This window comes from Micromonospora sp. NPDC050187, from assembly GCF_044459745.1.
Classification (GTDB): domain Bacteria; phylum Actinomycetota; class Actinomycetes; order Mycobacteriales; family Micromonosporaceae; genus Micromonospora.
This window is the reverse complement of sequence record NZ_JBITJH010000008.1, coordinates 56,898-112,328: the sequence shown is the minus strand read 5'-3', so window position 1 is coordinate 112,328 and position 55,431 is coordinate 56,898. Positions and strand designations below refer to the sequence as shown.

Here is a 55,431-nt window from a genome sequence, read left to right as displayed (position 1 = left end):
CATGCTGTCGATGCACTTCTGCACGTTCGCGTACGAGACGCCCGGGCTGGGCAGTGTCGCGCCGAGCCGGTAGACCGCGATGATGCCGACTGTGAACAGCAGCTTCTTGCGCAGGTCAGGCGTACGGAACGCACTGAGAAAGGCGGACAGCAACTTCTTCCTCCTGCGCGAGGCGGGCCGCCGGTGGAACCCTGGCGGGGACGGGGCGGGATGGCGGTCGGGCGAGCGCCCGATATCCATAGCTGGGAAGGGACTCTAACAGTCCGACCGCTGTCCGGGCAGGCTTGCCCGGGAACATAAACCGGTAACGATGTGATTCGGAACACTGACGCGCAGTAGACCGTGGCGCCCGCCAGTTGTCGTCAACTGAACGAGCGCCACGGTCCTGGTTGCCTTACAGCTCGGTGACCGAACCACCGGCGGCAGTGATCTTCTCCTTGGCCGACGCGCTGAACGCGTGCGCCGACACCTGGAGCGCCACCCCGCCGAGATCCCCGCTGCCGAGAACCTTCACCGGATGGCCCTTGCGGACCGCCCCGGCCTCGATCAGCTCGTCGGGGCCGATCTGGCCGCCGTTGGGGAAGAGCTCGGCGAGCCGGTCCAGGTTGACCACCTGGAAGACCACCTTGAACTTGTTCTTGAAGCCCTTCATCTTCGGCAGGCGCATGTGGATGGGCATCTGCCCACCCTCGAACGCCGGCGAGATGTTCTTACGGGCCTTCGAGCCCTTCGTACCGCGACCGGCGGTCTTGCCCTTGGAGCCCTCACCACGACCCACCCGGGTCTTGGCGGTCTTGGCACCGGGCGCCGGGCGCAGGTGGTGGACCTTGATCGTCATTACTCGACCTCCTCGACCTTCACGAGGTGGTTGACCGCGAAGATCATGCCCCGAATCTCGGGCCGGTCCTCCTTGACCACCACGTCGTTGATCCGCTTGAGACCGAGCGAACGCAGCGACTCACGCTGGTTGTGCTTGGTCCCGATCCCGGACCGGACCTGGGTGACCTTCAGGCGTGCCATCAGGACGCCACCCCCGCCCGCGCGGCCAGCATCGCGGCCGGCGCGACATCCTCGACCGGCAGGCCACGACGGGCGGCGACCTGCTCCGGGGACTCCAGCCCCTTCAGGGCCGCCACCGTGGCGTGCACGATGTTGATCGGGTTCGACGAGCCGAGGCTCTTGGAGAGCACGTCGTGGATACCCGCGCACTCCAGCACGGCACGCACCGGGCCACCGGCGATGACGCCCGTACCGGCGGAGGCCGGCTTGAGCAGCACCACACCGGCGGCGTCCTCGCCCTGCACCGGGTGCGGGATCGAGGCGCCGATCCGCGGCACCTTGAAGAAGTGCTTCTTGGCCTCCTCGACACCCTTGGCGATCGCCGCGGGCACCTCCTTGGCCTTTCCGTAGCCCACGCCGACGGTGCCGTCGCCGTCGCCCACGATCACCAGGGCGGTGAAGCTGAAGCGACGACCACCCTTCACGACCTTGGCGACGCGGTTGATCGCGACGACCCGCTCGAGGTGCGGGGTCTTCTCGACGGGCGCGTTTCCGCGGCCGCCCTCACGGCGGTTGTCGCGGCGACCACCCTCGTTGCCACCGGACCCGCCGCCACGGCGCTGTTGACCTGGCATCAGCAGCCTTCCTTCTCTCTCGTGACGGGGTTGTTAGAACTCAAGTCCGGCTTCGCGAGCGGCGTCGGCGAGGGCGGCGACCCGCCCCGCGTACCGGTTGCCACCACGGTCGAAGACGACCTTCGAGACGCCGGCGGCCTTGGCCCGCTCGGCGAGCAGGGTGCCGACCTTGCCGGCCAGGGCGCTCTTGTCGCCCTCCGTGCCACGCACCGAGGCGTCCAGGGTCGAGGCCGACGCCAGGGTGTGACCCTTGGTGTCGTCGACGATCTGGGCCACGATGTGACGCAGCGACCGGGTGACGACCAGGCGGGGACGCTCGGCGGTGCCGTTGACGTTCTTGCGCACCCGGAAGTGCCGACGCGCACGCCCGACGGCACGCTTGGCGGCGACGCCGCGGCGGCGCTTGAGCAGCGTGGCGCTCACTTCTTACCTGCCTTTCCAGCCTTACGGCGGATGACCTCGCCCTGGTACTTCACACCCTTGCCCTTGTAGGGCTCCGGCGGGCGGATCTTCCGGATGTTGGCGGCGACCTCACCGACGAGCTGCTTGTCGATGCCGGCCACGTGGAACAGCGTCGGCTTCTCGACGGTGAAGGTGATGCCGTCCGGGGCGGGGACCAGGACCGGGTGCGAGAACCCGAGCGCGAACTCGAGGTCCTTGCCCTTGGCGGTCACCCGGTAACCGGTGCCGGCGATCTCCAGGCTCTTGCGGTAGCCCTCGGTGACCCCGACGATCATGTTCGCCACCAGGGTACGGCTCAGGCCGTGCAGCTCCTTGGCCTTCCGCTCGTCGTTCGGGCGGTTGACCTGCAGCTCGCCACTCTCCGCCTTCTCCACCGTGATCGGCTCGGAGACGGTGTGCGACAGCTCGCCCTTCGGGCCCTTGACCTTGACGGTCTGGCCGTCGATCGTGACATCGACGCCGGCTGGCACCGGGATCGACTTACGTCCAATACGCGACATTTCTACCTGTCTCCCGTTACCAGACGAAGGCGAGGACTTCCCCGCCAACGCTCCGCTTGCGGGCCTGCCGGTCGGTGAGCAGCCCCTGGGACGTCGAAATGATCGCCACGCCGAGGCCGCCGAGCACCCGCGGGAGCCCATCCGACTTGGCGTACACCCGGAGACCGGGCTTGGACACACGCTTGATACCGGCCAGGCTCCGCTCCCGGTTCTGGCCGTACTTCAGCTCGACGACCAGTCGCTTGCCGACGGCACCCTCCTCGGGCTCCTCGGCCGACCAGGTGGCGATGTAACCCTCGGCCTTCAAAACCTCGGCGATGTTCGCCTTGATCTTGGAGTAGGGCATCGTCACCCGGTCGTGGTACGCCTGGTTGGCGTTACGCAGACGCGTGAGCATGTCTGCGATCGGGTCGGTCATCGTCATGGATTTCGTCTACCTTTCTCGCCGGGGTTCCCGCGGGTACGCCCAGGGCCTACGGCGAAGAGACAGTGCAGCTGACGCGCGGAGCGCGCCGGGCTATTACCAGGAAGCCTTGGACACGCCGGGCAGCTCACCGCGGTGGGCCATCTCCCGGATGCACACCCGGCAGAGACCGAACTTGCGGTAGACCGCCTTCGGACGCCCGCACCGCTGGCAGCGGGTGTACGCGCGAACCGAGAACTTCGGCTTCGCGGCCGCCTTGAGAATCAGCGCCTTCTTGGCCATCTCAGTTCTCCTTGAACGGGAAGCCCAGGAGCTTGAGCAGCGCCCGGCCCTCGTCGTCGGTCGTGGCGGTCGTGACCACCGTGATGTCCATGCCCCGCTGGCGATCGATCCTGTCCTGGTCGATCTCGTGGAACACCGACTGCTCGGTCAGACCGAACGTGTAGTTGCCGTGCCCGTCGAGCTTGCGCCCGTCCAGACCGCGGAAGTCCCGGATACGCGGCAGCGCGATGGAGAGCAGCCGGTCCAGGAACTCCCACATCCGGTCGCCCCGCAGGGTGACCTTCGCGCCGATCGGCATGCCCTCGCGGAGCTTGAACTGCGCGATCGACTTGGTGGCCCGCCGCACCTGCGGCTTCTGGCCGGTGATGGTGGCCAGGTCGCGGACCGCGCCGTCGATCAGCTTGGCGTCGCGGGCGGCCTCGCCCACACCCATGTTGACGACGATCTTGACCAACCGCGGAACCTGCATGGGGTTCGCGAAGTTGTGCTGCTCCTGCAGCTTGGCCACGATCTCGTTGCGGTACCGCTCCTTGAGGCGCGGCAGGGTCTTGGTTTCGGTAGCCGTGGTCATCACAGGTCCTTACCGGTGCTACGCGCGATGCGGACCTTCTGGCCGTTGTCGTCGAACCGGTACCCGATGCGGGTCGGCTTCCCTTCGGAGTCCAGGACCTGCACGTTGGAAACGTGGATCGGGGCCTCCTGGGTGACGATGCCACCGGTCTTGGCGCCACGCTGGGTGGTGCGGATGCGGGTGTGCTTCTTGACGCGGTTCACGCCCTCGACCAGGACCTTGTCCTGCCGCGGGTAGGCCGCAATGACCTTGCCCTTGGCACCCTTGTCCTTGCCGGCGATGACGACGACCGTGTCGCCCTTCTTGACCTTCACGGTCACAACACCTCCGGCGCGAGAGAGATGATCTTCATGAACCGCTTGTCCCGCAGCTCCCGACCCACCGGGCCGAAGATACGGGTACCGCGCGGGTCCCCACCGTCCTTGATGATGACGGCGGCGTTCTCGTCGAAGCGGATGTACGAGCCGTCCGGCCGCCGCCTCTCCTTGGCGGTGCGAACGACGACCGCCTTGACGACGTCGCCCTTCTTCACACCGGCACCCGGGATCGCGTCCTTGACGGTGGCCACGATGACGTCGCCGATGCTCGCGTAGCGCCGACCGGAGCCACCGAGAACCCGGATGCACAGGATCTCCCGGGCACCCGTGTTGTCGGCGACGCGCAGTCGCGACTCCTGCTGAATCACGTCTATCTCCTATGTCTGCCGGTTCTCCGGCCGCTGCACGCGGCCGGAGCCTGGCGGAACCTGCGCCCGACTGACGCCGGGCGAGCTCGAGCCTTCGCTACTTGGCCTTTTCCAGGATTTCCACGATCCGCCACCGCTTGGTGGCCGACAGCGGCCGGGTCTCCATGATCAGGACGCGGTCGCCGATGCCGGCGGCGTTCTGCTCGTCGTGCACCTTCAGCTTGCGGGTCCGGCGCATGATCTTGCCGTACAGCGCGTGCTTGACCCGGTCCTCGACCTCGACGACGACGGTCTTGTCCATCTTGTCGCTGACCACGAGGCCCTCACGGACCTTGCGGCGAGCCCGCACGGTGGCGGTGGTGTTCTCGGTCTCGCTCATGATGCAGTCACCTCAGTCGGCGCGGCCGAGAGCCCCAGCTCACGCTCGCGCATGATCGTGTAGATCCGGGCGATCTCCCGACGGATGACCTGGAGCCGCCGGTTGTTGTCGAGCTGACCGGTGGCGGCCTGAACGCGGAGGTTGAACAGCTCCGCCTTGGCCTCCCGCAGCTTCGTGACCAGCTCCTCGTCGGAGAGCTCACGCAGCTCGGCGGCCTTAACGCCCGCTGCCATCAGGATTCACCCACTTCGCGCGTCACAATGCGGCACTTCATCGGGAGCTTGTGGATAGCGCGACGCATCGCCTCTCGCGCAATCTGCTCGTTGGGGAAGGACATCTCGAAGAGAACCCGCCCCGGCTTCACGTTGGCCACCCACCACTCGGGCGAGCCCTTACCGGAACCCATCCGGGTTTCCGCCGGCTTCTTGGTCAGCGCCTGGTCCGGGAAGATCGTGATCCAGACCTTGCCGCCACGCTTGATGTGGCGGGTCATCGCGATACGAGCCGACTCGATCTGCCGGTTCGTGACGTACGCCGGCTCGAGAGCCTGGATCCCGAACTCGCCGAACACCACCCGGTTACCACCCTTGGACGCGCCACTGCGGTCCGGGTGGTGCGGCTTGCGGAAGCCCTTCGGGGGCTTGCGCGGCATCAGCATCTGTCAGCCCTCCTGCTGCGTTTCTGCCGCGGCGGCGACGGCGGAAGCATCCACCCGCTCGCCACTCGGCGTCTCGGCCTGCTGCGCGACGGTGGTCGCGGCAGCCCGGCCGGCCTCGGTGCCACCGGAGGTCGTGCCGGCGGAGCCGGAGCGACCACGGCGCGGACGGTCGGGACGGTCGCCACGCTCACGACGCGGGCGGGACGGAGCGGCCTCGGCCGGGGCCTCCCGGCCCGGAACCGCGTCGCCCTTGTAGATCCAGACCTTCACGCCGATCCGGCCGAAGGTGGTACGGGCCTCGAAGAAGCCGTACTCGATGTTGGCCCGCAGCGTGTGCAGCGGAACCCGACCCTCGCGGTAGAACTCGGTCCGGCTCATCTCGGCGCCGCCGAGCCGACCCGAGACCTGGACCCGGATGCCCTTGCAGACCGGGTTCTTCATCGCGGACTGCATGGCCTTGCGCATCGCCCGACGGAAGCTGACCCGGCTGGAGAGCTGCTCGGCCACGCCCTGCGCGACGAGCTGCGCGTCCGACTCGGGGCTCTTCACCTCGATGATGTTCAGCTGCACCTGCTTGCCGGTGAGCTTCTCCAGCTCGCCCCGGATCCGGTCGGCCTCGGCGCCCTTACGGCCGATGACGATGCCCGGACGGGCGGTGTGGATGTCGACCCGGACCCGGTCCCGGGTCCGCTCGATGTCGACCTTGGAGATGCCGGCCCGCTCCAGCCCCTTGGACATCATGCGGCGGATCTTGACGTCCTCGCCGATGTAGTCCTTGTAGAGCTTGTCCGCGAACCAGCGGGACTTCCAGTCGGTCGAGATGCCGAGCCGGAACCCGTGCGGGTGAACCTTCTGACCCATTACTCGGCGCCCTCCGTCTTGCTCTGCGTCTCAGTCGCCTCGGCCTCCGCCGGCTCGGCCTGCTTCGCCGGGACCGACTTCTTGGCCGAAGACTTCTTCGGCGCGGCCGGCGCCACGGCCTCGACCGCAACGGTGATGTGGCACGTGCGCTTGCGGATCCGGTACGCCCGGCCCTGCGCCCGCGGCCGGAACCGCTTCATGGTCGGGCCCTCGTCGACGAACGCCTCGCTGACGAGCAGCGCGTCGGGGTCCAGCCGCTCGTTGTTCTCCGCGTTGGCGATCGCGCTCGCGAGCACCTTGTACACCTGCTCGCTCGCAGCCTGCGGCGCGAACTGCAGCACCGTGAGCGCCTCCTTCGCGGGCAGGCCGCGGACGAGGTTGACCACCCGGCGCGCCTTAGTCGGCGAGATGCGCACGTGCCGCGCAATCGCCCGCGCGCCCGGAAGCACCGGAGCGTCGCCCTTTCCTGGCATCGCTGTAACCCCTTGTTCCTCTATCCGTGGCTCGCCTAGCGGCGGCGGCTCTTGCGGTCGTCCTTCTCGTGACCCTTGAACGTGCGGGTCAGCGCGAACTCGCCGAGCTTGTGCCCGACCATCGCCTCGGTGACGAACACCGGGACGTGCTTGCGTCCGTCGTGCACCGCGATCGTGTGCCCGAGCATCTCCGGGATGATCGTCGAGCGCCGCGACCAGGTCTTGATGACGTTCTTCGAGCCCTTCTCGTTCTGCACTTCCACCTTCTTGAGCAGGTGGTCGTCGATGAACGGGCCCTTCTTCAGGCTGCGAGGCATTTTCTATCTCCCTCAGCCGCGCTTACGCGTGGCGTAGCGGCGGCGGACGATCAGCCGGTCGCTCGGCTGGCCCTTACGGCGGGTGCGGCCCTCGGGCTTACCCTTCGGGTTGACCGGGTGGCGACCACCGGAGGTCTTACCCTCACCACCACCGTGCGGGTGGTCCACCGGGTTCATCGCCACACCACGGACGGTCGGGCGCTTGCCCTTCCACCGCATCCGGCCGGCCTTGCCCCAGTTGATGTTCGACTGGTCGGCGTTGCCGATCTCGCCGACGCTCGCGCGGCAGCGGACGTCGACCCGCCGGATCTCACCGGACGGCATCCGGAGGGTGGCGTACGCGCCCTCCCGGCCGAGCAGCTGGATGCCGACGCCGGCCGAACGGGCCAGCTTGGCGCCGCCGCCCGGACGCAGCTCCACGCTGTGGATGGTGGTACCGACCGGGATGTTCCGCAGCGGCAGGTTGTTGCCCGGCTTGATGTCCGCGCCGGGGCCCGACTCGACGGTGTCGCCCTGCTTCAGGTCCTTCGGCGCGAGGATGTAGCGCTTCTCGCCGTCGGCGTAGTGCAGCAGCGCGATACGCGCGGTGCGGTTCGGGTCGTACTCGATGTGGGCGACCTTCGCCGGCACGCCGTCCTTGTCGACCCGCTTGAAGTCGATCAGACGGTACTGACGCTTGTGGCCACCACCCTGGTGCCGGGCGGTGATCCGGCCGTGGGCGTTCCGACCGCCCTTCTTCGGCAGCGGAGCCAGCAGCGACTTCTCCGGGGTCGACCGGGTGATCTCGGCGAAGTCGGCGACGCTGGAGCCACGCCGGCCCGGCGTCGTCGGCTTGTACTTACGGATAGCCATTGTCTACACCCCTCAGCTGACCGGGCCGCCGAAGGCCTCGATACGGTCACCGTCAGCCAGCTTCACCATCGCGCGCTTGGTGGCCTTGCGCTGGCCGAACCCAGTCTTGGTCCGCTTGCGCTTGCCCTCGCGGTTGAGCGTGTTGACCGTCAGGACGCGGACGTTGAAGATCTGCTGAATAGCGATCTTGATCTCGGTCTTGTTGGCGTCCGGGTGCACCAGGAAGGTGTACCAGTTGCGGTTCAGCTCGCTGTAGCTCTTCTCCGAGACGACCGGCGCCACGATGATGTCGCGCGGGTCGGCGATCGTGCTCACTTGCCACCCTCCTCGGTGGTCTCGGCGGGCACGCCGAGGAACTCGTCCAGGGCGTCCTTGGTGAAGACCACGTCGTCGGCCACCAGCACGTCGTACGTGTTGAGCTGGCCGGCCTCGATCAGGTGCACCCGCGGCTCGTTGCGCAGCGACACCCAGTTCAGCTCGTCGGTGCTGGTCAGCACGACCAGGACCCGACGGGCCCCGGTGAGCTTCTCCAGCGTGGCCAGGGCCGCCTTGGTGGACGGCTTCTCGCCGGAGACGAAGGTCTCGACGACGTGCACCTGGCCGGCGCGGGCCCGGTCGGAGAGGGCCCCGCGCAGCGCGGCGGCCTTCATCTTCTTGGGGGTCCGCTGGCTGTAGTCGCGCGGCACCGGGCCGTGCACCACACCACCGCCGGCGAACTGCGGCGCCCGGGTCGAACCCTGGCGGGCGCGGCCGGTGCCCTTCTGCTTGTACGGCTTCCTACCGCCACCGGAAACCTCGCCGCGGGTCTTCACCTTGTGCGTGCCCTGGCGGGCGGCCGCGAGCTGGGCCACCACGACCTGGTGCATCAGCGCGAGGTTGGCCTGCACGTCGAAGACGTCTGCCGGCAGCTCGACGGAGCCCTTCTTGGTGCCGTCGACGGTGAGCACGTCAACCGTGGTCACTTCGCCGCACCGCCCTTCTTCGCCTTGGTCTTGGCCGCGGTACGGACCAGGACCAGCGCGCCCTTGGGGCCGGGAATGGCACCACGGACGAGCAGGACATTGTTCTCGGTGTCGACCGCCTGGACGGTCAGGTTCTGGACGGTGTAGCGCACGCCACCCATCCGGCCGGCCATCCGGGTGCCCTTGAAGACGCGACCCGGGGTGGCGCAGGCGCCGATCGAGCCGGGCGAGCGGTGCTTGCGCTCGACACCGTGGCTGGCCCGCAGGCCGTGGAAGCCGTGCCGCTTCATCGGGCCGGCGTAGCCCTTGCCCTTGGTCTTGCCGGTCACGTCGATCGAGGCGCCCGGGGCGAACTCGGAGACGGTGACCTCCTGGCCGAGGGAGTACTCGGCGGCGTCGGCGGTGCGCAGCTCGACGATGTGCCGGCGCGGCGCCACCTCGGCCTTCGCGTAGTGTCCGCTGATCGGCTTCTTGACCTTGCGCGGGTCGATCGCGCCGTAGGCCAGCTGGATCGCGGAGTAACCGTCCTTCTCGGCGCTACGAACCTGGCTGACGACGCACGGGCCGGCCTGCACCACGGTCACCGGCACAACCTTGTTGTTGTCCCAGACCTGGGTCATGCCGAGCTTTGCGCCCAGGATCCCCTTTACTTGCCTGTCCATTTGTCCGGTCCCTACAGCTTGATCTCGATGTCGACGCCAGCCGGCAGGTCGAGGCGCATGAGCGAGTCGACCGTCTTGGGGGTCGGGTCGATGATGTCGATCAGCCGCTTGTGCGTGCGCATCTCGAAGTGCTCGCGCGAGTCCTTGTACTTGTGCGGCGAGCGGATAACGCAGAAACGGTTGATCTCCGTGGGCAGCGGCACCGGGCCCGCGACCTGCGCCCCGGTGCGCGTCACCGTCTCGACGATCTTCCGAGCCGAGGAGTCGACGACCTCGTGGTCATAGGCCTTGAGCCGGATGCGGATCTTCTGTCCCGCCATGGTGGCTTCTGTTCCTTCTCTCGATGCCGCTGTGTTGCGGGCGCCTGCACCGGCTGGCACAGGCCCACTTCCGCCGACCCCCGCGGTCGGGCGTGTCGCGCCCTCGGGCCAGGCTCCGCCCCGAGAGGCCGGAGCGATACTGACCGCACGGTGGGTCAAGGCGCCGATCGCACTACCGCGACCTGAACGCCGTGCGAGGGTGGTTGGCAGCACACCGCCAACCACCCTACGCCCGACTGTTCTCTCACCCGGAGGTTCGGCGAAATCCGAACGCAGGCGACGAACTGTCGTTACGCAACCTGACTAGTATGCCGCACGACCGGCGGCGGGTCTAATCGGGGTTACCCAGCTCACTTGATGATCTTGGTGACGCGACCAGCGCCGACCGTACGGCCACCCTCCCGGATCGCGAACTTGAGGTTGTCCTCCATCGCGATGGGCTGGATCAGCTTCACGGTCATCGTGGTGTTGTCGCCCGGCATGACCATCTCGGTGCCCTCGGGCAGCGTGACGACACCGGTGACGTCCGTGGTCCGGAAGTAGAACTGCGGACGGTAGTTCTGGAAGAACGGGGTGTGCCGGCCGCCCTCCTCCTTGGAGAGGATGTAGACGGTCGCCTCGAACTCCGTGTGGGGGGTCGAGGTGCCCGGCTTGACGACCACCATGCCGCGCTCGACGTCCTCGCGCTTGATACCCCGCAGCAGCAGACCGACGTTCTCACCCGCACGGGCCTCGTCGAGCAGCTTGCGGAACATCTCGATACCGGTGCAGACCGTCTTCATCGACTTCTCCTTGATGCCGACGATCTCCACCTCCTCGTTCGGCTTGAGGATGCCGCGCTCGGCGCGACCGGTGACGACGGTGCCACGACCGGTGATCGTGAAGACGTCCTCGATCGGCATCAGGAACGGCTTCTCGGTCTCGCGCTCCGGCTGCGGGATCGCGGTGTCGACAGCGCTCATCAGGTCGAGCAGACGCTGGGTCCACTCGGGGTCACCCTCGAGGGCCTTCAGCGCCGAGACCCGGACCACCGGCAGGTCGTCGCCCGGGTACTCCTGGTTCGAGAGCAGCTCGCGGACCTCGAGCTCGACGAGCTCCAGGAGCTCCTCGTCGTCGACCATGTCGCTCTTGTTGAGCGCCACGACGATGTACGGCACGCCGACCTGGCGGGCCAGCAGCACGTGCTCGCGGGTCTGCGGCATCGGACCGTCGGTCGCCGCCACCACCAGGATCGCGCCGTCCATCTGCGCGGCACCGGTGATCATGTTCTTGATGTAGTCGGCGTGCCCGGGGCAGTCGACGTGCGCGTAGTGCCGGTTCTCGGTCTGGTACTCGACGTGCGCGATGGAGATGGTGATACCGCGGGCCTTCTCCTCCGGCGCCTTGTCGATCTCGTCGAACGGCGTGTACGGGTTGAGGTCCGGGTACTGGTCGTGCAGGACCTTGGTGATGGCCGCCGTCAGCGTCGTCTTACCGTGGTCGATGTGACCAATGGTGCCGATGTTGACGTGCGGCTTAGTCCGCTCGAACTTAGCCTTCGCCACTGGTGTCCTCCTGTGGACTTCTTGGTTCGTACGCCCCGGCGCGCCGTTCGGCGCTTAGGACTCTGTCGACAGCCTTTCCGACCGTACGGCCGGAGAGCTTGTGGGACTTGCGGCGGTGAAGCCTACAGGCCCGGTCTCACACAGCCTCGCGGAGGCCGCAGGCGAGAAACTACTCGCCCGTGGCCTTCGCGATGATCTCCTTCGCCACGCTGGCCGGAACCTCGGCGTAGGAGTCGAACTGCATGCTGTAGCTAGCCCGGCCCTGGGTCTTCGACCGCAGGTCGCCGACGTAGCCGAACATCTCCGACAACGGCACCAGGGCCCGGACGACGCGGGCGCCGCTGCGCTCCTCCATCGCCTGGATGATGCCGCGGCGGGAGTTGAGGTCGCCGATGACGTCACCCATGTTCTCCTCCGGAGTGGTGACCTCAACGGCCATCATCGGCTCGAGGAGAGCGGGGTCGGCCTTGCGGGCCGCCTCCTTCATCGCCATCGAGCCGGCGATCTTGAATGCCATTTCCGACGAGTCGACCTCGTGGTACTGGCCGTCCACCAGGGTGAGCTTGACGCCCACCACGGGGAAGCCGGCGAGGATGCCGTACTGCATGGCGTCCTGCGCACCCGCGTCCACCGACGGGATGAACTCCCGGGGGATACGGCCACCGGTCACCGCGTTGGCGAACTCGTAGGTCGGGGCGTCGTTGCCCAGCGGCAGCGGCTCCAGGCTGATGATCACCCGGGCGTACTGGCCGGAACCACCGGTCTGCTTCTTGTGGGTGTACTCGACCTTCTCCACCTTGCGGCGGATGGTCTCGCGGTACGCCACCTGCGGCTTGCCGATGTTCGCCTCGACGTTGAACTCACGGCGCATCCGGTCGACCAGGATGTCCAGGTGCAGCTCGCCCATGCCGGAGATGACCGTCTGGCCGGTCTGGTCGTCGAGCTTGACCCGGAACGTCGGGTCCTCCTCGGCGAGCCGCTGGATGGCGGTGCTGAGCTTCTCCTGGTCGGCCTTGGTCTTGGGCTCGATGGCGACCTCGATGACCGGCTCCGGGAAGGTCATCGACTCCAGGATGACCGGGTTCGCCGGGTCGCACAGCGTGTCACCGGTGGTGGTCTGCTTCAGACCCTGCACCGCGATGATGTCGCCAGCCTGGGCCGAGCTGCGCTCTTCCCGCTTGTTGGCGTGCATCTGGTAGATCTTGCCGATCCGCTCCTTGCGGTCCTTGGTGGAGTTGACCACCTGGGAGCCGGACTCGAGCGTGCCGGAGTAGATCCGCACGTAGGTGAGCTTGCCGAGGTGCTTGTCCGTCTGGATCTTGAAGGCCAGCGCGGAGAACGGCTCCGACTTCGACGGCTTCCGCTGCAACGGGGTCTCACCGTCGGTCGCGGTGCCCTCGATGGCCGGGATGTCCAGCGGCGACGGCAGGTAGGCGACCACCGCGTCGAGCATCGGCTGGATGCCCTTGTTCTTGAAGGCGGTACCGGTGAGGACCGGGTTGGCCTTGCCGCCGATGGTGGCCCGGCGAATGGCGGCCTTGACCTCCTCGACGGAGATCTCCTCACCCTCCAGGTACTTCTCCATCACCGCGTCGTCGACGTCGGCGAGGGTCTCCATCAGCTTCTCGCGCCACTCGGCGGCGGACTCGGCCAGGTCGGCCGGGATCTCCTCGATCGCGTAGTCCTCACCCTTCTGGGTCTCGCCACGCCAGGTGAGGGCACGCATCTCGACCAGGTCGACCACGCCGATGAAGTCGGACTCGTTGCCGATCGGGATCTGAAGCACCAGCGGGGTGGCGTTGAGCCGGTCGATCATCATCTGCACGCAGCGGAAGAAGTCGGCGCCGGTCCGGTCGAGCTTGTTGACGAAGCACATCCGGGGGACGTTGTACTTGTCGGCCTGCCGCCAGACGTTCTCCGTCTGCGGCTCCACGCCAGCGACACCGTCGTAAACGGCGACCGCACCGTCCAGCACCCGCAACGACCGCTCGACCTCGACCGTGAAGTCGACGTGGCCGGGCGTGTCGATGATCTGGATCGTGTGGCCCTTCCACTCACACTTGGTGGCGGCGGAGGTGATGGTGATCCCCCGCTCCTGCTCCTGCTCCATCCAGTCCATGACGGCAGCGCCCTCGTGGACCTCACCGATCTTGTACGTGATGCCGGTGTAGAACAGGATCCGCTCGGTGGTCGTGGTCTTACCGGCATCGATGTGCGCCATGATGCCGATGTTGCGTACGTTGGCGAGCGCGTCTGCGGCGGCCACTTCAATCCCTACTTATCGTCGTCTCGACTCAACTGGTGGCGGTTCCGGCGCCCGGGGGCGCCGGAACCAGTTGTGTTACCAGCGGTAGTGCGCGAAGGCCTTGTTGGACTCGGCCATCTTGTGCGTGTCCTCACGCCGCTTGACGGCGGCGCCGAGGCCGTTGCTGGCGTCCAGCAGCTCGTTCATCAGCCGCTCGACCATGGTCTTCTCGCGCCGCGCGCGGGAGTACGTCACCAGCCAGCGCAGGCCCAGGGTGGTCGCCCGCGCCGGACGCACCTCGACCGGGACCTGGTAGGTGGCGCCACCGACCCGGCGGCTGCGCACCTCGAGGGTCGGCTTGACGTTGTCCATCGCCCGCTTCAGGGTGACGACGGGGTCGGTGCCGGACTTCTCGCGGCAGCCCTCCAGGGCCGCGTACACGACGCGCTCGGCGAGCTGGCGCTTGCCGCGCAGCAGGATCTTGTTCACGAGCTGGGTGACCAGCGGCGAGTTGTACACCGGGTCAGCGACCAGCGGTCGCCGCGGAGCGGGTCCCTTACGCGGCATGTCAGCTCTTCTCCTTCTTCGCGCCGTAACGGCTGCGCGCCTGCTTGCGGTTACGGACGCCCTGGGTGTCCAGCGAACCGCGGACGATCTTGTAACGCACGCCGGGGAGGTCCTTCACCCGGCCGCCGCGGACGAGCACGATCGAGTGCTCCTGCAGGTTGTGACCCACGCCCGGGATGTAGGCGGTCACCTCGATCTGGCTGCTGAGCTTGACACGAGCGACCTTGCGCAGCGCCGAGTTCGGCTTCTTCGGGGTGGTGGTGTACACGCGGGTGCACACGCCGCGCCGCTGAGGAGAACCCTTCAGCGCCGGGGTCTTGGTCTTACTCGTTTTGGCCTGTCGGCCCTTGCGGACCAGCTGCTGGATCGTGGGCACCGGGTTTCTCCGCTCCCTTCGGCCGCTTCCACGCGGCCGCGCCGTCTGCTCGTTAACCGCTCTGGTGAACGGCTCTCCTACATTCCGGCCAGGGCCACCTCGACGGAGGTCCCGGCACCCGCGGTCGGGCGTGTCGCCCAACTCACGGTTTCCGGTGCCGACGCGCGCGCCGCACCGGGTGTGTCCCTGGCACACGGTCGCCCGCTCGCCAGGTGTTGTGGCTGTGTGGTGCTGCTGCTCGACGACCGGGTCGCCGGGTCCAGCGCACGCACGAGTTGCCCGGGCTGGCCGGGCACAAGGGGAAAGAGTACCTACCACAAGCGTGCAGGTCAAAACGGGGTGGTCCGGTAGGAATGCGTACCCGCTCTCCCGGCTCCCGACGACCTGCCCGTCCGCGTCGGGCATCTACGGGTAACAAGTGTAACGGCTACCCCGCGTCCGGGCCCGGCGACCCCGGCCCGGCCTCAGACGAACTGGGCGAGCACCGCCACACCGAGCCCGAGCAGGCTGAGCCCCAGCCCGGTCGCGCCGCAGCTGATCCCGGCGATGGCCAGTCCCCGGCCGCTGAACCGGACCGTTGGCGGCTGCACCGGCCGGCGGATCTGCCGGGTGCCGAGCACACCGGCGACCACCGCCCCGGCCCCGGTGAGCACACCGAGCAGGGTGAACGCGCCCGCTGCCCAGGCGCCCCAGCCTCCGGCGGCACCGAGCAGGCCGAAGCAGCCGACCACCAGGGAGACCAGGATCGAGATGATGCCGGCGACCAGTGAACCCACCGCGAGACCGGAGGTGACCGGCGGCACCTCCAGGTGTGCCACGCCGAACGGCGTACCGGGGACGGGGTCGATCCGCTTCGGGGGCAGCACCGCCTCCCGGGGCGGCGGGGGCACGGGCCGGACGGGATGACCGCCCGGGCCCGGCGGCGGAAACGGCGGCGGGAACGACCCGCCGGCAACGGGACCGGGGTGCACCACCGGTGGGACGGGGACCGGGCCGGCAGAGGGGTCAGAGGCCGGGCCGGCCGAGGGGTCGAAGATCGGGGGTGCCGCCGGTGGGACGGGGGTCGGGCCGGCAGAGGGGTCGGAGGTCGGGGCCGCCGCCGCTGGGACGGGGGCCGGGCCGGCCCAGGGGCCGGCGTCGGGGGTCACCGCCGGCTGCGCCGGGGCGTCCGCCGACGGCTGCACCGGTTCGGTCACTGGGTCCTCCTGTCGACGGGCGCCGGCCACCGCCGCACGGCGGGTACCGGGGTCAGGCTACCGCCGGGACGCCGCCCGGCACGGCCGGGTCAGTTGACGTCCGGGGCGAAGTCCTGGGTGTAGGGCGCCTCCGCGAGCCGGACCAGGCCGTACACCACGGCGAGCACCACGGTCACCGTGGCCAGGCCCAGGCCGACCCAGGCCAGCCGCTCCCCCTGGCGCAGCCAGGCCGCGCCGGTCAGGAAACCCCCCGAGGCGTACGCCTCCCGGCGCGCCTGCCGAGAGAGTTGCAGCGCCACGGTCGCCGGTACGACACCGCCGAGGAAGAGGCCGGTCAGCGCGGCGATCAGCCCGAGGGCGAACACCGCCCGGGCCTTCGTCGAGCGGGCCGGGTCAGGGTCGAGCGGATGGCGCAGGCCCTGACGCACGGCGGGTGGCTGCCCGGGCGCCGTCGTCATGCCCTCCATCATGCCCCGGCCCGACCGTCGGGGTGTCGGCGGAGGTCCGAAGCCCGGTACGCGACGAGGCCCCCGGCGGTCACCGGGGGCCTCGTCGTGGCACTACTAGCGGTACGACCCGAAGTCGAAGTCGTCCAGCGGAACCGCCTGGCCGCTGGCCGGCCCGAAGCCGTAGTCGGTCTCCGGGTAGCCGGTCATCGAGTAGACCTTGGCCTTCGCCTCCTCGGTCGGCTCGACCCGGACGTTGCGGTACTTGCTGATGCCCGTACCGGCCGGGATGAGCTTACCGATGATCACGTTCTCCTTCAGGCCGATCAGCGAGTCGCTGCGGGCGTGGATCGCCGCGTCCGTCAGCACCCGGGTGGTCTCCTGGAAGGAGGCCGCCGACAGCCACGAGTCGGTGGCCAGCGACGCCTTGGTGATACCCATCAGCACCGGACGTCCGGCGGCGGGCTCGCCGCCCTCGGAGACGAGTCGGCGGTTCTCCGACTCGAACAGTGCCCGGTCGACCAGCACGCCCGGCAGGAACTCGGTCGAGCCGGAGTCGATGACCGTCACCCGCTTGAGCATCTGGCGGATGATGATCTCGATGTGCTTGTCGTGGATGAGCACACCCTGCGAGCGGTAGACCTCCTGGACCTCCTGGGTCAGGTGGACCTGGACCGCGCGCGGACCGAGGATGCGCAGCAGCTCGTGCGGGTCGATGGTGCCCTCGGTGAGCTTCTCGCCGACCTCGACGTGGCCCCCGTCGTGCACGCCCGGCCGCAGCCGGACCCGCTTCGAGATCTTGTCGTAGACGATCTCGTCGCTGCCGTCGTCCGGGATCACGATGATCTTCCGCGAACGCTCGCCGTCCTCGATCCGGATCCGGCCGGGGGTGTCGGCGATCGGCGCCTTGCCCTTCGGGACCCGGGCCTCGAAGATCTCCGTGACACGCGGCAGACCCTGGGTGATGTCCTCACCCGCGACACCACCGGTGTGGAAGGTACGCATGGTCAGCTGCGTACCCGGCTCACCGATCGACTGGGCGGCGATGATGCCGACCGCCTCGCCGATGTCCACCGTCTTGCCGGTGGGCAGCGAACGTCCGTAGCAGGCGCCGCAGACACCCAGCTTCGACTCGCAGGTGAGCACGCTGCGCACCCGGACGTTCTCCACCCCGGCGGCAACGATCTTGTCGACCAGGATCGAGTTCAGGTCCGAGCCCCGCTCGACGACGACGGTGCCGTCCGGCCCCTTGATGTCGTCGGCCAGGGTCCGGGCGTGCACCCCGGTCTCGGCGTGCTCGTGCACCACCAGCGTGCCGTCGATCCGCTCGCCGACCTGCATCGGGATCGCCCGGTCGGTGCCGCAGTCCTCCTCGCGGATGATGACGTCCTGCGAGACGTCCACCAGACGACGGGTCAGGTAACCCGAGTCGGCGGTCCGCAGCGCGGTGTCCGCCAGACCCTTCCGGGCGCCGTGCGTGGAGATGAAGTACTCCAGTACGGACAGACCCTCCCGGTAGCTCGACTTGATCGGCCGGGGGATGATCTCGCCCTTCGGGTTGGCCACCAGGCCACGGATCGCGGCGATCTGCCGAAGCTGGAGCAGGTTACCGCGGGCGCCCGAGTGGATCATCTTCCACAGCGGGTTCTCCCGGGGCAGCGAGGTCTCCAGGTTCTTGGCGACCTCGTTGGTGGCCTTGGTCCAGATCTCGATGAGCTCGCCGCGGCGCTCCTCACCGGTCATGAGTCCACGCTGGTACTGCTTGTCGATCCGGTCGGCTTCCTTCTCGTACCGGGCCAGGATCTCCCGCTTGCTCGGCGGGGTGACGACGTCCTCCATGCCGATGGTCACGCCGGACCAGGTGGCCCAGTGGAAACCGGCCTCCTTGAGCCCGTCGAGGGTGGCCGCGAGGGCCACCTTCGGGAACCGCTCGGCGAGGTCGTTGACGATCGCGGAGAGCTGCCCCTTGCGCACCTCGTAGTTCACGAAGCGGTAGCCGACCGGCATGGTCTCGTTGAACAGCACCCGACCGAGGGTGGTGTCGACGATGAGCGGCTCGCCCTCGACCCAGCCCTCCGGCGCGACCCACGGCTCGGCCCCGGCGCCGTTGTCGACACCGGTGACGCCGTGCAGCCGGATCCGCACCGGCGACTGGAGGTGCAACTCGCCGTTGTCGAAGGCCATCCGCGCCTCGGCGTCCGAGCTGAACGCCCGGCCCTCGCCCTTGCCACCCGGGGTGTAGTGGGTGAGGTGGTACAGACCGATGATCATGTCCTGGGTGGGCATGGTCACCGGCTTGCCGTCGGCCGGCTTGAGGATGTTGTTCGACGACAGCATCAGGATCCGCGCCTCGGCCTGCGCCTCGGCGGAGAGCGGCACGTGCACCGCCATCTGGTCACCGTCGAAGTCGGCGTTGAACGCGGTGCAGACCAGCGGGTGGATCTGGATGGCCTTGCCCTCGACCAGCTGTGGCTCGAACGCCTGGATGCCCAGCCGGTGCAGGGTGGGCGCCCGGTTGAGCAGCACCGGGTGCTCGCCGATGACCTCTTCCAGCACGTCCCACACGACCGGCCGCTGCCGCTCGACCATCCGCTTGGCGGACTTGATGTTCTGCGCGTGGTTGAGGTCGACCAGCCGCTTCATCACGAACGGCTTGAACAGCTCCAGCGCCATCTGCTTGGGCAGGCCGCACTGGTGCAGCTTCAGCTTCGGGCCGACGACGATGACGGAACGGCCGGAGTAGTCGACCCGCTTGCCGAGCAGGTTCTGCCGGAACCGGCCCTGCTTGCCCTTGAGCATGTCGGAGAGCGACTTCAGCGGCCGGTTACCCGGACCGGTGACCGGACGACCGCGACGGCCGTTGTCGAACAGCGCGTCGACGGCCTCCTGGAGCATCCGCTTCTCGTTGTTGACGATGATCTCGGGCGCGCCGAGGTCGATCAGTCGCTTGAGACGGTTGTTCCGGTTGATCACCCGGCGGTACAGGTCGTTCAGGTCGGAGGTCGCGAAGCGGCCACCGTCGAGCTGCACCATCGGCCGCAGGTCCGGCGGGATCACCGGGACGCAGTCGAGCACCATGCCGAGCGGCGAGTTGCGGGTGTTCAGGAACGCGGCGACCACCTTGAGCCGCTTGAGCGCCCGGATCTTCCGCTGCCCCTTGCCGGAACGGATGATCTCGCGGAGGTTCTCGGCCTCGGCGTCGAGGTCCATGTTCTGGACCAGCGCCTTGATCGCCTCGGCGCCCATGCCACCGGTGAAGTACTCGCCGAACCGGTCGCGCAGCTCACGGTAGAGCAGCTCGTCGGTGACCAGCTGCTTCGAGTCCAGCTTGCGGAAGGTGTCGAGCACCTCGTCCAGACGGTCGATCTCGCGCTGGGCCCGGTCGCGGATCTGGCGCATCTCGCGCTCTCCGCCCTCCTTGACCTTGCGCCGGACGTCCGCCTTGGCACCCTCGGCCTCCAGCTCCGCCAGGTCGGCCTCGAGCTTGGCGGCCCGCTTCTCGATCTCCGAGTCGCGGCTGTTCTCGGCCTGCCGCTTCTCGGCCAGGATCTCGTTCTCGATCGTGGAGAGGTCACGGTGACGCGACTCGGCGTCCACGCTCGTCACCACGTACGAGGCGAAGTAGATGATCTTCTCGAGGTCCTTGGGGGCGAGGTCCAGCAGGTAGCCCAGCCGGCTCGGCACGCCCTTGAAGTACCAGATGTGGGTCACCGGGGCGGCCAGCTCGATGTGCCCCATGCGCTCACGACGCACCTTGGAGCGGGTCACCTCGACGCCGCAGCGCTCACAGATGATGCCCTTGAACCGGACCCGCTTGTACTTGCCGCAGTAGCACTCCCAGTCCCGCTGCGGACCGAAGATCTTCTCGCAGAAGAGCCCGTCCTTCTCCGGCTTCAGGGTGCGGTAGTTGATCGTCTCAGGCTTCTTGACCTCGCCGTGGGACCACTGACGGATGTCGTCGGCGGTGGCGAGACCGATGCGCAGCTCGTCGAAGAAGTTGACGTCGAGCACTTGGTTATCCCTCACATCAAGTCAGCTCGGTTGATGGTTCGGCGGATCGGGTGCGGCGGCGGGCTCGCGCCGCCGCACCCGGCCCGATCAGACTTCGTCGACGCTGCTCACACCCTCGTTGGGACGGCGGGACAGGTCGATGCCGAGTTCCTCCGCCGCCCGGAACACCTCGTCGTCGGTCTCACGCATCTCCAGGGCCACACCGTCGGAGGAGAGCACCTCGACGTTGAGGCAGAGCGACTGGAGCTCCTTGAGCAGGACCTTGAACGACTCCGGGATGCCCGGTTCGGGGATGTTCTCGCCCTTGACGATCGCCTCGTAGACCTTGACCCGGCCCAGGACGTCGTCGGACTTGATGGTCAGCAGCTCCTGGAGCGCGTACGCCGCGCCGTAGGCCTGCATGGCCCAGCACTCCATCTCGCCGAACCGCTGGCCACCGAACTGCGCCTTACCACCCAGCGGCTGCTGCGTGATCATCGAGTACGGGCCGGTCGACCGAGCGTGGATCTTGTCGTCGACCAGGTGGTTCAGCTTGAGGATGTAGATGTAGCCGACCGCGATCGGGTCCGGCAGCGGCTCGCCGGAGCGACCGTCGAACAGCTGCGCCTTGCCGGAGGACCCGATCAGCTGCTTGCCGTCCCGGTTGGGCAGGGTCGACGCGAGCAGACCGGAAATCTCCTCCTCGCGGGCACCGTCGAAGACCGGGGTGGCCACGTTGGTGTCCGGCTCGGCCTCGGCGGCGTCGATCGAGCGCAGCGCACGCTTCCACTCGTCGTCGTCGCCCTCGACGTTCCAGCCGGTCTTGGCGACCCAGCCGAGGTGGGTCTCCAGGACCTGGCCGATGTTCATCCGGCCCGGCACACCGAGCGGGTTGAGCACGATGTCGACCGGGGTGCCGTCCTCCAGGAAGGGCATGTCCTCGACCGGCAGGATCTTGGAGATGACGCCCTTGTTGCCGTGCCGGCCGGCGAGCTTGTCGCCGTCCTGGATCTTCCGCTTCTGGGCGACGTAGACCCGGACCAGCTCGTTGACACCCGGCGGCAGCTCGTCGCCGTCCTCGCGGGAGAAGGTCCGGACGCCGATGACCGTGCCGGTCTCGCCGTGCGGCACCTTCAGCGAGGTGTCCCGGACCTCGCGCGCCTTCTCACCGAAGATCGCGCGGAGCAGCCGCTCCTCCGGGGTCAGCTCGGTCTCGCCCTTCGGCGTGACCTTGCCGACCAGGATGTCGCCGGGGACGACCTCGGCGCCGATCCGGATGATGCCGCGCTCGTCGAGGTCGGCGAGCATCTCCTCGCTGACGTTCGGGATGTCGCGGGTGATCTCCTCCGGGCCGAGCTTGGTGTCCCGGGCGTCGACCTCGTGCTCCTCGATGTGGATCGAGGTGAGCACGTCCTGCTGCACGAGGCGCTGCGACAGGATGATCGCGTCCTCGTAGTTGTGGCCCTCCCAGGTCATGAACGCCACGAGCAGGTTGCGCCCGAGCGCCATCTCGCCCTCGTCGGTGCACGGACCGTCGGCGATGACCTGGCCGGCCTCGACGCGGTCGCCCTCGAAGACCACCGGCTTCTGGTTGACGCAGGAGCCGGCGTTGGAGCGGCGGAACTTGTGCAGCAGGTACGTCCGGCGGTGGCCGTCGTCCTGGTGGATGGTGATGTAGTCGGCGCAGAGGTCCTCGATCACACCGCCGACCTCGGCCACCACGACGTCACCGGCGTCGACCGCGGCACGGTACTCCATGCCGGTGCCGACCAGCGGAGACTCCGCCTTGACCAGCGGCACGGCCTGCCGCTGCATGTTCGCGCCCATCAGGGCCCGGTTGGCGTCGTCGTGCTCGAGGAACGGGATCATCGCGGTCGCGACCGAGGTCATCTGCCGCGGCGAGACGTCCATGTAGTCCACGGCCGACGGCGCCACGTCCTCGGTCTCGCCGCCCTTACGACGGACCAGGACGCGGTCCTCGGCGAAGGTGCCGTCGGCCAGCAACGGCGCGTTCGCCTGGGCCTTGACGAACCGGTCCTCCTCGTCCGCAGTCAGGTAGTCGATCTGGTCGGTGACCCGACCGTCGACGACCTTCCGGTACGGCGTCTCGATGAAGCCGAACGGGTTGACCCGGGCGAACGTGGAGAGCGCGCCGATCAGGCCGATGTTCGGGCCTTCCGGCGTCTCGATCGGGCACATCCGGCCGTAGTGCGACGGGTGCACGTCCCGGACCTCGAAGCCGGCCCGCTCCCGGGACAGACCACCCGGGCCGAGCGCGCTCAGCCGGCGCCGGTGGGTCAGGCCCGCCAGCGGGTTGGTCTGGTCCATGAACTGGGACAGCTGCGACGTACCGAAGAACTCCTTGATCGCCGCCACCACCGGGCGGATGTTGATCAGGGTCTGCGGCGTGATCGCCTCGACATCCTGGGTGGTCATCCGCTCGCGGACGACCCGCTCCATCCGGGAGAGGCCGACCCGGACCTGGTTCTGGATCAGCTCGCCGACGGTACGCAGGCGACGGTTGCCGAAGTGGTCGATGTCGTCGGCCTCGTAGCCGTCCTCACCGGCGTGCAGCCGGCAGAGGTACTCCACGGTGGCGACGATGTCGTCCTCGGTCAGCGTGCCGGTGGTGATCGGCACCTGGACTTCGAGCTTCTTGTTGAACTTGTACCGACCGACCTTGGCGACGTCGTACCGCTTCGGGTTGAAGAAGAGGTTGTCGAGCAGGGTCTGGGCGTTCTCCCGGGTCGGCGGCTCGCCAGGGCGCAGCTTCCGGTAGATGTCGAGTAGCGCCTCGTCCTGGCCGGCGATGTGGTCCTTCTCCAGGGTGGTCATCATCAGCTCGGACCAGCCGAACCGCTCGCGGATCTGCTCGGCCGACCAGCCGACCGCCTTGAGCAGGACGGTGACCGCCTGCCGGCGCTTGCGGTCGATCCGGACACCGACGGTGTCGCGCTTGTCGATGTCGAACTCCAGCCAGGCACCCCGGCTGGGGATGACCTTGACGCTGGAGAGGTCGCGGTCGGAGGTCTTGTCCGGCTCCTTGGAGAAGTACACGCCCGGTGACCGGACGAGCTGGCTGACCACGACGCGCTCGGTGCCGTTGATGATGAAGGTGCCCTTCGGCGTCATCATCGGGAAGTCACCCATGAACACCGTCTGGCTCTTGATCTCGCCGGTGGTGTTGTTGGTGAACTCCGCGGTCACGAAGAGCGGCGCGCAGTAGGTCAGATCCTTCTCCTTGCACTCCTCGATCGAGGCCTTGACCTCGTCGAAGCGCGGTGCCGAGAAGGAGAGCGACATGGTGCCGGAGAAGTCCTCGATGGGACTGATCTCGTCGAGGATCTCCGCGAGACCCGAGCGTGCGTGCGGGTCGTCAGCCGACCGGCCCTGCCAGGCCTCGTTGCCGACGAGCCAGTCGAAGGACTCGTTCTGGATGGCGAGGAGGTTGGGGACCTCGAGATGTTCGGTGATCCTGCCGAATGAGACACGGCGGGGAGCGAAAGCGCTCGACGTACGACTGGTCTTCGCAGGGCGGGAAGCTGCCAAGATGCGTCCTTCCGAGGACCGGTGCTGCAGAACGGCTGGTACGCGTGCACTCCAATGACCCCACCAGAAACACCCATAATTGGACATTCCGAGCAGGGGTCGAGATCGGAAGGCAGCGCAAACTAGCAGTGTAGCCGAAAGGCTAACCGCTGTCCAGCCCACCCCGCAGGTCGCCGCGGAACGTGCCTCGGGACCCCCGAAACGGGGTCTACCGGGCCGCTCGGAACGCGGCGCTCCCGCTGGACCACCCGGTTCTACTGCGGCATGGTGCCGCCGCAGCCCTTACCCCGGGCGTGGCCGTCGCAAGCGTGGAAGGTCTTGCAGGTGTCAGCGTGCCTGCCCGGGCGGGGTCGCGTCAAGGGCTGATCACCTTCCGGAGCCCTCTTTCCCACCGCCGTGCGACCGTCCGACACCGCTGCGTCACGGCCACCCGAAGGCAATTCCCAGCTCACACACCTTGCCCCCAGGTGACCGAACGACAACGGGCGGTGATCCCGTGATGGGATCACCGCCCGCCGTGTGCTGTCGTGTGCCTCAGCTCACGTGAGCCGGGACACCGTCGAGGCACGCTCAGGTCACTTGAGGGTGACCTTGGCACCCTCGCCCTCGAGCTTGGCCTTGGCCTTCTCGGCGGTCTCCTTGTTGACCTTCTCCAGGATGGCCTTCGGGGCGCTCTCGACGGCGTCCTTGGCCTCCTTGAGGCCCAGGCCGGTCAGCTCACGCACGACCTTGATGACCTGGATCTTCTTGCCACCGTCGGCCTCGAGGACGACGTCGAACTCGTCCTTCTCCGGCTCGGCCTCGGCGGCCGCGCCGCCGCCGCCCGGGCCGGCGACCATCATCGCGGCCGGGGCCGCGGCGGTGACCTCGAAGGTCTCCTCGAACTGCTTCACGAACTCGGAGAGCTCGATCAGCGTCATCTCCTTGAACGCGTCGAGCAGCTCGTCGGTGCTGAGCTTCGCCATGGCTGGCGTCCTTTCCTAATTCTACGGAAGATCGAACCGGGGTGCCGGAAGGCCGTCAGGCCTGCTCGGCGCCCTCCTTCTCGCGCTTGTCCTGCAGAGCGGCCGCCAGACGGGCGGTCTTCGACAGCGGGGCCTGGAACAGGGCCGCGGCCTTGCTCAGGTTGCCCTTCATCGCGCCGGCCAGCTTGGCCAGCAGCACCTCACGGGACTCCAGGTCGGCAAGCTTCGTGACCTCGGCCGCGGAGATGGCCCTGCCCTCGAAGACACCGCCCTTGATGACGAGCTTCGGGTTGGTCTTCGCGAAGTCGCGAAGCCCCTTCGCCGCCTCGACGACGTCGCCCGAAACGAAAGTCAGCGCGGTAGGACCGGAGAACAGCTCGTCGAGGCCGCTGATGCCAGCGTCCGTCGCGGCGCGCTTGGCCAGCGTGTTCTTGGCGACCGTGTAGGTGGTCTCCTGGCCCAGCGAACGCCGCAGCTGGGTCAGCTGGGCGACCGTCAGGCCGCGGTACTCGGTCAGCACGGTGGCGCCGGCGCCCCGGAACTGCTCGGTCAGCTCGGCGACGGCCGTGGCCTTGTCGGCCCGGATCGGCTTGTCCGCCATGTCCCTCCTCTCTCGTTACGCCAGGCTGGTCACCAACGAAGCCGGGAGGCGTCGGTGGTGGCGGAGGAATCGCGGGTAACGAGAAAAGCCCCGGCGCAGGGCGCACGGGGCGAGGGCCGGCGGATCGGGACGCAGTCGGCGGACCACGTGCCAACGAACCGGTTTTCGCTTGCCGCCCTACGCGGGTCGCCCGTCATTCGCGGGACCTTCGACCGTGCCTGGGCACGGTGACCAGCGGTCTCTGGGTGGTACTTCATCCAAATTACTTTGGATAACGTCAGAAGACTACGCGACCCCTGCCCAGCCACCAAATCGACCCCGGCGTGGGCTCGGTCACCCCGGGTGAGCGGGCGGCCTCAGCCCCGCAACCGGCGACGCCAGGCGTAGCCGGCCAGCACCACACCGCTCCACAACACCGCCCAACCCGTGAGCAGGAGCGCCGCCGGTACGGCCACCCCGGCCGCGGTGGCCCGCGCGGTCGGCATGACCGGCGGCGCGAGCCACGGCAGCACCGAGCCGGCACGGCCGAACACCAGCGCGACGACCGAACCGACGGCGAGCACCGCCACGCCGTACCCGGTGCTGCCGACGCAGGCGCGGCTGGCCAGTGCGCCGAGCGCCACGGCGGCCGGCACGGCGAGCAGGTGGGCCCAGAGCCCCAAGGCGATCCCCATCGGCAGCGACCGGTCGTCGGCGGCCACCGGGCCGGCCAGCCCGCCCAGGGGCCACGGCAGCAGCAGCGCCAGCGCCACCGTGCCGAGCGCCACCACCGTGGCGGCGACCAGGCCGGCCACCTGCTCCCGGCGGCGGCTGCCGACCGCCACCAGCGCCATCCGGCGCTGCACGTCCGGCTCCACGTCCAGCAGCAGCTTGGCCTGCCAGGCCAGCACCGGGAAGAGGACCACCGCCGAGACGCCGTACGCCTCCGCCGGCTGGGCGCGACCGCCGCCGTAGAGGACCCCGAGCACGACCAGACCGGCGAGCAGGGGCGCGAGGACCCGGCCGGTACGCAGGAAACCCGCCAGCCGGAGCCGGACCAGCGCGGTCACCGGACCACCCCGTCCGGGATGACGGTGTCGTCGGCCGGCGGTCGTCGCGGCTCCACCCCCACACCCGGCCCGGGGTCGTCGACCGCCGCCCCGCTGCCGTCACCCGCCCCGTTGCCGACCGCCGCCGCGCTGCCGTCACCCGGCTCGACGGCGTCGTCCGTCGGCCCGGCGGCGGGTTGCGGGCCTTCGTCGGCCGGCTCGGCGGTGCGTACCCGCAGGACCTGGTGGCCGGCTGCGCGCAACCGGGCGACGGTGCCGGCGACCCGCGCGGCGGGGACCGCCACCTCGACCACCGCCAGGCCCTCCGACTCGTCGGCGCTCTCGGTCACCGTGCCGTCGGCGACCGTCCAGAGCCGCGCTCCGGGCAGCCGGACCGTCTCGTTGCGGTGGTCGCTGACCAGGACCCGTCCGCCGGCGGCGAGCACCTCGTCGACCACCAGCGGCACCAGGTCACGGGCGGCGGCGTCCAGCCCCTCCCAGGGCTCGTCCAGCACCAGCAGGCCGGGCAGCCGGAGCATCGCCTGTGCCAGGCCGACCTTCTGCGCCGTCCCCTTCGACAGGTCCGGCAGGCGGACCCGCCGAAAGCCGGCGACACCGAGCCGGGCCGTCCACTCGTCGACCGCCCGGTCCGCCTCGGCGGCGGACAGCCCGGCCACCCGGGCCATCGCGGTGAGGTAGTACGCCACCGTGAAGGGCTGGTCGGCGGGGAACCGCTCCGGCACCCAGCCGACGTGGCGAGGGCGGTCGACGACCCGGCCACGGGTGGGGCGGAGCACCCCCGCAGCCGCCTGGAGCAGAGTGGACTTGCCGGCCCCGTTGCGGCCGAGGACGACGGCCAGCTCGCCCGGCCCGACCTCCGCGTTCGCCTGTCGCAGCACCCACGGCCCCCGCCGGTGGTAGCGCACCGAGACGTTCTCCAGCCGCATGCCGACGAGCTTGCCACAGGAAAGACGAATCGGGGCGCCGCCACCAACGGTGGCGACGCCCCGATCGGGCGTACGTCAGCCTTCGGACGAGTCCTCGTGCAGGTTCTTCACCACGTTCGGGTCGACCGGCACGCCCGGGCCCATCGTGGTGGTGAGGGTGACCTTCTTCAGGTACTTGCCCTTGGCGGCCGACGGCTTGACCCGCAGCACCTCGTCGAGGACGGCCGCGTAGTTGTCGATCAGCTGCGTCTCGGAGAAGGACGCCTTGCCGATGATCAGGTGCAGGTTCGAGTGCTTGTCCACCCGGAAGGCGATCTTACCGCCCTTGATGTCCGCGACGGCCTTGGCGACGTCCATGGTCACCGTGCCCGTCTTCGGGTTCGGCATGAGACCGCGCGGGCCCAGGATCCGCGCGATCCGGCCGATCTTGGCCATCTGGTCCGGGGTGGCGATCGCCGCGTCGAAGTCCAGCCAGCCCTCCTGGATCCGGGCGACCAGCTCGTCGGTGCCCACCTCGTCGGCACCGGCACCGGCGGCCTCCTCGGCCTTCGCACCGGCGGCGAAGACGATCACGCGGGCGGTCTTACCGGTGCCGTGCGGCAGGTTGACCGTGCCCCGGACCATCTGGTCCGCCTTGCGGGGGTCGACGCCGAGGCGCATGGCGACCTCGACCGTGGCGTCGAACTTGACGGCGGTGGTCTCCTTGGCGAGCTTGACCGCCTCGGACGGGCTGTACAGCTTCGACCGGTCGATGACCTCGGCGGCCTTGCGGTAGCTCTTGCTGCGCTGCATGTTTCTACTACTCCTGTGGTCTCTGTCGGGCGCCGTGCATCACGCGCCCTCCCACGAACGGGTCAGGTGTCGGGTCGCCGAGGTCAGTCGTTGACGACGATGCCCATCGACCGGGCGGTGCCGGCGATGATCTTCTCAGCCTGGTCGAGGTCGTTGGCGTTGAGGTCGGCCATCTTCTTCTCGGCGATCTCACGCAGCTGGGCGCGGGTGACCGAGCCGACCTTGTCCTTCTGCGGCACCCCGGAGCCCTTCTGCACACCGGCGGCCTTGATCAGCAGCCGGGCGGCGGGCGGGGTCTTCAGCACGAAGGTGAAGGTCCGGTCCTCGTACACGCTGATCTGGGCGGGGACGATGTCGCCCCGCTGCGACTCGGTCTGCGCGTTGTAGGTCTTGCAGAACTCCATGATGTTCACGCCGTGCTGGCCGAGCGCGGGGCCGACCGGCGGCGCCGGAGTGGCCTGGCCCGCCGGCAGCTGAAGCGTGAACGTCTTGACGAGCTTCTTCTTCGGAGGCATGTCTCTTCCTGGGGCTTGGAACGGGAAAAGTGATGCTGGCGCGTCCCCGCTCGATGCGCGCACGGTCAGCACGACAGAACGGGGGCGACGTTCTAGGGTAGCGCAGCCCGCTGCCACCGCTTGCGGTGAGGGCCGACGGGCCGGCGTACGGGTCGGGGCGGCGGGCCACGCCCACCGCCCCGGACACTACGTCAGATCTTGGTGACCTGGTTGAAGTTCAGCTCCACCGGGGTCTCCCGGCCGAAGATCGACACCAGCACCTTGAGCTTCTGCTGGTCGGCGTTGATCTCACTGATCGTGGCCGGCAGCGAGGCGAACGCACCGTCGGTGACGGTGACCGAGTCGCCGACCTCGAAGTCGAGGACCTTGACCTCGGGCTTCGCCTTCTTCTGCTCGGTCTCCACCGCCGGTGCCAGCCACTTCAGCACCTCGTCGAGGGAGAGCGGGGCCGGGCGGTCGGCCCGGTCGGTGGCCCCCACGAAACCGGTGACGCCCGGGGTGTTGCGGACGCAGGAGTACGACTCCGGGGTGAGCTCCATCCGGACCAGGATGTAGCCCGGGAAGACCTTGTTCTGGACCTGGAGGCGCTTGCCGTTCTTGACCTCGACCTCTTCCCGGGTCGGCACCTCGACCTGGTAGATGTAGTCCTCCATGTCGAGGGACGTGATCCGGGTCTCGAGGTTGGTCTTGACCTTGTTCTCGTAGCCCGCGTAGGAGTGCACCACGTACCAGTCGCCCGGTGCGTAGCGCAGCTTCTGGCGCAGCTCGGCGACCGGGTCGAAGTCCTCCTCCGGCGCCGGCTCGGTCAGTGCGAACTCCGGCTCGCTGGCGGCCTCGACCGACTCGTCACCCGCCGCCGTCACCACCGAGGACTGCTCGTCCGCGGGTCCGGCGGTCTCGTCGTACTCAGGCACGCTCGCTCACTTCCGTCACTATCGCTTGGTCAGCTGGATCCGCCGAAGACCAGCAGCGCACCCTTGGCGAACACGAAGTCGAGTCCGACGACGAGCGCGGTGACCACCGTCACGAACGCGACCACCACCGCGGTGTAGGTCAGCAGCTCCTTGCGGGTCGGCCAGATGACCTTACGCAGTTCGGCCACGACCTCGCGGATGAACCGCGCGAAGCGCCCGAACAATCCGACCTTGTCGTCCGACTTGGTCTTCGGCTTGCTGTCGGCCGAGTCGGCCTTGGTCCGCGACCGGGTCGCGGTGCCGCCCCGGGAGACCGGCTCCTCCGCGTCGGTGGCGTCGTCGTCGTCGGCGGCGACGCTCTCGACGGTCTCGTCGTCGAGACGGTCGTCGCCGGCGTCCTCGCCGCGCCGCTTCTTGTCGGCCACTTCGCCCTCCGTCGCGGATGTCGGGTCGCACGTCGTTGAACGTGCGCGGCGCTGGTCACGCCGGCCGGACCAGCCGTCCCGCGACGGGCCGCGGCCGGCGGATCAGCCGAAGGGCCCGATGCCTCGGAGCCATCCTGCCGATGCCACCACCACGGGCCGAGCGCCGCCGGCAGGCGGCGCGACCCACGGAACGGTCAGGCCTGAGGCGCAGGGGTGACAGGACTTGAACCTGCAGCCTGCGGTTTTGGAGACCGCTGCTCTGCCAATTGAGCTACACCCCTGTGCGGCAATTGCTCGCCCCACACCGACACGCAGGACGGTGCAGGGGTCACTTGCCCCACGGCGGACCAGTGTACGGGTAGTGGGTCCACTTTCCCAACCGGTCCACCTCTCGCGGGTCGAAACGCAGGTCAGCGGGGTGCGCGGATGGTCGCCCGGGCCTGGGCGAGGACCTTCTCGCCGTTGCAGGTGGCGGTCAGGTCGAGGCGGGTGAGCCCGTCCTCGGTGATCTCCCGCACCTTCGCGGAGACCTCGATCTCGGCCCCCTCGTCGTCGTCCGGCACGACCACCGGACGGGTGAAGCGGACGTTGTAGTCGACCACCGCGTCCGCCGCGCCGGCCCACTCGGTGACCGCCCGCCCGACCAGCGCCATGGTGAACATCCCGTGCGCGATCACCCCGGGCAGCCCCACGCCGGTGGCGAAACGGTCGCTCCAGTGGATGGGGTTGAAGTCGCCGGAGGCACCCGCGTAGCGGACCAGGTCCGCCCGGGTGATCCGGTACGTCCGGGTGGGCAGCTCGATTCGGCCCTTCCCCGCCTCGGCCGCCGTGGTCGCCGTGTCCATCTCAGTCCTCCCCGCGCACGACGAGCTTCGACCAGACGGTGACCACGGGCTCGTCGGCCACCGTGGAAACCTCGGTCCGGATGGTCAGGAAGCCGTGCCCGCCCCGGTTGTCGATCGCCTCGACGTGGTTGACGCAGACCAGCTCGTCCCCGGCGGCCACCGGACGGGTGTAGGCGAACCGCTGGTCGCCGTGGACCACCCGGCTGTAGTCGACCCCCAGGTCCGGGTCGTCGACGATCTGGCGGCTCGCCGCCATGGTGATCGTCACCGGGAAGGTCGGCGGGGCGACCACGTCGCGGTGGCCGAGGGCTCGGGCGGCCTCCGGGTCGTGGTAGGCCGCGTCGGCGGCGCCGATCGCCGTGGCGAACTCACGGATCTTCTCTCGGCCCACCTGGTAGGGGGCGGTCGGCGGGTAGCTCCGGCCGACGAAGGACGGGTCCAGTGACATGCGGAGAACCTACACGGACGAAAAACGCCGGTCCGGCGCGCACGGGCGATGGATGCCACGCCCTGCGCGCCGGATCGGCGTCGGAAGCTGAGTGAACCGGCCGGCGGAAACCGGCCGCCGGATCAGCGGGTCTCGCGGTGAACGGTGTGCTTGCCGTCCCGGGGGCAGAACTTCTTCAGCTCGATGCGGTCCGGGTCGTTACGGCGGTTCTTGCGCGTGATGTAGTTGCGCTCCTTGCACTCCACACACGCCAAAGTGATCTTCGGCCGGACATCGGTAGCCTTCGCCACGGCGGAGTGCCTTCCTCGCTAAGGATCAACTACGGCGTAGCAGCTTAGGCACTGACTACGCGGACACGCAAAGTGGGCGCCATTGGCGCCCGTTCACCGCCCACCGGACATCGGCCCGGAGGACGAGAGTAGCGGTGGCCGGACTTGAACCGGCGACACAGCGATTATGAGCCGCTTGCTCTGCCATCTGAGCTACACCGCCGCAGGCGGGTCCAGCCGGACCCTCTGAGCCCCCTTACGGAATCGAACCGTAGACCTTCTCCTTACCATGGAGACGCTCTGCCGACTGAGCTAAGGGGGCCTACCCGATCACCCCGGAGGGCGTCGCGCAGGGGTAACAGTACACGGCGGAGCCCGGGAGGTGAAATCGGATCCCCCCTCCCCCGCCGCGACGGGCATCGGCGCAGGTCAGGGCACTACACGGAGACGGCGTACGTCCGCGCCGGGCAGCGACTCGACCTCTGCCTGGGCGCCGAACCACGCCTCCAGCCGCTCGTACGGCAGGGGACGGCTGAACAGGAAGCCCTGGCCGATGTCGCAGCCGATGTCCTGGAGCAGTTCCAGGGTCAGCTCACTCTCCACCCCCTCGGCCACCACCGCCAGGCCGAACTGCTGGGAGAGGGTCACCACGGCGTTGACGATCGCCAGGTCGCCCGGATCGGTCGCCATGCCCTGCACGAAGGAGCGGTCCACCTTCACCTCGTGCACCGGCAGCCGGCGCAGGTAGGCCAGAGAGAAGGAGCCGGTGCCGAAGTCGTCCACCGACAGGCGGACGCCGAGGTCACGCAGGCGGCGCAGAGTCGGGATCGGGCGGTCGGTGCCGTCCAGGACCCCGGTCTCCCTGATCTCGAAGGTGAGACGCTGCGGCGGCACACCGTACTCGTCCAGCAGCTCACGTACCTGGTCGGGGAAGTACCGGTCGGTGAGCGTACGCGCGGAGAGGTTGACCGCGACGGAGAGCGGCTGCTCGGCGTGCGCCCAGTCCCGGCTGCGCCGCAGCCCTTCCCGGAGGACCAGTTCGGTGAGCCGGCCGAGCTGGCCGGTGTGCTCGGCCACCGCGACGAAGTCCTCCGGCGTGACCGAGCCGTGCGCCGGATGCTCCCAGCGGGCCAGGCACTCCACCCCGACCAGTCGCCGGTCGCGCAGGGTCACCTTGGGTTGGTAGTAGACCTCGACCCCGCCCTCGTTGAGGGCCTGTCGCAGGTCGCCGGCGATGCCGAGGCGGCGCAACGACCGGGATTCCAGCGCCGGGTTGAACAGCTGGATGCTGCCCGGCATGGACTTCGCCGCGGTCGCCGCCAGCTCCACCCGTTGCAGCAGGGTGGCCGCGTCGGTGCCGTGGTCCGGGTGGACGGCGACCCCGACCGCGGTGTCCACGTCCAGGGTGAGCGGCTCGAAGACCATCTCGTCGCGGATCTGCTCGCGCAGCCGGGCAGCCAGTTCCAGGGCCGCGTCGGCGCTCTCCACCCGGAGGGTGAGCAGGAACTCGTCCCCGCCGAGCCGGCCGACCAGGGCGGACGACGGGGCGGACGCGCGCAGCCGCTCGGCGACCTCGGCGAGGACCTTGTCCCCGGCGGCGTGGCCGAGCGACTCGTTGACCTGGCGCAGCCCGTCGACGTCGAAGAGGAGCACGGCGACCACCTCGCCCGGGGCCCGGATCCGGACCGCCTCGCCGAGCGCGTCGGCGATCCGCCGCCGGTTCGGCAGCTTGGTCAGCCCGTCGTGGTACGCGTCGTGCCGGAGCCGGTCGACCAGCCGGGAGTTCTCCAGGGCGACCGCCGCGTGCGCGGCCACCGTCTCGAAGACGGGGATGTCGTCCGGGGTGAAGTGGCCGGCGTCGCTGAGCCGGTTGACCACCTCGAGCGTGCCGATCACCGCCTGGCCGGAGCGCAGCGGCACGGCGATGACGTCCTTCACACCGCTGCCGCGCAGGGCGGCCCCCAGGCGGTCGTCCCCGTCGAGCCGGGCGCCCCAGACCAGGGTCCGCCGCTCCCGGCGGGCCTCCTCCCGCACCACCACCGGGGTGGGGGCGACGTCGAGCAGGCCCGGGGTGTCCACCCGGGCGGTGAGCATGACCTCGGAGTGCCGGCCCTGGGCGGGCAGCCAGAGCGTGGCGTACTCGGCCTGCATGAGCTTGCGGATCCGGGCGAGCAGGACGTCGATCAGGGTGCCGTCCTGGCCGCTGGCGGTCATCGCCCGGGTCAGCTCGTACATGTCGCCGAGCGTCCGGTGCTGGCGGAAGAACTGCGCGTAGGAGCGGTAGACCAGCACCACCGCGAAGGCCAGCACCACGATGAGCACCAGCGCCCACCAGGTGGTCTCGATCGCGATCAGGACCACCAGGCCCATGACCACGTTTATCCCCGACGTCAGCAGCGGCGGACCGGCCGTGCGGACCACCTCCCGCCCGGCCTGCCAGCCGTGCATCAGGGAGATCACCCCGCCGACCGCCGCCAGGGAGGCCAGGGTGTGCACGCTGACCGCGCCGAACAGGGACAGCCAGGTGTGTGGGCCCACGCCCTCCAGCGGCGGCAGCGCGACCAGCACCAGACCGGCCAGCGACACCGAGGCACCCGCCTTGGAGACGTTGAACCAGAGCTTGGTGGGCGAGATCCGGCGGCGGAACTGCACGATGAGCACCGCCGCCACACTCAACGCGACGACCGTCAGCGGCGGCAGCCAGAAGAAGGCGAGAACCAGCGGGATCTCGTTGATGGTGAAGGTGAGCCCCTGCCGGCGGATGACGAAGTGCAGCACCTGGGTACCGGCCGCGACCATCACGACCAGCAGGGTGAGCGTCAGTAGCGGATTACCCGGGGACGGGTCCGACACGAGGGCGAGGGCGACGGAGCAGACGACCGCGAAGAGGGCCAGCGGGCCGGTGATCAGCCAGGCCTGGTCGGTCGATCTGCGCGACGACGGGCGAGCGCTCGTCATCCGGCTCCCTCGTTACTCGTACCTCGAACGGGCCTCCAACCAGCGATCTCCCGACGACGTCGGACCGACCTCAGGGGGTGAGGATGGTGATCACCGGGGCGCTCCACTCGAAGTCGGCCAGCGGGCCGGCGGACTCAGTGCCGGAGAAGCCGGCGGCGACCACGGCAAAGGCCATCAGCGCCATGACTGCGGCGAACCGGAAGGGCTTCCGACCAGACATCAGTGCGCTCCTGTCAACAGGGGTGTGGGGGGAGATGGATGGAGGAGGTTCCACGATCGTGCCACAGAGGTCCGATCGAGCAAAGAGGCGTGGGAACGGGCCCACCGGGGATTGGTCAGTTTCGGACCGTTCGTACCTACCCCGACTCCGAATAGCTACCCCTGGTTTCGGCGTTCATCTCACCATGTGCACCTTCCCACTCATGTTGCCGCAGTACGTGATTCGTCATCAATCCCCAAGATCGCCTCCATTCGCACACCGGCCCCCACCTGCCAGGATGCACCTCCAACCCTAGACCGCAGGACCGACAAAAATAGAGGAGTGTCGAACGACGGGAATTGGGGTAGTGGGAACTGCCCTGGCAAATGCCCACCGCGCCGACAAACTTCCACATCGGCGCCACGCTCCGTCCCGGCGCCGCCACAGTGGGCAGTGCGCCACCCCGTCGGCGAAGGACGGGGCGGCCACAGTGCACTACCGCGCCGACGGCAACGCGGCGCGGACCGCCTCGGCGAGCGAGGTCGGCTCCCGGCCGATCAGCGCCCGCAGATCGTCGTCCCCGACGTACAGGTCACCGGCGGCCAGCCCCCGGTCGGCGTCGGCGAGAACCGCCGCGTACGGCTCGGGCACGCCCGCGCCGACCAGCATCTCGGTGTACTTCTCCACCGGCAGGTCGGTGTAGACGACGTGCCGCCCGCTCTGCCGGGACACCTCGGCGGCCAGGTCGGTCAGGGTGAACGGCGCGCCGCCCAACTCGTACACCCGGCCGGCGTGCCCCTCGGTGGTCAGCACGGCGGCGGCGGCCTCGGCGTAGTCGGCGCGGGCCGCCGCACTGACCCGACCGTCGCTGGCCGACCCGAGCACCCCGTGCTGGAGGTACGTGGCGAGTTGGCCGGTGTAGTTCTCCAGGTACCAGCCGTTGCGCAGCAGCACGTACGGCAGGCCGGACGCGGCCAGTTCGCGCTCGGTGGCCAGGTGCTCGGCGGCGAGCAGGAGGCTGGAGGTGTCGGCCTTCACGATGCTGGTGTAGGCGACCAGCCCGACGCCGGCCTCCCGCGCGGCGGCGACCACGTTGTGGTGCTGGGTCCCCCGTCGCCCGGCCTCGCTGCCGGAGACGAACAGCAGCTTCTCCGCGCCGACGAACGCGGCCCGCAGCGACGCGGGGTCGCCGTAGTCGGCCGCCCGCACCACCACGCCACGCGCTTCGAGGTCGGCGAGGCGGGACGCGTTCCGGCCGAGGGCGACGATCCGGTCCGCCGGGACGCCGCGCCGCAGCAGCGACTCGACGGCGAGGCGACCGAGGTGACCGGTGGCACCGGTGACGACGATGGACATGTGCTCTCTCCTCTGGGATCCCGGCTCTGACCTGTGTCATCTGCCCCCAACGGGAAGACCTCCGCCTTACTTCCCGTTGGAGAGTAGGCACCTTGAAGTAACTTACTTTCTAAGGGAGAGTAAAGGCGTGGAACCGGATCCCTACCAGCGGAACTGCGGCAGCCGACAGGTCCTCGACCGGATCGGCGACCGGTGGAGCGTGCTCGTCGTACTCACCCTCGCCCACGGCGGGAAGCGCTACGGCGAACTGGCCCAGCGCATCGACGGCGTCAGCCAGAAGATGCTCACCCAGACGCTGCGCGGCCTGGAACGCGACGGGCTGGTCACCCGCACGGTGCACGCCACCGTTCCACCCCGGGTCGACTACGAGTTGACCGACCTCGGCCGCAGCCTGGTCGACCTGGTCGCCGGACTGGAGGCGTGGGCGACCGGCCATCTGGGCGAGATCGAGGCCGCCCGATCCCGCTACGACGCCCGCTGACCAGCACTCCGTAGGGGGCCTGGTGTCTGCTCCCTACCCTCGTGCCCATGGCATACCAGCCGGTTCCGGCGGGGGTCGCGGACGCTTGGTAGCAGGGGTCCCCTGTTACCGCTTTTTGCGGAGCAGGGGACCCCTGCTACCACCCGAGCGCCGGTCATCGGAGTGTCAGTCGGCGGGCGCAGGGGCCGTCGTGGTCGACCCGGAGCAGGCAGCGCCGACCGCCGGGCATCCGGGCGTCACAGAACACCCGACGTCGTACGCCCTGCTCGTCCTCGTACGAGACGGTGGTCTCGCCGGGGTCGGTGGACGGCAGGATGCTCGCCCAGCGGGCCAGCACCCGGGCGAGCCGCGCCGCAGCGGTCGGATCGGTGGCGGTCACCGGTAGGTGGATCACGAACCGTTCTGGCATCAGTGGTACGCCCGCTCGTTGCGCGCGGCCGCGTACTCGGTCTGCCAGCGACGCAGCGCGTCCTTGACGCGGCTGGCCTCCTCCCGACTCTGGTACAGCTCGTCGTGGGCGGCGGCCAGGTCGTCAGCCACCCGGTCGAGGAACCGCCGCACCTCGTCCGGGTCGAGCCCACGCCGGAGGAACCCGGTCGACGGAAAACGCCGCCCGCGCACCTGCCAGGGCCGCAGCGGGGCGTACGCCCTCGACCGGTAGAGGCCCGGTTCCGTCGCACCCCGGGATCGGTGGTGTCGACCGCCTAGCCGGAAGAAGGTCCGCATACCGTTCCGCCTCTCTGTCGCTGCCGCGACGCATCCCCTCTGACCTGGATGGGCGGCCCACCCGCCCGCCGCGCGCGGGCGGACCGCCCGGCACCTGCCACCGCAGCTCCCATCAGCGGTACGGCAACAGGGCCCGCAGCTCATCTTGCGCCGATCCGGTCCCTTTCCGCAACTCCCGATTAGGGACTGAGTCGTTGCGAGATCGATCCGATTTCGTCAGACTGAACGGCATGGCTGGAAGCCCCACCGTGCGGCGTCGACGGCTCGCTACTGCCCTCCGCCGCCTTCGCGAACAGACCGGAATGACCGCTGACCAGGCTGCGAAGGAGGTCGGCATCTCGAAATCGGCGATCAGCCGGATCGAGAACGCTCAGGTATCCGTGATGCCGCCGGTCGCCCGGAGTCTGCTGGAGCTGTACGGCGTCGAGGGCGAAGAGGTCGACGCTCTTGTCCAGGTTGCTCGGGATGCCCGCAAACGCGGCTGGTGGCAGGCATACGACGATGTCCTGCCCGACTGGTTCGAGGTCTACGTTGGGCTGGAGGACGAGGCGTCCGAGATCCGTTCCTTCGAGCCGCAGCTCGTGCCAGGGCTGCTCCAGACCGCCGACTACGCAAGGGCGGTGATCCGGACCGAGCATCCAGACGCGTCAACCGACGAGGTCGACCGCCGGATCGAGCTACGCATGCGCCGACAGCAGCGGGAAAGCCCACCCAAGCTGTGGGTGGTACTGGACGAGGCCGCTCTGCGCCGACCGATCGGCGGGACGGAAACCTTCAAGATCCAGTTGCAGCGCCTGGTCGACGCGAGCAACCAACCAGGTCTGACCCTTCAGATCCTCACCTTCACTGCCGGCGAGTACGGATCGATGGGCAGCGCCTTCAGCGTGCTCACCTTCCCGGAACCGGCGGATCCCGGGGTCGTCTACGTCGAGACCCGCGCCGGTAGCCTCTATCTCGAAGGCCAACAGGTCAGGGAGTACACCCGCGTTTTCGAGCACCTGGTCGCCACGGCGAAGAGCGCTCGGGAGTCGCGTGACCTGATCGAGAAGGCGATCGACGGCCTATGAGAGGACGGCGCAGGTGGAAGAGGCCGGCACGGCCCGCGTGACCTGGTGGAAGAGTACGCGCAGCAACGGCTCCGGCAACTGCGTCGAGGTCGGGAAGGGTCTGCCCGACGGGATCGGGCTGCGGGACAGCAAGGATCGTTCCGGTCCGGCCCTGCTCTTCACGCCACGGAACTGGACCGCCTTCGTGAACGGACTGAAAACCGGCGACTTCATCACCGGCTGACCCGGTCCGCCCACCGTGTCCCGCCCAACCGATCGGGAGCCAGTCCGCCTTTTGGAGGGCCGGATCGAGCATGCCGCCGAGCACTGACCATCGGACCGTCAGCCGGGCCGGACTGGCCAGGATGGTGGCGCTGGCGCTGCTGTGGGGGTCGAGCTTCCTCTGGATCAAGCTGGCCCTGCGCGGCTTCGACCCGGTGCAGATCGTCTTCGCTCGACTCCTGCTCGGCTTCGTCGTCCTCGCGCCGCTCACCCTGTGGCGTGGCCTGAGGTTTCCGCGCGGCTGGCGGCTGTGGGGGCACCTGTTCGTGGCCGCGCTGGTCGCCAACGCGATCCCCTACGTACTGTTCGGCGTCGCGGAGGAGACCGTGGGGTCGAACGTCGCCGGGGTACTGAATGCCACCACTCCGCTGTGGACCCTCCTCTTGGCGTTCCTGGTCGGGGTGGATCGCTCGGTGAGCTGGACGAAGGCGGGCGGGTTCGCGCTCGGGTTCCTCGGTGTCGTCGTCATCTTCTCGCCGTGGGAGTCCGCGAACGAGATCGCGAGCTGGGGTGGGCTCGCCTGTCTCGCCGCTGCCGCCAGCTACGGCATCAGTTACGTCTACATGGGCCGTCACCTGGCCGGTCGCGGGATCAGTCCGCTCATGCTGTCGGCGAGCCAGCTCGGCGCGGCCACCGTCCTGCTCGCCCTGGCGATGCCGTTCGCCGGGCTGGAACCGCCCACCTGGCGGTGGGACGCGGTGGTGAGCCTGCTCGTGCTCGGCGTCCTCGGCACCGGCGCGGCCTACGTGCTGAACTACCGGATCATCGCCGACGAGGGCGCGACGGCCGCCTCCGTCGTCGGGTACCTGCTGCCGCTGGTCGCCGTCGGCCTGGGCTGGCTCGTCGTGGACGAGGTCGTCACCCCGGCCATCCTGGCCGGCGTCGTCCTGGTCCTCCTCGGCGTCGTCCTCGCCCGCAGGGCGACAGGCGGCATCGGCGTACGGTCAGTCGGCCGCCGGAAGACGGTAGACGGAGACGTGCGAACGTGACTCGGCGGTGAACTCGGAACCGTCCCAGTCCGCATGCCGGCTCTCCAACTCGAAACCGGCCAGTTGCGCCATCAGGTCCAGCTCGGCGGGCCAGATGTAACGGTGCGGGCTGCGGCCCAGCGTCGCCGCCCGCCCCGCCCCGAACCGGAAGTGGTGCGAGACGACGTGCTGGTGGAGCACGTCGTACGTGTCCAGGCCGATGTAGTCGGACTCGGAGAGCCAGACCGTGGCCGACTGACCCGGCGGAAGCTTGCGCAGCTCCGGCACCCACAACTCGATCACGAACCGCCCGCCCGGAATCAGGTGCCGGGCGGCGTTGCGGAAGCAGGCGACCTGCTCGGCCTGGGTGAGCAGGTTGGAGATCGTGTTGAAGACCAGGTAGACCAGTGAGAACTCGCCCGGCGCGGCGGTGGTCGCCATGTCGCCGACGACCACGGGGATCGTCGCCTCGTCCGCCTTCGTCCGCAGTTGGTCGAGCATCGGGCGGGACAACTCGATGCCGGTGACGGACACGTCCCGCTCGGCGAGCGGGATGGCCACCCGGCCGGTGCCGACGGCGAACTCCAGCGCCCGGCCACCGTCGGCCAGTTCGGCGAGGCGGTCGACGGTCGGGCCGAGCACCTCGGGGGCGAACATGCCGGTGCCGGGCGTGTCGTAGCCGCGAGCGGCCTCGACGTCCCAGATGTCCTCTTGTCGCATACCGTCGACCATTGTCCAACCTGGATACGACGTCCACCGATTTTCGGGTCCCGGTTCGCTATCCCTCTCCGGAGGAAGACGATCCGGTACGGCTCGGGCCTCTGTCCTGGGGCCTGATCCGGCCGAGGCCGGGCAGGAAGCGGCCGACCCGGGCGGCATACCGTACGTAGTCCTTACCGTGGACGCTCATCAGGTACGGCTCCTCGACGGCTCGGACCTGTAGTTGCAGCGCCAGGACCAGCCAGGCGGCGAGCGCTACGGCGTTGGGCACCATCAGGGCCAGTCCGAGGGTGATGGCCGCCATGGCGGTGAAGATGGGGTTCCGGGCGAGCGCGAACGGGCCGCCCGTCACCAGGCTGGTGTGTTCGGTCGGGTCGACGCCGATGCGCCACGAGGAACCCATGGCGAGCTGGCGTCACCGCTCGACGCTATTGCGTTCGGTAGCGGGCGAGGCACTCCTGCGTCCAGCTGGTGTGACGCTCGCGCAGATGGGCTGCGGTCAGATCGGTGCGGCCAAGATCGTGGTAGTTGGGAAGCCAGGACTCGACGCTGCGGTACGAGTTCTGGACAGCGAACAGGTCCCACAGCGTCAGGTCGGACACCGCTTCTGCTGCTTGCTCGTACGCCCTCAGGAACATCTCCGCCGAGTCCGGGCCGTGCAGCAGACGCAGATCAAGCCGGCACCAGCTCACGTCGAGGCCACGCGGCGCCCGTGCGGCCCCCGACCAGTCGACAACGCCAGTGATCACCTTCTGCTCCCACAGGACATTGCCGGACCAGAAGTCGTAGTGCGTCAGAACGGGTCTCTGACCGGCAAGGCGACGACCATGGGCAGCCAGGATCGATGCGGCAGGCCCCGCACCGACGCCGGCAGGGGACGAGGCGGATGCTGCTGCCATGCCGTCGCGGAGCGCGGTAAGGCGGGTGAGCGGCACGGCGTGGATGCGGGCCAGGACTCGTCCCAACTGTTCGGCCGCAGCCTGAGCGGAGACCGACGTGATGTCGGCACGGCCGGGCAGCCGGGTGATCAGGAGGGCCGGTTCACCGAATCGACGACCGGCGGGGTCGGCGTCCAAGAGCCTCGGAGCCCAGCCGTCCAGGCCGTCGAGAGCTGCCAGCACGCCGGCTTCCCGGGCAGCGGCGTCGTCGCCCGGCGGGAACCGGCGGAGCACCATCTCCCCCGTCGGACGCTCGGTCCGAAGGAGGTGCGTGGCCGCGTGGGTGCCGCCGGTGAGTCGCCGAACGGTGTACGCGGAGGCGCCCGGACCGGCGACCTCAGCAGCCCACACAAGGGCTGACGAAGGAGGCTGCGGCTCAGTCACCGCGCCAATACTGCACGAGCCCTCGTACGCCGGCTATGACCTTGCCCCGGTCAGCGCCACCGACTGCGGTTGCTTCCGCCAGGCGGACACCAGCCGGTCAACCGCCCACCGTCTGCCCACGCCCACGAGGTCGCTGGCGAGGCGTCACCGCCTCCTGGTCCGATCGAACGACGGATCAGCCGAGCCTCCCGCTAACCTCCTCGACGAAACCGAGGCGCCGGTTCATTGCGATAGCGGACACATTGCGCGGGTGGTGGAACGCCACGAGCCGCCGGTAGCCCGAAGAGCGGACGAACCGGATCGCGAGGAGTTTCAGCGCCAGCGACAGGCCTTGGCCGCGGTAAGGCGCGAGCACACCCGTCATCTCGCTGAACGCGTACCCCTGGGCCGGATGCAATGAGGTCGCAGACATCCCGATCCACACGCCATCGCGGATCGCGAGCATAACTCCGTCCGCGCGGAAGCTCGGCACGTCGATGCGCCGCGAGACGTACTCGTCGTACGTGTAAAACTCGCCGCGCTCCGGGATGTCAGCCGAGCAGGTCTTGTTCAGGTCGTACAACGCCTGCCGGTGGCCGGCCGAGTCGCCGACCTCGGCGAACGTGGTGAACTCGATACCCGACTCTCGCGCCCCATGCAGGTATGGCCCGAAATCCCCGTCGTTGAATTCGTCCACGTTCAGTTGCAGGCGCACCCAGTCCACCATGATCGGATGGTATCGGGGAACCTCGGTCATCCCAGCGCGTCCCGATGTCGTTCATCGCGTCGCAGCCGTGGCGGAACTCCTGGGGGCGGTTCGCCTGGCTGGCCGACAACGATACGTATGCGACACGCCAGCGAGACCGAACGGGTTGGAGCGGGACTGGAGTGAGACTTGCAAACGAGGCCACTGACCGGCATTCTCGCTGGTCAGGGGCCTCGTTTGCACCTGGTGGCGGGTAGAGGATTCGCACCTCTGTAGCTTTCACGACGGATTTACAGATTTGCCCGTATCCACAATGTCGGCCAACAGGATGCCCAGGTCAGCGCCGGTCCGGCGAGGAGTCAGCATCTCCCGACTCCCCCGCGTGCCCGATCAGACGATCCGCCGCGTTGCCGTGCCCGATCGAGGAACCGCGCCACATCGGCATCCCGACCGTCGACAGCACGGGCGTAGTGCCGCGTGGTCACGCTGGCGTTCGAGTGGCCGAGACGACGAGCGGCGACGAGGACGCCGTGAGAGTCCGCGACCCAGCTACCGTGCGTCGCCCCGAGATCGTGCGGGATGAGGTCGGTCAAGCCGGCACGCTCCACCGCCCGGTCGAAGCGGTACTTCCAGCCGTTGCAGCTCTGCGGCCGATCGGCGGTCCGCTGCTGACGACCGGGGAACAGGAAGGCGTCAGGGTGCTGGGGCAGGTCGGCCAAGCGCGCGGTCTGCCGATGTGCGGTCGTTGGTCTGAGCGAGTTCATGGGCGCCGTAGACGCTCTCTGCGGCAGGGTGCCACGGTGTTGCGTCAGTCGTCAGTGGTAGGACTGGCGGCAGCGAGTCGTCCTTGAGAGGAGAGCCGCCGTGGCTCAGTACGCTGTCCTGATCTACGCCAACGACTCCGCCCACGCACCGGAGGCCACCGCAGCCGACACCGAGTCGTGCGACCAGCACGCTGACGAGCTGGTGGCCGATGACTCGATGCTCATGGCATACGCGCTGACACCGCGTGACATGGCGATGTCGCTGCGGGCGGACTCGACCACCGAAGGGCCGTTCCTCGACTCTCGGGAGATCGTCGCCGGCTTCTACGTCATCGAGGCACCAGACCTGGACGCGGCGCTGGCCATCGCGGGCACCAACCCCGTGCTTCGCCAGGGCGGCGGTGTGGAGGTGCGACCGGTCCACAGCGGTGGAGTGGTCAAACGCGCGAGGGAGCGGCAGACCGCGTAGCTATCAGAGCGGACCTAGACGACGCCCAGTGCGAGCGGTCCCGAACGCACGCACATGCCGCGATCCGTGCTCGGCATGTTGCAGGTCACCTGGCGGACGACTGTCGCACATCAGTCGACGGAGGACAATGGTGTTGGGTCTGGCGTTGCCGAATTGGCCTCTTAAGAATCAAGGCGGCCCGCAAGCGGGCCGCGCCGGCCCGGCCCCGGCCTGCTGGCGCCCTCCGGCCAGCATCGGCCGGGCCGGCCGGCCACGCTGACGGAACACCAAAGGCGTAAGGGGCTGAGGCGGGACGATCGCCATCGGGGTTGCTCCCCGTCGAGGTTGGGGCGATCGGCTGCCGCGCAGCGAAGCTGCTTGCCCCCGGCCTCTCGTGGGCACCGCCCGCGGCGAACGGCGACGACGACCAGGACGTGACCCATCCCCCAGGTACCTGATCCTCTACGCCACCCGCCCGGCGTCAAGGGCGCTACGCGTCGGCACGCCGATGGCCTACGGCCACCCTTGACCCCGACCGGCCGCCGAAGTCCTTGGCACCTATCCGGGGGATGGGGGCAGCATGGCGGCCAGTCCGGAGCGAGGCTCGGGGAAGGTGATCGGTCGGTGTATGCCCAACAAGGTCCGGAATTACTCGGGCTCAGACTAAAGCGGGTGGTGATCCTCGCTGTCGGTGAGCCTGACGGGTTCAGCTCGACCGGACCTGCGCCAACGTCGACCAGAGTTGTCCACGAAAGACACCTCGAGGGGTATCCAGTGCGGGGTGCCAGGACAGCCCGCACCAACGTTCATCAGATGCCAGTCAGCAGGGGCGTCAAGCCAACCGTTCAGTTCCGAACTGTGGGGATCAACGCGCTCGTAGAGCAGCGGTCGGCGTTCCCGACCAGGGACCGGAACCTTCACGTCCCAGATGGGTTCGACGCTGTGGTTGAAGACACGGACGTAGACCTCTGAGTAGTCCCGCGTGTCTTCGTCGGGGCATACGCGCTCAACTTCGGCTGGCGACGGACCTTCATCAAGGCTGGCAAACACCAAGCGCGCTTGACGGCGCTCATCATCACGGCGCTCCTCGTCTCGCCGCCGATTAGCCTCGCGGATCTGCTTGCCGTCGCGCAGCAAGATCCAGAGCGTGCCGCCGAAGGCTAGACCTGTGAAGGCCCCACTCATTAGTGACCCAAGCGCATCCAGCTCGTTCCAGCCGAAGGCCAAGGCATCCTCCTCCGTGCCCGTTGCGTGCCCGATCGGCCGGTCACCGACGGGGAGCCATGGTCAATACCAGCACACGACGACAAAGGCCCTTGCTCTGCGTTTCCGCAGGTCAAGGGCCTTACCGTTCCCTGGTGGCGGGTAGAGGATTCGAACCTCTGTAGCTTTCGCGACGGATTTACAGTCCGCTCCCATTGGCCGCTCGGGCAACCCGCCAGGGCACCCCACCGCGCCGTAACGCGGTAGCGGAGCAAGGATAGCGGCTCCACCCGGGGTCCGTGCAACCGGGTACGGTCAGGGGGCCGTACCGCTGGTCGAGGACGACCGCAACCGTCAAGCAGGACAGCCGGACAAGCAGGAGCATGAGCATGGCAGCCAACCCGTCGTTCGACATCGTCAGCAAGGTCGACCGTCAGGAGGTCGACAACGCCCTCCGCCAGGCGGAGAAGGAACTCGCGACGCGGTTCGACTTCCGGGGCACCGGCGCGGAGATCTCCTGGTCGGGTGAGGAGGCGATCAGCCTCCAGGCGGAGACCGAGGAGCGGGTCCGCGCCGCGCTGGACGTCTTCAAGGAGAAGCTGATCAAGCGGAACATCTCGATGAAGTCGCTGGACGCCGGGGACCCGCGTTCGTCGGGCAAGGTCTTCAAGATTGACTGCAAGGTGATCCAGGGAATCGACTCGGACAAGGCCAAAGCGATCAGCAAGAAGATCCGGGACGAGGGGCCGAAGGGCGTCCAGGCGCAGATCCAGGGCGACCAGCTCCGGGTCACCGGCAAGAAGAAGGACGACCTCCAGGCGGTCATCACCCTGCTCAAGGCCGAGGACTTCGGGGTCGCCCTCCAGTTCACCAACTACCGGTAGACCGGGTTCACCGGCACACCGTCCGTCACCGACTACGACCAGGGGGTCCTGCGGACTCCCTGGTCGTAGTTCACCGTGGTGGTGGGCAGAGCGAGACCGCCTCGTAGCGGAATCGCCGCAAGTTCCATCAGGTGGGGGATTCCTCATTTTCTGACGTGACGACTCGCTGCACCCCCTCGTTGCCCGGATGTCAACGGTCCACAACACGGGGGATGACATGAGTAGAACCTCGACGCCGCAGAGACGGGTCAGTATCCGGGCCGGGCTGGCTGCCCTCGGGCTGCTGTCCGGCACTCTGCTGCTGGTGGAGGGCTCGCCGGCCCTCGCCGCCTCGACCATCGGCATCGACCCGGGGGACGTGCCGACGACGGCGGCCCAGGTCACTCAGGATTGTGCTCCCAGCCTGGGGGGTGGGCCCCGTCCGAACGAGGACGCCTGGGTGTTCAGCCCGCCGGGCAACCGGTGGACCAGCGGTACGTTCCAGTCGGTCACCGCGACGTTCAGCACCCCCGACGGTGCCGTCACCAGGAGCATCCCCACCGACCCGAACAGCGCCATAACCAGCCACACGGGCACCAGCAGGGCCTGGATCCGGACCCCGGCCGGCTGGACGCTCACCGGCGCCAGCGCCGTGGTCTCCGGAACCGCCGAGGCCTTCGTGCTGGCCCACGCCTGCGTCGCGTCCAAGCCACCGTGGAACGGCCACCCGAAACTGCGGCTGACCACGACCGGTACGCCGGCCAGTGGGCTACAGGTCGGTAAGAAGGTCGTCTACCGCCACACGGTGACCAACGAGACCACCGGCACGGACGACCCGCATCCCCACAGCAACGGCGGATACGACGCGATCACCCACATCGCCGTCAGCGATGACACGCGCGGCCACATCACCTGCCGGCGCACCTCGCTCCGGCCGGGGCAGAGCACCACCTGCACCGGCACGTACACGGTGACCTGGCAGGACGTCGAAAAGGGCAAGATCGTCAACTCTGCGCAGGCCACCGGCTCGTTCCACGGTCGGCCGGTGCACTCCAACCGGGCCACGGCCGTCGTCACCACCGAAGAGGTGCAGGCCAGCCTGTCCATCGACACGAAGGCCCGGATCGAGTCCGACTGCCGCTACACGTGCGAGAACGACGGCCTGGCGACCCTGGACGACCGGATCTTCTACACCTACCGGGTGGCGAACACCGGCACGGTGAAGATCACCGACGTCGCGGTCGACGATCCGTCCGCCGGCCCGGTCGTCTGCAACAGCACGACGCTGGCCCCGGGCACCAGCACCGACTGCCACGCCAGAGACCCGTACGTCGTGACCGAACACGACGTCGAGAAGGGCAAGATCGTCAACACCGCGAAGGCGACCGGCCGGTACGGCAGCCACAGCGATCACGACGACCACGACAGGTGGGACGGCCACCTCGTGGAGTCCGACCCGGTCACGGTGACCGTCTGCATCCGGGACGGCAAGTACGACCCCGGCAAGGACGACGACGACCACGGTGACGGCGATGACGACGGCAAGGGCGGTGACGACGGCAAGGGCGAGTTGCCCCTCACCGGACACGACTCCGCCGGCCCCCTCGCTCTGGGCGGCGGCCTGCTCGCCGCCGGCAGCCTCCTCCTCGGTGCTGCCCGAATCCGCCGCAGGGCATACATCCACATCTGAGGCGTCACGACCGGACTCCGGGCACCAGCGCAGGTGCCCGGGGTCCGTTGCGGTCATACCGGCTCACGGCCCGGTCCGGTCGGCCGCCCCGGAACACCCGGACACCTGGTCCGGCGCGGCTGACCGGCACCTCGACGGGTCAGACCGCCTCGGCGGCGAGGGTGTGCTCCACGCGTACCGCTCGGGCCTCGGCGCGGGCGATGGAGCCGCCGGGGCGGCCCGCCACCCCGGCCGCGACGACGACCGCCGCGCCCGCGAAGACGAAGGCCCACGGAACGCTCCCGTGGTCGACGATCAGGCCGGCCACCGCACTGCCGGCGGCGCTCGCGCCGACCGACATGGTCACCACCCAGGTGTACGCCTCGTTGAGCATGCCGGCCGGGGTGACCCGGCCGACCATGGTGTTCTCCAGGGTGAGCGCGGGGGCGATGGTCGCTCCCCCGACGACCAGCGCCACGCCGAGCGCCAGCGGGGTGGGCATCGCCGCGAAGACCAGGAAGCTTGCTCCCACGCCGCCCAGCAGCCAGGCGAACTGGCGGGTCATGTTCCGGGCCGGGCGACGGGTGCCGAACCAGAAACCGCCGACCGCGCTGCCCACCCCCCAGACGGCGAGCAGCACGCCGGCGAGGCTCTCCGCGTCCCCGTCGGTCGAGGCGCTCGCGTACGCCGGGACGGTCACGCCGGCCGCGCCGAACGCGATGCCCAGCCCGGCGACGCAGAGCAGCAGGGCGGGGAAGCCGGGCACCCGCAGGGGGCCGAGCCCCTTGGCGTGGGCGTGCCGGGGGTGCGGCTGCCAGTTGCGCATCACCCGGCCGAGGGCGACCACAGCGGTGCCGACCAGGGTGACAACGGCCGCCCCGACCAGGGCCGCCCGGGCGTCGGCGACCAGCACGAATCCGGCCACCAGCAGCGGGCCGAGGACGAAGACGACCTCGAAGAGGGTGGTCTCCGCGGCCAGCGCGGTGTTGCGCAGGTGGTACCGGCCGCTGGCGACGGTGGTCAGGTCGTTCCAGGCGCCCCGGATCGCGGCGGTGAGCGGCGGGTACGTCGCACCGGCCACACCCGCCGCGACGTAGATCAGGGGCAGCGCCTCGGCTCCGGACCGGCTGGCCAGCAGCAGGCCGACCAGGGCGAGCGGGTGGGCGATCCCGGTGGCGAGCAGGACCGGGGTGGGCCCGATCCGGTCGGCGATCCGGCCGGCCACCGGGCTGAACGCGGCACCCGCGACGGCGTACGTGGCTCCGGCCACGGCGGCCAGCGAGTACCGCCCGGTGACCTCCTCGACGAGCAGCAACAGCACCAGCGAGGTCATCCCGATCCCGAGCCGGCCGATGATGCCGGTGACCAGCAATACCGGTGCTCCGGGGATCCGCCATACGTCCCGGTACCGACCCAGTGCGGCCACGGTGTCTCCTCTGCTGCGGGCGCAGCCGTTCGCGCCCGCGGTGAGCGGTGATGGTGTGTGGCGGCGTGGTAATGGGCGGACGGCTCTACGACCCTGACGCCGGACGGTCCGACCATAGCCCGTTCCGGGAGCAGGGAGAAATGGTTACCCCGCTCACCGGGGACGGATGGGTGACAGGGTTCCGCCCGCGACCGGGACCTGGTCGCGGGCGGAACGGGTGGCGTTCAGGGGCGGCCGGGGCGGTTCCCCGGCGTACGGTCAGCGCTGGAACTGCACCGGGCCGCTGTTCGCGGCCATCTGCTCCAGCCGGCGGACCCGCTCCTCCATCTTCGGGTGGGTGGAGAAGAGGTTGGCGATGCCGCCGCCCTTGAACGGGTTGTCGATCATGAGGTGCGCGGTGCTGGTCAGCTGCCCCTGAGCCGGGAGCGGGCGGCGCTGGGTACCCATGTGGATCTTGCGCAGCGCGCTGGCCAGGGCCAGCGGGTCCCGGGTGAGCTGAGCACCCGAGGCGTCCGCCTGGAACTCCCGGCTCCGACTGACCGCCAACTGGATCACCGTGGCCGCGATCGGGCCGAGGATGATGGTCAGCAGCAGCACGACCGGGTTCGGGCTGTCCTCGTCGTCCCCGCCGCCGAGCGGGATGAACCAGGCGATGTTGGCCAGCATGGTGATGATGCCGGCCAGGCCGGCGGCCACGCTGGAGATCAGGATGTCCCGGTTGTAGACGTGCGACAGCTCGTGTCCGATGACGCCCCGCAGCTCCCGGTAGTCGAGGATCTCGGTGATGCCCTGGGTGACACAGACCGCCGCGTTGCGCGGGTTGCGGCCGGTGGCGAAGGCGTTCGGCTGGGCGGTGGGGCTGACGTAGAGCCGGGGCATCGGCTGCCGCGCCTCGGTCGCCAGCTCACGGACCATCCGGTACAGCTCCGGGAACTGTGCCTCGCTGACCGGCTGGGCCCGCATCGACCGCAGGGCCAGCTTGTCGGAGTAGAAGTAGGTGACGCCGTTCATGACCAGGGACGCCACGACGGCGATGACGAGTCCGCCGCTGCCGCCGAACCAGTAGCCGACCGCGAGGATCAGCGAGGTGAGCAGGCCGAGCAGCGCGGCGGTCTTGAGACGGTTGTGGTGCACGATCACTCCTTCGGTGCCCGGATCCGCCGGGATCCGTCAACCGGTGACAACAACCCGGTACCCCGCAACCATCCCTCTCATGACTGTGAGTAACCTGAGAACGGCACGCGAAGGCGCCGCGACCGCCCGGAGAAGGACGCCCCGGCTAGACCAGATCGAACAGGAGCTGCGGCGCCAGACCGAGCATGACCGCCACAGCGGTGGCAGCCGCCAGCGCGGTGATGACACTCCGTGACGGCCGACGGGCGGGCACCGGCCCGGCCGGGGAGGCGTACATGGTCGCGGCGACGCGCAGGTAGTAGGCCAGGCCGACGACCGCGTTCACCGCCACCACCAGAGCCAGCCAACCGGACCCGCCCGCCACCAGCGAACGGACCACGGTCACCTTGGCGAACAAGCCGGCCAGCCCCGGCGGTAACCCGGCCAGTCCGACCAGGGCCAACCCGAACGCGGCTCCCGCGAAGCGGTGTCGCCGCGCCACGCCCCGGTACTGCTCGATCGTGCCGCCGTCCGCGCCGTCCGGCCGCAACGCCACCACGCCGGCGAACGCGGCCAGTTCCAGCACCACGAAGAAGACCGCGTACGCCACGGCGGCGGCGTAGGCGGCGGTACGGGCGTCGGCGGTGCGCCCGGCGGCCAGTGCCAGCGCGCCCAGCGGGGCGAGGATGTAGCCGGCCTGGGCCACCGAGGACCAGGCGAGCAGCCGGACCATCCGCCGCTGCCGCAGCGCCACCAGGTTGCCGACGGTCATGGTGAGCGCGGCCAGCAGGGCGAGCACCGGGCCGGTGACGGTCGCCGGCAGCGCGTGTTGGAGCACGGCGAGCAGCGCGACCACCCCGCCGAGCTTCGAGGCGGTCGACAGGTACGCGGCCACCGGCACCGGCGCGCCGTCGTAGGTGGCCGGCGCCCAGGCGTGGAACGGCACCGCCGCCACCTTGAACGCCAACCCGAGCACCACCAGCGTCACCGCGACCGTGGTCAGCGGCAGGTCGAGCAGGTCCGCGCCGTCGGTCAGCGCCGCGCCGAGCGGACGCAGGTGCAACCGGCCGGTGACCGCGTAGAGCAGTGCCGCGCCGAGCAGGGTGACCGTGGTGGCGACCACGCTGACCACGAAGAAGGTCACCGCCGCCTCGGCCCCGGCCAGGCTGCCGCGGCGCAGCCCGACCAGCACGTAGATCGGCAGGGTGAGCGTCTCCAGCGCCACGATCAGGGTGATCAGGTCGCCGGCCGCGCCGAGCACGACACCACCGGTCATCGAGCAGGCGAGGAGGAAGCAGAACTCCCCCACCGGCACCCGCCCGCCGCGCAGCAGCGGACCGGACAGCGCCAGCACGCCGAGGGTGAGCAGGGCGAAGAGCGTCCCGACCAGTCCCGCCCGGTTGTCGGCGACCCAGGAGCAGCCGTCGGCGACGCAGAACGTCCCCCGGTCGCCGTTCGCGCCGACCAGCGCCGCGCCGAGCGCGGTGGCCGTCGCGCCGACCGCGGCGGTCGCCACCGTGGCACGCGGCCGGGCCAGCAGCAGGTCGACCAGGAGCACGAGGACGGCCGTCCCGGCGGCCAGGTATCCGGGCAGCAGCGCCACGTGGTCCACGGACTGCACCACGCTGGTCACGGTGCCAGCCTTTCGTTCGCGACTGCGGGGCTCCGCTCCGCTGCACTCCTCACGCTCACGGGACTCACGGGTGCACCACCTCCAGCAGAGCCGCGACCGGGGCCTCGGCGATCCCGAGCACCAGCGTCGGCGCCAGTCCGATCGCGAGGGCGAGCAGCACCAGCGGGGCCCAGGCGGCGAGTTCCGCCCCGGCGAGGCCCGGGGAGAGGCCCGCCACCGCCGGGCCGGGCCGCCCGTGGGTGACCCGGCGCAGCAACCGCAGCAGGTACGCGGCGGTGAGCGCCCCGCCGACCGCGGCGAGCACGCCGAGCGTGGTCCAGAGCGCCCCGCCGGCTTCGATGGCGGCCACCACGGCGAACGCCTCGCCCCAGAAGCCGGCGAGACCGGGCAGGCCGAGCGAGGCGATCGCGGCGAAGGCGAGCAGCCCGGCGAGACGGGGTGCGGTCTCCCGGAGCCCGGACAGGTCGGCCAGCTCGCCGGTGTGGGTACGGTCCTTGACCGCCCCGGCGAGGAAGAAGAGCAGGCCGGTGATCACGCCGTGCGCGACGTTGCCGATCAGGGCCGCCTGGATGCCGGTGGCGGTGAGCGTGGCGATACCGAGCAGCACGAAGCCCATGTGCCCGACGCTGGAGTACGCGATCAGCCGCTTCAGCTCGTCCTGGGCGAGGCAGACCAGCGAGCCGACGAGGATCGCCGCGACAGCGAGGACGCCGAGCACCGGCGCGGCCCAGCGGGCTCCCTCCGGGGCCACCCCGACGGCGACCCGGACCAGGCCGTACGTGCCCATCTTGAGCAGCACCCCGGCGAGGATCACGCTGCCGACGGTGGGTGCCCGCGTGTGCGCGTCGGGCAGCCAGGAGTGCAGCGGCCAGAGCGGACTCTTCACCGCGAAGGCCAGCCCGAGCAGGGTGAACGCGACGAGCTGGGTGCCCCGGGACAGCTCCGACCCGCCGGTCAGCGCCACGATGTCGGCGGTGCCGGCGGCCGACACCACGACGTACACCCCGACCAGCAGCAGCACCGAGCCGAAGAGGGTGTAGAGGGCGAACTTGCGGGCCGCCGCCCGCGTCTCGCCCCGGTCCGCCGCGTGGCCACGGGGCGTGCCCGCGCCGCCCCAGCCGGCGATGACCGCGTACATGGGCAGCAGGACGACCTCGAAGAAGAGGAAGAAGAGGACCAGGTCGAGGGCGAGGAAGGTGCCGAGGATGCCGACCTCGATCACCAGCAGCAGGGCGACCAGGAGGCTCCCCCGGCCGCCGTCGGGCACCCGCCAGAGGGAGTACCCGCAGCAGAGCAGGGTGAGCAGGGCGGTCAGCACCACCAGCGGATACGAGATGCCGTCCACCCCGAGGTGGAACCGCAGGTCCAGGTCGGGCACCCAGGCCACGTCGAGCCGGTGCCAGGGGAGCACTCCGGGTGTGCTGGGGGTGTACGCCGTCCAGGTGCGGTCGCCGGTGGCGAGCAGCGCCGCCGCGACCAGGGTGAGCGCGGCGGCGGCCGTGCCGGCCGACCGCCCGGCCCGGTCGGGCAGCGCGGCGGCTAGGGCCGCGCCGAGCGCGGGCAGCGCCAGCACCGCCACCAGCAGGAACTGACCGGCCGTCACGCGACACCCCCGAGCCGACCGGGCGGACAGAGCGGGTGGGTCGTCATGCGACACCTCCGACCAGGGCGGCGGCGAGACCGATGAGCAGGACGCCGGCCAGCACCGCCACCGCCGCCCGGGGCAGGGCCGCCCGGTGCAGCGCGGCCAGCGCGCCGCCGAGCCCGGCGGCGGCCCGTCCGCTGCCCTCGACCGCCCCGTCGACCACGCGTTCGTCGCCGGTACGCGCCAGCCGGGCCAGGCCGACGACCGGGCGTACCACCAGGGTGTGCTGGACGTCGTCGAGCCGGAACGCGGCGGCGAACACCGGCCGCAGCGGGCCGAGCGCGGTCGCCGGGTCGGCGGTGGGGTCCCGCCGCCACCGCCACCCGGCGAGCCCCGCCCCGATCAGCAGCAACGCCAACGGCAACAGCAGTTCCGGGCCGAGATGGACCAGCTCCCCGCCGCCGTCGGTTGGGTCCAGCCGATCGGTCAGGGCGGGGGTGAAGCCGGCCAGGCCGAGCAGGGCGGCCGGCACGGCGAGCAGCAGGATCGGCCACCGCATCGCCGCCGGCGGGTCGTGCGGGTGGGCCAGCGGGGCCCGGCTGGTGCCGAGGAACGTGCGCAGCAGCAGCCGGGTGGCGTACCAGGCGGTGACCGCGACGCCGACCAGCCCGGCCAGCCAGACCAGCCAGCCGACCCAGGCCGGGGCCGGTCCGCCGCCGTGCCGGGCGGCGTCCTCGGCGGCCGCGAGCACGCCCTCCTTGCTGAAGAAGCCGGAGAGCGGCGGCACCCCGGCGAGCGCGCCGAGCCCGATCAGGGTGCACCAGAAGGTGACCGGCATCTGCCGGCGCAGCCCGCCCATGCCGGACATCAGCGTGGTGCCGACCGCGTGGATCACCGCACCGGCGGCGAGGAAGAGCAGCGCCTTGAAGGCGGCGTGAGTGAGCAGGTGGAACAGGGCCGCCGAGGAGGAGCCGACGGCCAGCGCGCCGGTCATGTAGCCGATCTGGGAGACCGTGGACCAGGCGAGTACCCGCTTCAGGTCGTCCTGGGCGGTGGCGGCGAACGCGCCGAGCAGCAGCGTGATCGCGCCCATGACGCCGAGCACCGCCAGCGCGACCGGGGCCGCCTCGAACAGCGGGTACAGGCGGGTGACCGCGTACACCCCGGCGGCGACCATGGTGGCGGCGTGGATCAGCGCGGAGATCGGCGTGGGGCCGGCCATCGCGTCCGGCAGCCAGGTGTGCAGCGGGAACTGGGCGCTCTTGCCGGCCACCCCGGCGAGCAGCAGCAGGCAGGCGGCGGTGAGCGTGCCGGTGGCGTGGTCGTGGGCGAGCACGTCGGCGATCCGGAAACTGCCGGCGCTCACCCCGAGCAGGGCGATGCCGAGCAGGAATCCCACGTCGCCGAACCGGGTGACCAGGAACGCCTTCATCGCGGCGGCCGGAGCCTGCGGCAGCCTCCGGTCGTGGGCGATGAGCAGGTAGGAGCAGGCGCCCATCACCTCCCAACCGACCAGCAGCGGGATCAGGTCGCCGGAGACCACCACCAGCAGCATGGCACCGGTGAAGAGGCTGATCTGCGCCGCGTAGGGCGGGTAGCGGTGGTCGACCTCGACGTCGTCGTCCGGGCCCCGCCGCAGGTAGGCCACCGAGTAGACCTGCACCGCGAGCGCGACCGCGGCCACCGCGACCGCGACCAGCGCCGCCGCGCCGTCCAGCCGGACGCCGAGGGTCACCCGCAGGTCGCCCAGCTCGATCCAGGTGCGGGCGTGCTCGGTCGGGCCGTCGATGACGACCAGCAGGGCCACCGCGAGCAGCAGTGTCCCGGCGGCCCCGGCCACCCCGAGGCCGATCGCCACCCGTCGGGCCCGCTGCCCGTGGTCGGCCCGGCCGCGCGGGGAGGGTGCCAGCAGCAGCCCGGTCAGCCCGGCCACCAGCGGTACGGCCGGCAGCAGCGCGCCGAGGGTCTGGACGCGGTTCACCGGGCGACCTCCTCGGGACGGTCGGTCTGCTCGGGGGGCTCGGTCGGCTCGGAGCGGTCGGTCGGCTCGGGGCGCTCGGTGAGCGGGACCCGGTCCACCGCGACGGTGGCCCGCAGCCGGTAGAGCTGGAGCACGATGGCCAGCCCCACGCCGATCTCGGCGGCGGCGAGGACGATCACGAACAGCGCGAAGACCTGCCCGCCGTGCGGCAGGGCGGCCCGGACGGTGGTGTCGGCGGTGACCAGGATCAGGTTGACCGCGTTCAGCATCAGTTCGACGGCCATCAGCACCAGCACGGC

The 55,431-nt window shown here is 69.6% G+C and carries 65 protein-coding genes and 4 tRNA genes (2 of these 69 running past the window's edge); 7 read left to right on the top strand and 62 right to left on the bottom strand.

What is annotated here, in order from left to right; translation table 11 throughout:
* From secY to ACIBJE_RS14865, 47 genes are all read right to left on the bottom strand, one after another.
* Positions 1-153: the beginning of a preprotein translocase subunit SecY gene (gene secY / locus ACIBJE_RS15095; protein WP_396748379.1), read on the bottom strand. 1,176 nt of this gene lie to the left of the window's left edge; 153 of the gene's 1,329 nt are visible here — the first part of the coding sequence; its start codon is at positions 151-153; the stop codon falls past the left edge of the window.
* A 241-nt stretch (positions 154-394) separates the two neighbouring features.
* Positions 395-838, bottom strand: coding sequence for a 50S ribosomal protein L15 (gene rplO, locus ACIBJE_RS15090; protein WP_396748377.1), 444 nt, complete (start codon positions 836-838; stop codon positions 395-397).
* Positions 838-1,020, bottom strand: coding sequence for a 50S ribosomal protein L30 (rpmD, locus tag ACIBJE_RS15085; RefSeq protein WP_088982062.1), 183 nt, complete (start codon positions 1,018-1,020; stop codon positions 838-840). Before rpmD ends, rplO begins: the two co-directional genes overlap by 1 nt.
* Positions 1,020-1,634 carry a 30S ribosomal protein S5 gene (rpsE, locus tag ACIBJE_RS15080; RefSeq protein WP_088982061.1) on the bottom strand — a complete coding sequence of 205 codons (615 nt, stop codon included), beginning with the start codon at positions 1,632-1,634 and terminating at the stop codon, positions 1,020-1,022. Before rpsE ends, rpmD begins: the two co-directional genes overlap by 1 nt.
* 33 nt (positions 1,635-1,667) lie before the next feature.
* Positions 1,668-2,057, bottom strand: coding sequence for a 50S ribosomal protein L18 (gene rplR, locus ACIBJE_RS15075; RefSeq protein ID WP_396748374.1), 390 nt, complete (start codon positions 2,055-2,057; stop codon positions 1,668-1,670).
* On the bottom strand, positions 2,054-2,596 hold the full coding sequence (gene rplF, locus ACIBJE_RS15070; RefSeq protein WP_396748372.1) for a 50S ribosomal protein L6: 543 nt from the start codon (positions 2,594-2,596) through the stop codon (positions 2,054-2,056). Before rplF ends, rplR begins: the two co-directional genes overlap by 4 nt.
* Positions 2,597-2,612: 16 nt before the next feature.
* The gene (gene rpsH, locus ACIBJE_RS15065) at positions 2,613-3,020 is read right to left on the bottom strand and encodes a 30S ribosomal protein S8 (protein ID WP_091451909.1); all 408 of its coding nucleotides are present in this window, start codon (positions 3,018-3,020) and stop codon (positions 2,613-2,615) included.
* A gap of 96 nt (positions 3,021-3,116) precedes the next feature.
* Positions 3,117-3,302 carry a type Z 30S ribosomal protein S14 gene (locus ACIBJE_RS15060; RefSeq protein ID WP_007073023.1) on the bottom strand — a complete coding sequence of 62 codons (186 nt, stop codon included), beginning with the start codon at positions 3,300-3,302 and terminating at the stop codon, positions 3,117-3,119.
* Between the two features lies 1 nt (position 3,303).
* Positions 3,304-3,873: a 50S ribosomal protein L5 gene (gene rplE, locus ACIBJE_RS15055; protein ID WP_396748369.1), complete on the bottom strand. Its 570-nt coding sequence runs from the start codon at positions 3,871-3,873 to the stop codon at positions 3,304-3,306.
* Positions 3,873-4,193 carry a 50S ribosomal protein L24 gene (gene rplX, locus ACIBJE_RS15050; protein WP_176737754.1) on the bottom strand — a complete coding sequence of 107 codons (321 nt, stop codon included), beginning with the start codon at positions 4,191-4,193 and terminating at the stop codon, positions 3,873-3,875. Before rplX ends, rplE begins: the two co-directional genes overlap by 1 nt.
* Positions 4,190-4,558 (bottom strand): 50S ribosomal protein L14, encoded by a 369-nt coding sequence (gene rplN / locus ACIBJE_RS15045; RefSeq protein ID WP_007465279.1) that lies wholly within the window; start codon positions 4,556-4,558, stop codon positions 4,190-4,192. The genes rplX and rplN overlap by 4 nt, the downstream gene beginning before the upstream one ends.
* A gap of 97 nt (positions 4,559-4,655) precedes the next feature.
* A complete protein-coding gene (gene rpsQ / locus ACIBJE_RS15040) occupies positions 4,656-4,937 on the bottom strand; it encodes a 30S ribosomal protein S17 (protein ID WP_396748366.1) in 282 nt (93 codons plus the stop codon).
* A complete protein-coding gene (gene rpmC, locus ACIBJE_RS15035) occupies positions 4,934-5,170 on the bottom strand; it encodes a 50S ribosomal protein L29 (protein WP_091650250.1) in 237 nt (78 codons plus the stop codon). Before rpmC ends, rpsQ begins: the two co-directional genes overlap by 4 nt.
* Entirely contained in the window at positions 5,170-5,595 is a 426-nt protein-coding gene (rplP, locus tag ACIBJE_RS15030) for a 50S ribosomal protein L16 (protein WP_007465292.1), read from the bottom strand. Before rplP ends, rpmC begins: the two co-directional genes overlap by 1 nt.
* Before the next feature lie 3 nt (positions 5,596-5,598).
* Positions 5,599-6,456 (bottom strand): 30S ribosomal protein S3, encoded by an 858-nt coding sequence (rpsC, locus tag ACIBJE_RS15025; protein WP_396748364.1) that lies wholly within the window; start codon positions 6,454-6,456, stop codon positions 5,599-5,601.
* The gene (rplV, locus tag ACIBJE_RS15020) at positions 6,456-6,929 is read right to left on the bottom strand and encodes a 50S ribosomal protein L22 (RefSeq protein ID WP_396748362.1); all 474 of its coding nucleotides are present in this window, start codon (positions 6,927-6,929) and stop codon (positions 6,456-6,458) included. Before rplV ends, rpsC begins: the two co-directional genes overlap by 1 nt.
* 35 nt (positions 6,930-6,964) lie before the next feature.
* Complete coding sequence (rpsS, locus tag ACIBJE_RS15015; RefSeq protein WP_020520478.1) at positions 6,965-7,246, bottom strand: 30S ribosomal protein S19; 282 nt, start codon at positions 7,244-7,246, stop codon at positions 6,965-6,967.
* Positions 7,247-7,258: 12 nt separating this feature from the next.
* On the bottom strand, positions 7,259-8,098 hold the full coding sequence (rplB, locus tag ACIBJE_RS15010; protein WP_088982053.1) for a 50S ribosomal protein L2: 840 nt from the start codon (positions 8,096-8,098) through the stop codon (positions 7,259-7,261).
* Positions 8,099-8,110: 12 nt separating this feature from the next.
* The gene (gene rplW, locus ACIBJE_RS15005; RefSeq protein ID WP_088982052.1) at positions 8,111-8,413 is read right to left on the bottom strand and encodes a 50S ribosomal protein L23; all 303 of its coding nucleotides are present in this window, start codon (positions 8,411-8,413) and stop codon (positions 8,111-8,113) included.
* The gene (rplD, locus tag ACIBJE_RS15000) at positions 8,410-9,060 is read right to left on the bottom strand and encodes a 50S ribosomal protein L4 (RefSeq protein ID WP_396748359.1); all 651 of its coding nucleotides are present in this window, start codon (positions 9,058-9,060) and stop codon (positions 8,410-8,412) included. The genes rplW and rplD overlap by 4 nt, the downstream gene beginning before the upstream one ends.
* Positions 9,057-9,722 (bottom strand): 50S ribosomal protein L3, encoded by a 666-nt coding sequence (gene rplC, locus ACIBJE_RS14995; protein WP_396748357.1) that lies wholly within the window; start codon positions 9,720-9,722, stop codon positions 9,057-9,059. The genes rplD and rplC overlap by 4 nt, the downstream gene beginning before the upstream one ends.
* 11 nt (positions 9,723-9,733) lie before the next feature.
* Positions 9,734-10,042 (bottom strand): 30S ribosomal protein S10, encoded by a 309-nt coding sequence (gene rpsJ / locus ACIBJE_RS14990; protein ID WP_007073037.1) that lies wholly within the window; start codon positions 10,040-10,042, stop codon positions 9,734-9,736.
* Between the two features lie 350 nt (positions 10,043-10,392).
* Entirely contained in the window at positions 10,393-11,586 is a 1,194-nt protein-coding gene (gene tuf / locus ACIBJE_RS14985; RefSeq protein WP_091451943.1) for an elongation factor Tu, read from the bottom strand.
* Between the two features lie 169 nt (positions 11,587-11,755).
* The gene (gene fusA / locus ACIBJE_RS14980) at positions 11,756-13,852 is read right to left on the bottom strand and encodes an elongation factor G (protein ID WP_396748354.1); all 2,097 of its coding nucleotides are present in this window, start codon (positions 13,850-13,852) and stop codon (positions 11,756-11,758) included.
* A 75-nt stretch (positions 13,853-13,927) separates the two neighbouring features.
* On the bottom strand, positions 13,928-14,398 hold the full coding sequence (gene rpsG, locus ACIBJE_RS14975) for a 30S ribosomal protein S7 (RefSeq protein WP_091650217.1): 471 nt from the start codon (positions 14,396-14,398) through the stop codon (positions 13,928-13,930).
* Between the two features lies 1 nt (position 14,399).
* On the bottom strand, positions 14,400-14,774 hold the full coding sequence (gene rpsL, locus ACIBJE_RS14970) for a 30S ribosomal protein S12 (RefSeq protein ID WP_014440718.1): 375 nt from the start codon (positions 14,772-14,774) through the stop codon (positions 14,400-14,402).
* A 464-nt stretch (positions 14,775-15,238) separates the two neighbouring features.
* A complete protein-coding gene (locus tag ACIBJE_RS14965) occupies positions 15,239-15,664 on the bottom strand; it encodes a hypothetical protein (RefSeq protein WP_396748352.1) in 426 nt (141 codons plus the stop codon).
* 395 nt (positions 15,665-16,059) lie between these two features.
* Entirely contained in the window at positions 16,060-16,428 is a 369-nt protein-coding gene (locus ACIBJE_RS14960; RefSeq protein WP_396748350.1) for a hypothetical protein, read from the bottom strand.
* Positions 16,429-16,533: 105 nt separating this feature from the next.
* Positions 16,534-20,427: a DNA-directed RNA polymerase subunit beta' gene (locus ACIBJE_RS14955; RefSeq protein WP_396748348.1), complete on the bottom strand. Its 3,894-nt coding sequence runs from the start codon at positions 20,425-20,427 to the stop codon at positions 16,534-16,536.
* A gap of 87 nt (positions 20,428-20,514) precedes the next feature.
* Positions 20,515-23,955, bottom strand: coding sequence for a DNA-directed RNA polymerase subunit beta (locus ACIBJE_RS14950; RefSeq protein WP_396748346.1), 3,441 nt, complete (start codon positions 23,953-23,955; stop codon positions 20,515-20,517).
* A gap of 575 nt (positions 23,956-24,530) precedes the next feature.
* On the bottom strand, positions 24,531-24,920 hold the full coding sequence (gene rplL, locus ACIBJE_RS14945; RefSeq protein WP_396748344.1) for a 50S ribosomal protein L7/L12: 390 nt from the start codon (positions 24,918-24,920) through the stop codon (positions 24,531-24,533).
* A gap of 55 nt (positions 24,921-24,975) precedes the next feature.
* The gene (gene rplJ / locus ACIBJE_RS14940) at positions 24,976-25,521 is read right to left on the bottom strand and encodes a 50S ribosomal protein L10 (protein WP_396748342.1); all 546 of its coding nucleotides are present in this window, start codon (positions 25,519-25,521) and stop codon (positions 24,976-24,978) included.
* Between the two features lie 356 nt (positions 25,522-25,877).
* On the bottom strand, positions 25,878-26,570 hold the full coding sequence (locus tag ACIBJE_RS14935) for a hypothetical protein (RefSeq protein WP_396748340.1): 693 nt from the start codon (positions 26,568-26,570) through the stop codon (positions 25,878-25,880).
* Positions 26,567-27,496: an ATP-binding cassette domain-containing protein gene (locus ACIBJE_RS14930; RefSeq protein WP_396748338.1), complete on the bottom strand. Its 930-nt coding sequence runs from the start codon at positions 27,494-27,496 to the stop codon at positions 26,567-26,569. Before ACIBJE_RS14930 ends, ACIBJE_RS14935 begins: the two co-directional genes overlap by 4 nt.
* A 75-nt stretch (positions 27,497-27,571) precedes the next feature.
* Positions 27,572-28,288 (bottom strand): 50S ribosomal protein L1, encoded by a 717-nt coding sequence (gene rplA, locus ACIBJE_RS14925; RefSeq protein WP_396748336.1) that lies wholly within the window; start codon positions 28,286-28,288, stop codon positions 27,572-27,574.
* An 83-nt stretch (positions 28,289-28,371) separates the two neighbouring features.
* Positions 28,372-28,803: a 50S ribosomal protein L11 gene (gene rplK, locus ACIBJE_RS14920; RefSeq protein ID WP_396748334.1), complete on the bottom strand. Its 432-nt coding sequence runs from the start codon at positions 28,801-28,803 to the stop codon at positions 28,372-28,374.
* A gap of 191 nt (positions 28,804-28,994) precedes the next feature.
* On the bottom strand, positions 28,995-29,717 hold the full coding sequence (gene nusG, locus ACIBJE_RS14915) for a transcription termination/antitermination protein NusG (protein WP_088982039.1): 723 nt from the start codon (positions 29,715-29,717) through the stop codon (positions 28,995-28,997).
* Positions 29,718-29,746: 29 nt separating this feature from the next.
* Entirely contained in the window at positions 29,747-30,142 is a 396-nt protein-coding gene (secE, locus tag ACIBJE_RS14910; protein WP_396748332.1) for a preprotein translocase subunit SecE, read from the bottom strand.
* Positions 30,143-30,350: 208 nt separating this feature from the next.
* Positions 30,351-30,423: transfer RNA gene (locus ACIBJE_RS14905), tRNA-Trp, on the bottom strand.
* Between the two features lie 129 nt (positions 30,424-30,552).
* Positions 30,553-30,945, bottom strand: a complete 393-nt coding sequence (locus ACIBJE_RS14900; RefSeq protein WP_396748678.1) for a MaoC family dehydratase — start codon at positions 30,943-30,945, stop codon at positions 30,553-30,555.
* Between the two features lie 43 nt (positions 30,946-30,988).
* A complete protein-coding gene (locus tag ACIBJE_RS14895; RefSeq protein WP_396748330.1) occupies positions 30,989-31,435 on the bottom strand; it encodes a MaoC family dehydratase N-terminal domain-containing protein in 447 nt (148 codons plus the stop codon).
* A gap of 122 nt (positions 31,436-31,557) precedes the next feature.
* Positions 31,558-31,725 carry a 50S ribosomal protein L33 gene (gene rpmG / locus ACIBJE_RS14890; protein WP_013288652.1) on the bottom strand — a complete coding sequence of 56 codons (168 nt, stop codon included), beginning with the start codon at positions 31,723-31,725 and terminating at the stop codon, positions 31,558-31,560.
* Positions 31,726-31,854: 129 nt separating this feature from the next.
* A tRNA-Met gene (locus ACIBJE_RS14885) sits at positions 31,855-31,927 on the bottom strand.
* A gap of 26 nt (positions 31,928-31,953) precedes the next feature.
* A tRNA-Thr gene (locus tag ACIBJE_RS14880) sits at positions 31,954-32,026 on the bottom strand.
* A 107-nt stretch (positions 32,027-32,133) separates the two neighbouring features.
* Positions 32,134-34,662, bottom strand: coding sequence for a putative bifunctional diguanylate cyclase/phosphodiesterase (locus ACIBJE_RS14875; RefSeq protein WP_396748328.1), 2,529 nt, complete (start codon positions 34,660-34,662; stop codon positions 32,134-32,136).
* A gap of 70 nt (positions 34,663-34,732) precedes the next feature.
* Positions 34,733-34,882 (bottom strand): hypothetical protein, encoded by a 150-nt coding sequence (locus ACIBJE_RS14870; RefSeq protein WP_396748326.1) that lies wholly within the window; start codon positions 34,880-34,882, stop codon positions 34,733-34,735.
* 474 nt (positions 34,883-35,356) lie between these two features.
* A complete protein-coding gene (locus tag ACIBJE_RS14865; RefSeq protein WP_396748324.1) occupies positions 35,357-36,217 on the bottom strand; it encodes an SDR family oxidoreductase in 861 nt (286 codons plus the stop codon).
* A 127-nt stretch (positions 36,218-36,344) separates the two neighbouring features.
* Here ACIBJE_RS14865 and ACIBJE_RS14860 point away from each other — a divergent pair, with 127 nt between their 5' ends.
* Complete coding sequence (locus ACIBJE_RS14860) at positions 36,345-36,698, top strand: winged helix-turn-helix transcriptional regulator (RefSeq protein WP_396748322.1); 354 nt, start codon at positions 36,345-36,347, stop codon at positions 36,696-36,698.
* A 154-nt stretch (positions 36,699-36,852) separates the two neighbouring features.
* On the opposite strand, the gene ACIBJE_RS14855 is transcribed toward ACIBJE_RS14860, so the two are convergent.
* Positions 36,853-37,107: a hypothetical protein gene (locus ACIBJE_RS14855; protein ID WP_396748320.1), complete on the bottom strand. Its 255-nt coding sequence runs from the start codon at positions 37,105-37,107 to the stop codon at positions 36,853-36,855.
* Positions 37,107-37,424 (bottom strand): DivIVA domain-containing protein, encoded by a 318-nt coding sequence (locus ACIBJE_RS14850; protein WP_396748318.1) that lies wholly within the window; start codon positions 37,422-37,424, stop codon positions 37,107-37,109. Before ACIBJE_RS14850 ends, ACIBJE_RS14855 begins: the two co-directional genes overlap by 1 nt.
* Positions 37,425-37,654: 230 nt before the next feature.
* Between ACIBJE_RS14850 and ACIBJE_RS14845 the strand changes: the two genes are divergently transcribed.
* The 3 genes from ACIBJE_RS14845 (at position 37,655) to ACIBJE_RS14835 (ending at position 39,741) form a co-directional block, all read left to right on the top strand.
* Positions 37,655-38,491, top strand: coding sequence for a helix-turn-helix domain-containing protein (locus ACIBJE_RS14845; RefSeq protein ID WP_396748316.1), 837 nt, complete (start codon positions 37,655-37,657; stop codon positions 38,489-38,491).
* A 13-nt stretch (positions 38,492-38,504) separates the two neighbouring features.
* Positions 38,505-38,714 (top strand): DUF397 domain-containing protein, encoded by a 210-nt coding sequence (locus tag ACIBJE_RS14840; protein ID WP_396748314.1) that lies wholly within the window; start codon positions 38,505-38,507, stop codon positions 38,712-38,714.
* Between the two features lie 70 nt (positions 38,715-38,784).
* Positions 38,785-39,741: a DMT family transporter gene (locus tag ACIBJE_RS14835; RefSeq protein ID WP_396748312.1), complete on the top strand. Its 957-nt coding sequence runs from the start codon at positions 38,785-38,787 to the stop codon at positions 39,739-39,741.
* Here the strand turns inward: ACIBJE_RS14835 and ACIBJE_RS14830 are convergent.
* The 5 genes from ACIBJE_RS14830 to ACIBJE_RS14810 form a co-directional block, all read right to left on the bottom strand.
* Positions 39,697-40,440: a class I SAM-dependent methyltransferase gene (locus ACIBJE_RS14830; RefSeq protein ID WP_396748310.1), complete on the bottom strand. Its 744-nt coding sequence runs from the start codon at positions 40,438-40,440 to the stop codon at positions 39,697-39,699. The genes ACIBJE_RS14835 and ACIBJE_RS14830 overlap by 45 nt on opposite strands.
* 58 nt (positions 40,441-40,498) lie before the next feature.
* On the bottom strand, positions 40,499-40,843 hold the full coding sequence (locus ACIBJE_RS14825; protein WP_396748308.1) for a methyltransferase family protein: 345 nt from the start codon (positions 40,841-40,843) through the stop codon (positions 40,499-40,501).
* Positions 40,844-40,868: 25 nt separating this feature from the next.
* On the bottom strand, positions 40,869-41,762 hold the full coding sequence (locus tag ACIBJE_RS14820; protein ID WP_396748306.1) for a phosphotransferase family protein: 894 nt from the start codon (positions 41,760-41,762) through the stop codon (positions 40,869-40,871).
* A gap of 175 nt (positions 41,763-41,937) precedes the next feature.
* Positions 41,938-42,468, bottom strand: coding sequence for a GNAT family N-acetyltransferase (locus ACIBJE_RS14815; protein WP_396748304.1), 531 nt, complete (start codon positions 42,466-42,468; stop codon positions 41,938-41,940).
* Between the two features lie 338 nt (positions 42,469-42,806).
* Complete coding sequence (locus ACIBJE_RS14810) at positions 42,807-43,211, bottom strand: tyrosine-type recombinase/integrase (RefSeq protein ID WP_396748302.1); 405 nt, start codon at positions 43,209-43,211, stop codon at positions 42,807-42,809.
* Positions 43,212-43,311: 100 nt separating this feature from the next.
* On the opposite strand from ACIBJE_RS14810, the gene ACIBJE_RS14805 reads away from it, so the two are divergent.
* Positions 43,312-43,680 carry a YciI family protein gene (locus ACIBJE_RS14805; protein WP_396748300.1) on the top strand — a complete coding sequence of 123 codons (369 nt, stop codon included), beginning with the start codon at positions 43,312-43,314 and terminating at the stop codon, positions 43,678-43,680.
* Positions 43,681-44,322: 642 nt separating this feature from the next.
* Here ACIBJE_RS14805 and ACIBJE_RS14800 read toward each other — a convergent pair.
* Positions 44,323-44,886: a hypothetical protein gene (locus ACIBJE_RS14800; protein WP_396748298.1), complete on the bottom strand. Its 564-nt coding sequence runs from the start codon at positions 44,884-44,886 to the stop codon at positions 44,323-44,325.
* Between the two features lie 129 nt (positions 44,887-45,015).
* Positions 45,016-45,099 (bottom strand) — tRNA-Tyr (locus ACIBJE_RS14795).
* Positions 45,100-45,251: 152 nt separating this feature from the next.
* Here ACIBJE_RS14795 and ACIBJE_RS14790 point away from each other — a divergent pair.
* Positions 45,252-45,746: a YajQ family cyclic di-GMP-binding protein gene (locus ACIBJE_RS14790; RefSeq protein WP_396748296.1), complete on the top strand. Its 495-nt coding sequence runs from the start codon at positions 45,252-45,254 to the stop codon at positions 45,744-45,746.
* 217 nt (positions 45,747-45,963) lie between these two features.
* The gene (locus tag ACIBJE_RS14785; RefSeq protein ID WP_396748294.1) at positions 45,964-47,415 is read left to right on the top strand and encodes an LPXTG cell wall anchor domain-containing protein; all 1,452 of its coding nucleotides are present in this window, start codon (positions 45,964-45,966) and stop codon (positions 47,413-47,415) included.
* Between the two features lie 139 nt (positions 47,416-47,554).
* Here ACIBJE_RS14785 and ACIBJE_RS14780 read toward each other — a convergent pair whose 3' ends face one another.
* From ACIBJE_RS14780 to nuoK, 6 genes are all read right to left on the bottom strand, one after another.
* On the bottom strand, positions 47,555-48,820 hold the full coding sequence (locus tag ACIBJE_RS14780) for an MFS transporter (protein WP_396748292.1): 1,266 nt from the start codon (positions 48,818-48,820) through the stop codon (positions 47,555-47,557).
* A 258-nt stretch (positions 48,821-49,078) separates the two neighbouring features.
* The gene (htpX, locus tag ACIBJE_RS14775) at positions 49,079-49,954 is read right to left on the bottom strand and encodes a zinc metalloprotease HtpX (protein WP_396748290.1); all 876 of its coding nucleotides are present in this window, start codon (positions 49,952-49,954) and stop codon (positions 49,079-49,081) included.
* Positions 49,955-50,099: 145 nt separating this feature from the next.
* A complete protein-coding gene (locus ACIBJE_RS14770; RefSeq protein WP_396748288.1) occupies positions 50,100-51,566 on the bottom strand; it encodes an NADH-quinone oxidoreductase subunit N in 1,467 nt (488 codons plus the stop codon).
* Positions 51,567-51,630: 64 nt separating this feature from the next.
* The gene (locus ACIBJE_RS14765; protein WP_396748286.1) at positions 51,631-53,169 is read right to left on the bottom strand and encodes a NuoM family protein; all 1,539 of its coding nucleotides are present in this window, start codon (positions 53,167-53,169) and stop codon (positions 51,631-51,633) included.
* Between the two features lie 43 nt (positions 53,170-53,212).
* Positions 53,213-54,991 (bottom strand): NADH-quinone oxidoreductase subunit L, encoded by a 1,779-nt coding sequence (locus ACIBJE_RS14760; RefSeq protein WP_396748675.1) that lies wholly within the window; start codon positions 54,989-54,991, stop codon positions 53,213-53,215.
* A 137-nt stretch (positions 54,992-55,128) separates the two neighbouring features.
* Positions 55,129-55,431: the 3' portion of an NADH-quinone oxidoreductase subunit NuoK gene (nuoK, locus tag ACIBJE_RS14755; RefSeq protein WP_396748284.1), read on the bottom strand. It continues 78 nt past the right edge of the window; only the last 303 of its 381 coding nucleotides appear in the window; its start codon lies off the right edge, out of view; its stop codon occupies positions 55,129-55,131.

Coding starts and splice junctions, on each gene's coding strand:
- rplA (WP_396748336.1), bottom strand. CDS start 28,288: ATGCAGCGCAGCAAGAGCTACCGCAAGGCCGCCGAGGTCATCGACCGG.
- ACIBJE_RS15060 (WP_007073023.1), bottom strand. CDS start 3,302: ATGGCCAAGAAGGCGCTGATTCTCAAGGCGGCCGCGAAGCCGAAGTTC.
- ACIBJE_RS14785 (WP_396748294.1), top strand. CDS start 45,964: ATGAGTAGAACCTCGACGCCGCAGAGACGGGTCAGTATCCGGGCCGGG.
- rpmD (WP_088982062.1), bottom strand. CDS start 1,020: ATGGCACGCCTGAAGGTCACCCAGGTCCGGTCCGGGATCGGGACCAAG.
- ACIBJE_RS14865 (WP_396748324.1), bottom strand. CDS start 36,217: ATGTCCATCGTCGTCACCGGTGCCACCGGTCACCTCGGTCGCCTCGCC.
- rplL (WP_396748344.1), bottom strand. CDS start 24,920: ATGGCGAAGCTCAGCACCGACGAGCTGCTCGACGCGTTCAAGGAGATG.
- ACIBJE_RS14960 (WP_396748350.1), bottom strand. CDS start 16,428: ATGACGACGGCGCCCGGGCAGCCACCCGCCGTGCGTCAGGGCCTGCGC.
- rpsG (WP_091650217.1), bottom strand. CDS start 14,398: ATGCCGCGTAAGGGACCCGCTCCGCGGCGACCGCTGGTCGCTGACCCG.
- rplO (WP_396748377.1), bottom strand. CDS start 838: ATGACGATCAAGGTCCACCACCTGCGCCCGGCGCCCGGTGCCAAGACC.
- rplE (WP_396748369.1), bottom strand. CDS start 3,873: ATGACCACGGCTACCGAAACCAAGACCCTGCCGCGCCTCAAGGAGCGG.
- ACIBJE_RS14790 (WP_396748296.1), top strand. CDS start 45,252: ATGGCAGCCAACCCGTCGTTCGACATCGTCAGCAAGGTCGACCGTCAG.
- rpsE (WP_088982061.1), bottom strand. CDS start 1,634: ATGCCAGGTCAACAGCGCCGTGGCGGCGGGTCCGGTGGCAACGAGGGT.
- ACIBJE_RS14845 (WP_396748316.1), top strand. CDS start 37,655: ATGGCTGGAAGCCCCACCGTGCGGCGTCGACGGCTCGCTACTGCCCTC.
- ACIBJE_RS14835 (WP_396748312.1), top strand. CDS start 38,785: ATGCCGCCGAGCACTGACCATCGGACCGTCAGCCGGGCCGGACTGGCC.
- rplC (WP_396748357.1), bottom strand. CDS start 9,722: ATGGACAGGCAAGTAAAGGGGATCCTGGGCGCAAAGCTCGGCATGACC.
- rplK (WP_396748334.1), bottom strand. CDS start 28,803: ATGCCTCCGAAGAAGAAGCTCGTCAAGACGTTCACGCTTCAGCTGCCG.
- ACIBJE_RS14815 (WP_396748304.1), bottom strand. CDS start 42,468: ATGGTGGACTGGGTGCGCCTGCAACTGAACGTGGACGAATTCAACGAC.
- ACIBJE_RS14895 (WP_396748330.1), bottom strand. CDS start 31,435: ATGTCACTGGACCCGTCCTTCGTCGGCCGGAGCTACCCGCCGACCGCC.
- ACIBJE_RS14810 (WP_396748302.1), bottom strand. CDS start 43,211: ATGAACTCGCTCAGACCAACGACCGCACATCGGCAGACCGCGCGCTTG.
- ACIBJE_RS14855 (WP_396748320.1), bottom strand. CDS start 37,107: ATGCCAGAACGGTTCGTGATCCACCTACCGGTGACCGCCACCGATCCG.
- ACIBJE_RS14825 (WP_396748308.1), bottom strand. CDS start 40,843: ATGGGTTCCTCGTGGCGCATCGGCGTCGACCCGACCGAACACACCAGC.
- ACIBJE_RS14875 (WP_396748328.1), bottom strand. CDS start 34,662: ATGACGAGCGCTCGCCCGTCGTCGCGCAGATCGACCGACCAGGCCTGG.
- ACIBJE_RS14850 (WP_396748318.1), bottom strand. CDS start 37,424: ATGCGGACCTTCTTCCGGCTAGGCGGTCGACACCACCGATCCCGGGGT.
- rplP (WP_007465292.1), bottom strand. CDS start 5,595: ATGCTGATGCCGCGCAAGCCCCCGAAGGGCTTCCGCAAGCCGCACCAC.
- rplB (WP_088982053.1), bottom strand. CDS start 8,098: ATGGCTATCCGTAAGTACAAGCCGACGACGCCGGGCCGGCGTGGCTCC.
- ACIBJE_RS14830 (WP_396748310.1), bottom strand. CDS start 40,440: ATGCGACAAGAGGACATCTGGGACGTCGAGGCCGCTCGCGGCTACGAC.
- ACIBJE_RS14870 (WP_396748326.1), bottom strand. CDS start 34,882: ATGTCTGGTCGGAAGCCCTTCCGGTTCGCCGCAGTCATGGCGCTGATG.
- rpsS (WP_020520478.1), bottom strand. CDS start 7,246: ATGCCTCGCAGCCTGAAGAAGGGCCCGTTCATCGACGACCACCTGCTC.
- rplV (WP_396748362.1), bottom strand. CDS start 6,929: ATGCCAGGAAAGGGCGACGCTCCGGTGCTTCCGGGCGCGCGGGCGATT.
- rpsH (WP_091451909.1), bottom strand. CDS start 3,020: ATGACGATGACCGACCCGATCGCAGACATGCTCACGCGTCTGCGTAAC.
- rpsQ (WP_396748366.1), bottom strand. CDS start 4,937: ATGAGCGAGACCGAGAACACCACCGCCACCGTGCGGGCTCGCCGCAAG.
- rpmC (WP_091650250.1), bottom strand. CDS start 5,170: ATGGCAGCGGGCGTTAAGGCCGCCGAGCTGCGTGAGCTCTCCGACGAG.
- rpsC (WP_396748364.1), bottom strand. CDS start 6,456: ATGGGTCAGAAGGTTCACCCGCACGGGTTCCGGCTCGGCATCTCGACC.
- rplJ (WP_396748342.1), bottom strand. CDS start 25,521: ATGGCGGACAAGCCGATCCGGGCCGACAAGGCCACGGCCGTCGCCGAG.
- rplF (WP_396748372.1), bottom strand. CDS start 2,596: ATGTCGCGTATTGGACGTAAGTCGATCCCGGTGCCAGCCGGCGTCGAT.
- rpsJ (WP_007073037.1), bottom strand. CDS start 10,042: ATGGCGGGACAGAAGATCCGCATCCGGCTCAAGGCCTATGACCACGAG.
- ACIBJE_RS14930 (WP_396748338.1), bottom strand. CDS start 27,496: ATGCGGCTGGAGAACGTCTCGGTGCGCTACCACCGGCGGGGGCCGTGG.